The sequence below is a fragment of the Rhodoluna sp. genome (assembly GCF_036721215.1).
Lineage (GTDB): Bacteria > Actinomycetota > Actinomycetes > Actinomycetales > Microbacteriaceae > Rhodoluna.
Genome location: NZ_DAIMLM010000003.1, coordinates 100,559 through 155,860 on the forward strand (window position 1 = coordinate 100,559; position 55,302 = coordinate 155,860).

The following is a 55,302-nucleotide window of genomic DNA, read 5'->3' on the forward strand; positions in this document are numbered from 1 at the left end:
CTTCTTAGCTGCAGTCTTCTTAGCAGCTGGCTTGCGCTTCGCTGCAGTCTTCTTCGCTGCTGGCTTCTTAGCTGCAGTCTTCTTAGCAGCTGGCTTGCGCTTCGCTGCAGTCTTCTTCTTGGCTACTGCCATTTTCTTTACCTCTTTCACTTCAGCTGCAGTCTCACTGGCGATATCTTGAGCTAGGTTGCCCATTGCCTTTGAAACTGGCTTTACGTTATTGCGGAATATTTTGTTTACTCGTTTTGATACTCGTTTTGTTACTCGATCAAATGTGTTCACTCTTTTTGCTCTCCTGTTTAGATTGATTTAAGTCTAGTGATTTAGCACGAAATTACGCTGTAGCGCGTCTTTTTTTCAATATTGTGTTTATTTGCTTTTGCGTGTCGAAATTCTTCCTCGAGTTGCTAATTTCGGTCACGGACGCGACGGTTGGTATTTCAAGCTCACCAATTCGACTTTTATACGCAGGTGAGGGTAGTGGGTTTGGAGTCCACGCTCTAGAGTCACTTTCCGCGTCAATACTGGGCAGAATGGCTTCTCTCCAGGTCTTCGCAAGGCTGGCAGTGAGCTCGGTTTTCGACTGAGCAACCTTTATAAGTGTCTTATTTAGTTCGCCAGAGGCCTTTATCGCCACCAGCAGCGCGAACAATCCCACTAGCATTCCAAGCCCAATTGCTACAAAAAGTAGCGGGTTTTGGAACGCGAAAAACGCCAATGTGACCGATCCCAGGATAGTTAGGGTGGCCAAAACCGACATCGTGTTTTTTGTTCTTCTAAGCCTTCGAGATCGTTCAGTTGCAAGCCGAAGCCTTGATGCAACCGGCGCATTCACCGAAATCTTTGTGTTTTCAACCTGGGGCCGCAAGCCCGTTGAAGGCTGAGCGTATCGCTCAGCATCAACGCGGTTTTGAAACCAGGACGGAATAAAAACAACGACCCATAAGACTGCGATGACGAGCATCATCAATCCCCCGAGTGCTGCGCTTTGATCCATACCTCAAAGTTAGGGAAGGAAGTGCAGCGTGTCGCGGATTTGAGGTGGCGTGTTGGTTTATCAGTTCCACGGGTATTTTTGGGGTGGAACTTGTTTTCTTAAGAATCTATTCAAGATTCCCTCTGGAACTTCTTCCGCAGTCAGGGCAAAGATGTAGTGATCGCGCCAGTCACCATTGATGTGAATGTAGCGCTGCTTGATGCCCTCATACCTAAAGCCCAGCTTCTCTATGACTCGTAGCGATGCAGTGTTTTCTGGCCTAACGTCTATCTCAACACGATGTAACCCCACCTGATTCATCAAATAGTCGGTTACAAGTGCAACCGATGTTGGCGCCACGCCTCTTCCAGCAACCTCCGGTGATACCCAGTAACCAATTACTGCAGAAGAAACTGAGCCATACAAAATATTGGCAACGTTTAGTTGACCTTGAACCACTCCTTGAACCTCAATTACGAATGGCATCCCTGACTCATCGTCTAATTGGCGAATTAGTCCTCGAAGTTGAGATCTGACATCGAATGAGTTTGGGGCTCCAGGGTTGGTGGCCTCCCAAGGTCTAAGCCATGCTCTGTTTCCAAGGATGAGTTTCTCTAGGGATTTGGAGTCTCTCATCTTCGCGATGCGCAGTTTTACGTCGCCGTGAGTTAGTGCAAAAGAAAGAGCCACGATGGCTAGATTAGTGGCATGAGTGAGATTGTCTCGGAAGCCAAGAAAGCCCTAAGGGTTCAGATCTTGGCTAACAGGACGGATGATCTGGCCAGGAAAACCGGTGAACAATTTGCCGAATCATTGTTGGCGCTTTCATTGAAGAAAAATCTCAAGCGAATTGGCTGCTACCTATCCTTTGGTTCTGAGCCTGCAACCGATTCCTTCCTTGAACTAGCCAAGGCCGAAGGCATTGAAATTGCTTGCCCAAGGATTGATTCCAATGGACAGATGGTTATGGCGGTCTTGGAATCTGGAACTACGGCAAGTGAGCTTGGCTTCAGAGAGCCAACGGGCAAAGTTGTTGAGCCAACTGAGTTGGATCTGATTATTGTTCCCGCTTTGGCAATTGACTTTGAGGGTCAGCGCTTGGGTCGAGGCGCTGGATACTTCGACAGATATCTTCAGCACTACACGGGACCAACTGTTGGGCTCGTATACGATGCGGAGTTTTTGCCAGAGGTTCCAAGCTTGTCGCACGATAAACCGGTTAGCCAGGTCGTAACGCAATCTCGAACGATAGACATTCCCTTTGCGCGTTAGAATTAGCTAAATCCCACTAATCCGAGAGAACCCATGCCCACCTACAGCTACGTCTGCAAGAAGTGCGAACACAGCTTTGATTTGTGGCAGGATTTTGATGCTGAGGCAGAAACCCTTTGTCCAAAATGCGGTGGGGAATTGCGAAAGGTCTTTGGCCAACTGGGTGTGAGCTTTAAAGGAACTGGTTTTTATCGAACTGACTCTAGGCCAACTGATTCCAGCAAACCAAAATCTAGTGACTAACCCCAGTGCGGCGGTTTGTCTTCGGCAAGTCTTTGATCATTAGAGTCACCGGGGTCTCCCCAAGCTGAAGCAGTGTCCTCGAAAGCCGGTTCAGTGAGCTCAAAAAGTGGCTGCGCTTTCTTAGTTACCTCTATACCCAGGCTCATAGCAATCGATCTGGCTACCTGCTCGGGGTCTGCAAACAACTCAAAGCTTGGAACCCTCAAATAGATCCAGCCCATTGCTTCCAAAAGTGCTGGTCGAAGTCGGTAGCGCTCTGAAAGGTTGTAGCCAAGGATGCCCCAGTCCGGCTCAACAATTGCGGCCTTGTCCCCAACCGAAGCCACTAGCTTGATCCTTGTCGAGAAGTTGGTTCTGGTGGTAACCCCGAGCTTGGTCAACCGAATCGCAAGGTCAGCAATCATCGGGTTTAGATCTGCCTCAATCTTGATTGGGTGGACTCTTCCAAGCTCATGCACAAGATCGCTAAACATCTCAACGCCAGGATTAGCCTTAGCGAGCAGGTCCTGGTTATCCAAGGCACTCACAATGGTCATTTGTTTTCTGGCAGAGACCAGCAAGTTGGCAAGATACCTCTTGCCGTTTGAATCAGAAAGCTGGCCAAGTAGCTTTGGCGCTTGGCCCGTTAGGTCCTTACCAAACCCAAGGCTAAAGATGATGCGATCGGCAACCCGATGAGCTAGCTCTTGGATAGTAGTAATCTCGAATTTTTCCCGGCCGTGACTTTCAAAAAATGGATTCAGATCAGCCCTGGTTTTCCTAGTAGTCCTAAGCGCGGTCTCCAAGCGTTCAGCGTGCTTAGGGCTAGCTGTTGCTACCAGTAGAGAATCCTGCGGTGTGTAAGTGGCGTGACTCATTACTGCCTGAATCACCATCGACAGCTCTTGATCCAAGCTCTCGGGCTGATCTGAGTTCCCTGCCGCAACGCGCTCAAACTTTACGTTGCTTTGGCCAAAGTAGCTAGCCGCGGTTGGCTCAAAGATAATGCGGTCTTGATAGAACTCTTTGTTGATGTAATCGCCCAACGCTTGACCTGAGGTGCGATAGCTCCTTCTCAAAACCTCGAGAGGCAGCGACCTCCGGGCGGCGGTAAATATGGACTCTGGCAAGCGAGAGGCCTGGTCCTCTTGGGGTAGGCACTCGATGTTGAAACCGGTAGCTGCGGCGATTACGTCATCGCCAAAAACCACCACCTGATTAGATCGAACTAGCCCAGCGTAGTTTTCGGCGATGGAAGACCCGGCACCATCAAGTACCAAGGTGACATCGAATCTTTCGCCCTTAGCCAAGGTTCTTGGGATCTCGTAAGGAGAAGCCAAAACCACTGGAACCAACGCTTGGTAAATGTTGGGAGCCAGTTGACTCACTTCGGAGATAACCGCGCGCTTGAGCTTTAGAAGTTCCTTCAGGGTCTGGGCCTCCGAAGGGTGATTTTCCAAAGCCTGCTTCCACTTTCCCGAAAGGCCGTAGGCCACGGTTTTAGATCCGGCAGCTATCAATTCGGTCTCGGCGGCAGCAAATCGTTTCTCAATTTGCACGATCTCATCGCTGTCGGAAGCTAGAGACCTGCCTGATCTTTCAAGCAGTGTTTCAAGAGCCGATTTCCACCAAGCTAATTCCAGTTCAGCCGGTAGGTCTTCTTTGCTGGTGTGTAGATTAGCTAGCTCGACAGCCAGTGGGCCAAGTCCTGCTTCCTCAAGTCGCTGGGTGGTCATCGAGCGCTCGTCGTAGTTATCCAATATCTTGGTATCTTCCGAAAGCGAACGAAGGGTTTTGGTTAGCTCGGTAAGTGGCAGTGATATTAGCGGCGCACTCAGCGTCACATCACTCAGCAGTGCTTGCAGCTCACCGAGTTGACTAACAAATAAGTTCAGTGCCTGCTGGGCTTCCTTGATACCCAGTGGAACCTGCGGCGGTTTGGCAACTAGGCAGTATTTTCCCCAGGCATCGCGCTGTAATTGAATTGCCTTGAGCGATTGGTGCATGTCCGATACATGAAGTCCTGGGCGAAGGTATTCCTTGGCAAGTTTTTTCAGGCGGCTACGATTCGCGCCAGACATAACCGACTTGTCTTTTCTTGGTGCGGTAGCCAAGATCAACTCAGTGAGCGGGCGATCAAATACCTCTGGCTTGAACTTGTCCAGGGTTTCCCGAATTCCAACAAATAGCTCAAGGTAATTCACCCAGTCATCAACGCTCACGGCCGGTTTGAACTCGACGGTCTTGGTGAACTCGGCAAGCTGGCCAGAAAGTTCCTGGAACGTGTTTTCATAAAGCGATTTGGCCAGTTGCAGCTTGCTTGGAACATCCAGCGGGTTTTCGAATTTGGCCATAAACCAAGCAGAGTCGCTGGGGCCAACCTCAAACATTCCAAGCTCTTGGGCTTGGCTAAGCAGGGTTCCTGCGAAGGTTAGGTCGCGGTGGCGACCGAGCTGGTCGGCATCAATTCTGGCCTCGTTGAATGGTGCCCTAGGAGAGCCAGACAACCGAGCTAGCTCCTCGAGAGCCTGCTCGATGCTGACTCCTAGCTCGCCGTCTACTTTCTCAAAGTCGGCGAAATAGTTAGCCACTTCTTCTCTGGCACTGTCGCGACGCGCGGCAAGTTCTGAGTAGTTCACGGGTTGCGCCTTCTCGTTACGAGAGATTGCACTGATCATATCTAGCCAAGTGGAGCTAGCTCTGATTCCAAGACCGGGCAATCCAACTTGGGCAAATCTGGTAGCTAGCTCATCCAGAGTCTGTCGTCTGGGTGCCAAGACCAAAACTCTTTTGCCCTGGTGGGCAAGTGCACTAGTAAGAAGTACAACAGTTTGCGTATAGCCACACCCCGGCAAGGTCTCAACCGCAAAGCTTGTTCCGGCAAGGGCTCTGGAAACGATCCTGGTTTGAGTGCTGTCCGAATCTGTTACCGCTATTGGATCTGCGATGCCCTGCTCAAAAGACTCAGCGTTGGAATCCAGTTCGGTTAGAAAGAGACTTGTGACCGGGTGCTCAAGATCTTGAAAGTCGGATGCTAAATCACTAGCTGCTGAGGAGAAGTTCCCGATAGCCAGCACTCTGCTGAACTCAAGATTTGCTGACTCATCCGCGAGCGAAGAAATGTGATCCAGCACTCTAACTGGAATCGGGTCTGATCCGACCTGGACCATAGCTAGCAAATCTTCAGCGTTTAGCTTTACCCCGTAGTGCCTTAGAAGCGCTGGAGCCAACGCAGGATTAACGATGGCCTTTCTGGAAAGACTGAGTTCAAAATCATCTTGCTTAGTAAGAAGGTTTACCGGCCAAAGCAAGATGGGCATCCGAAGCTCATGGCCGTCGGACCGCAAGTCCACTAGCCCACTTGCCAGGTAGAGACTCTCGATACCAAATTGCTCCGCTAGCGCGTCCTGCTTGTGCTTGATTCGATTAGCCGCGGAATAGGCCCTGGAGAAAGATAAAGAGTCGCGAATCAGGTTAGAAAGCAGGGTTGGTCTGCCAGTTACAAACTGAGCCAAGCCTCCAGGGTGAGCTTTCTCGAGATTTACTTGACCGTAGCTGTTGTCTTTGAAGTGACTTAGTGGATCAGTGCCACCAATTTGATTGATTTCTAAAAACCACTGTTCGCGCGTAGGCGCAGACTGATGATCTTGAGTGTCTAGAAAATCGGTCATGAGTCAAGACTAACTTTGGGGAGCCTTGATTCTTGGCTACCTCGGCTTGTGTTGAGGTATCTTTGATAGTTCTGGCCCCGTAGCTCAGTGGATAGAGCAGAGGTTTCCTAAACCTTGTGCGGAAGTTCGATTCTTCTCGGGGTCACTTTAGGCAGCGGCGGCAAAAGCTAAGTACTGATCCCACTCCGGTTCGAATCTTTCCGTACCCCGCACCATCCAGATTGTGCCAGCCGGCATCCGAGGTTTGAATTCTAGAGTCCAACCCATTTCAGCCAGGGTGCGATCACCCTTTTTGTTGTTGCACCTTAGGCAGCAGGCAACAAGGTTTTCCCAAGAGTCGTCCCCGCCTTTGGATCTGGGCTGAACGTGATCAACAGTTGAAGCCGAGCGCTGACAGTAGGCGCAGCGATGAGCATCTCTTCGAAGCACGCCTCTTCGAGACACCGGAATTACCCGAGAGCCTGGAATGCGGACGTAGCGAGAAAGCAAGATTACCGAGGGCAGCTTGTATTCCGAGGTTGCACTTCTTACTAGGTGATTTCCCGCCTGGGCCAAGACGGTGGCTTTTTGGTTTAGCACCAAAATAATGGCTCGCTTGAAGCTCACCACAGCAAGGGGCTCATAGCCTGCGTTTAGTACCAAAGTTCTCATTCAAGTTCCTTTCGAATTGACCCACACGGATTGTGGGCGTTCGGTTAGTTAGCTTGATTGCCTAGGCACAAAAAAAGCGCCGTCATAAATGACGACGCGATTTACTTGCCCGGTATCGAACCGATGGGCTCGGGTTGCCGAGATTGGAAGCAGTACTTGGGAAGCATGCTCTTCATCAAAACCCCTAGCCCTTCAATTAGATGACAATTTCTAACTAGCTATAGGTTAGCCCAAACAAAAACTATAAGTATCAAAAAGCCAGGCTGTGTTTTAGGTGGTGGTGCCTAGCCGAATGAAATAGTGCCTAGGGTCAAAAATTGGAGCCAGCTTGACTCGATCGCCTGGCTGAGGAGCGTGGTAGAACTGTCCATTTCCAGCGTAGATTCCATTGTGGCTGTGATCGTTGAAGATAACCACGTCTCCGGGTCTGGCATCTTCTGGCGAGACAATGATGCCGACTCTGGACTGGGCTGTCACACTGTGACGAAGCTCAACACCGAACTGAGCAAAGACAAACATCACATATCCTGAGCAGTCAAAGCCTCGTGGATTAGACCCACCGAAGATGTATGGCGTTCCTACGTACTGGGATGCAACCTGCAAAACCTTCTCAGCGCTGACAGAGCTAAAGGGAGGGTTCTTGACATAGTCAGCGGCGCTTGGTCCGTTGTATGCCCGGTAGTTACTAATGGTCTGCTGGCGAAGCACTTGCGCTGCGCTTTCGGAAGCGTACTCACCTCTGACAAACTCCACGGTATTGGCAGCAGCCACGGTTAGGTCCTGGGTGCCCTCGGTCTGAATAATGTCTTCGGGGTTGGTGGTCGTGAACCTAGCCATGGCCGCAACCTCTGGGTCATAGGCATAGGCCGGCAAAGCCGAGGTCGCCAGCAAACCCGATGCGGTAAGCATGGTTACGGCTGTTCTGAAAGTTTGATTGTTACGTAACCTGCCCTGGGCCGAGACTTTGCTCAGGGGCTTTTGCAGCTGGCGTTCGCGCCTAAGGGCTTTTGCCTCCATGCGAAGCACGGCTTTGCGAGCGCGTCTAGAAGTCTTGGCTAGCTTCGCTTTCTCCGCCTCGCGCACCGAGCGTCTGGAGCGAATCTCGAAAGATTCCAAGACGTTTATTTCAACGTCTGCTCTGTGCTTGCCTGAACCATTACTGGCCAAAGATGCTACCTCCGCGTTGCTCTAGAGACTTCCACCAAGAAATCAATCCTGAATCGAAACTATTAGTTCTAAAGATCTGATTTCAGGCTCAAAGCATCTCAGATCCGACTATCGAAATAGGTTGATTTCGCTAGCTGGGCAAGTCTACCCGATGAGCAACGAGGGCTCAAAAACTACGCCCGTTCTGGGCAAACTCGCAGACTACTAAGCTATTTCCATGCCAGAGATCCTGATTCCTAGCCAACTACTGCCTAAAGACGGGCGTTTTGGTTGTGGTCCGTCCAGGCTTAGACCGGAGCAGATGGCGGCATTGGGCTCAAATGGTTCTCGCCTTATGGGCACCTCGCACCGCCAGGCTCCCATCAAGAACCTGGTCGCCGAGGTCCAAAATGGCCTACTTGAGCTATTTCGGGCACCAGCAGGTTACGAGATAGCCCTTGGAAACGGTGGCTCAACGGCTTTTTGGGATATGGCCGCTTACTCGCTGGCGGAGGGTGATTCCCAGGCCTTGGTCCACGGAGAATTCAGTTCCAAATTTGCCAGGTCCCTGGAGGCTCCTTTTCTAGGCGCACTTACGGTTCAAAAAGGCGAACCTGGCTCCAGGTCAGAATTTGTTGCTACTTCTTTAACCAGTACATATGTATACCCGCAAAACGAGACCTCCACTGGGGTGGTTACCCCAGTCGAAAGGCTGGTTGGCGTGGACAGCGAGGCCTTGTTTCTAACCGATGCCACATCGGCCGCCGGAGGTATGGACTTTGATGCCAACAAAACCGACGTTTACTACTTTTCCCCACAGAAAAACTTTGGCGCTGACGGCGGCATCTGGTTGGCTTTGCTATCCCCGAGGGCGGTAGCCAGAGCCGAGAAGATAGCTAAATCTGGTCGATACATTCCAGAGTTTTTGTCTCTCACCAGTGCAATCACTAATTCAAGACTGAATCAGACCCTCAATACCCCAGCCTTAGCGACGCTTTTCTTGCTCAACGAGCAAGTCAAATGGATTAACGCCTCCGGTGGTTTGAAGTGGGCAGACGCCAAGACCCGATCGAGCTCGAAAGTGCTCTACGACTGGGCCGAGGCATCTGGTGTGGCGAGCCCTTTCGTTGTAAACCCAGATCACCGCTCTCAGGTAGTTGTAACTTTGGAATTTGACTCGGGTGTGGACTCGATTGAGCTGATTCGAGTGCTTCGAGCAAATGGAATTGTCGACGTGGACCCGTACCGCGGAATGGGAAAAAATCAGCTTCGTATTGCTACATTCGTTGGTACCGACCAAGCTGATGTTGAGTCGTTGACAGCGTGTATTGATTTTGTTTTAGAGAGGCTAGCGTGATTAGGTTTCGAGTCAAGGAGCAAGATCGCAAGCCCGATCCAGAACCTATTGAAACTAATGCTCCATTAGCGGTAATCATCTTCACCGCAATTTGGGCAGTTGCTTTACTTCTTATCCTTCTTTTTGGCCAGACGCTTTCGCAGCCGCTTCCCGATTGGTGGGCGCTTACCTGCGTCTTTGGTATCGGGCTCGGAATCTACGGTTACCTCAAGGTCCGGAACCGCTAGCTCTTCGGACTTATTCTTTTCGATCTCAGCTCGTCGCTCTGCCCAGGGCACCCAGCTTGGGGCCACAACCGACTCTTTGCCTGGAAGCAAAACAACTTCAGACACAGTTGCAGCATCTGATTTTTTGGCTTGGAAGACAACTACATTCCACTCCCAGCCGACATATCCTGTGAGCTTGGATTCAAATCGGTAGTTGGTGGTGTCTTTATCTTCGGTAGAGGTGCCAAGAAACTTGCCAACCCCATTCGCGGGAGCAGTTTCGTTGGCTGCCTTTTCTGCTAAAGATTTATGCTGGGGCTTTTTTAGTAGCTTAAGCATCTAGCTCGTCGGCGAGCTTGCGAAGCAAGGTTGCGATTTTTTGGCTCTGGGCAGTTTCTGGCTGCTTGCCGCGCTTTAGTCCGCCACTGATGTTGTCTAGCAAACGGATCAGGTCCTCAACGATGACCGACATCTCGTCGGCAGGCTTTCTAGACATCTTCATCAGTGATGGTGGCGCCTCGAGAACGCGAACGGAAAGCGCCTGGGCTCCTTTTTTGCCGTCGACAATGCCGAATTCAACCCTGGTGCCAGGGGTTACCTGAGTCACTCCGTCTAGGAGTGCGCTGATGTGCAAAAAGACCTCCTGGCCTTCATCGGATGCGATGAAACCGAAGCCTTTTTCTTCATCGAAGAATTTCACTTTGCCGGTTGGCATGACTACCTCTTTCTCAGGGTTTCTCATTTTACCAAGGGCGACCCTATAAAAACTACTGCCCGAACAATGCCCCGCCTTCGGGGGTATCCTAGAAGGATGACTAAATCCAAGCCTTCGGGACCTTCCCGGCTGGAGACTGTCCTTGCTTACATGGGAGCTGGGATTATTGGCCTTTCTCTACTATCTATAGTCATTACCCTGGTCCGAAGCTTCTTTGGAGAGAGCACTAATCTGGCCCTTTTTGCTCAGATACCTCTTATAGCGCTGCCCATTGGGTTCGTGCTTGTTCTAGTCCTGTTGTTTCTTTCAGTTAGACGGAAAGGGCGCGAAAACAAGCAGTGAGTGATCTATACCGGTTAGCTCTGGCCTTGAGAAGCGCAGAGGACTCGGCCCTGAGTATTTTGGTTCACGAGCGATCACTATCCCTTTCGGAGTTCAAAGATTTCTTTGATCTGGCCCAAGCAGTCCTCACTCCAAAATCACAAGCACTACTTGTTTCAAGTCTTTCAAATTCAGAGATCAGTTCACTGCGGTCACTGCTAGCCCAAGAAAAAGTATCCAAAGAGCAGGTTAGTTTTTTAGCGAGTGACCTTCTGGTTTGGAGTTCCCAAGAGCCAGTGGTTTACGACTGGCTCGCCGAGCGCCTAAGAGAAAATCCAAGAACTGCATCACTGCGTGTGGTGACCGAGCCAATCAAAGCCCCCGATCAAGAATCAATCGATAGAGATTGCGGCATCCATGCCTTTGAAGCCATGCAGTCAATTACCGAATTGATTTTCAGCCTCGATCAACATTTTGTTCGAGAAGTATCTAAGGGCTCGATGGGTCTACCTGATGTCAAGCGGCTCTCTAGCCACCTGGGAAAATCCAAAGAGTACGTAAAAGCAATTCTTGAGCTGGCAAAAGTTTCTGGGGTTGTAGCAATTTCGGAAAAACGCTTCCATCCAACAGACCTGGCAGATAACTGGATCAGCTCAGATCCCAAAACCCGCTGGCAAATCTTGGTAAACGCCTGGCTGGCTATCGTGGGAGCGTCCGGATCAAAAGAGCTAGGGCTTCAGCTCTCCCAGAATCCAACTAAGTCGCTGAACGAGCTGGTGGGATCGAGCTTCCCGTTAGTGAACTCTTCAGCCCAATCTCGAATCGGCCGGGTTGCTGAGCTTGCCGATGCCCTTGGCTTGTCAGTCAAAGGCTTCGCCGCGAGCTGGCTTGCAAGCGTTCTAGCTGGCAAGGTGGCGGTTGCTACCAAGGCCCTAGAACAAAGGCTCCCGGCTCAGCAGGAGCGCATTATTGTTCAGGCAGACCTGTCCATTATTGCCCCAGGGCCGCTAGCTAGCTCAATCGAGATTGAGCTTCGCAAGTTCACGGACACCGAAAACATTGGGCTAGCCACCGGGTATCGGATTTCTCCGCTGAGCATTAGTTGTGGGCTGGAAGAGGGGCTAACCGAGAAACAGATTAGAGCTCTTTTGGAAAAGCTCTCGGGGGCGATCCTGCCGCAACCGGTTGACTACCTCATTTCTGAAACTGCATCGAGGTTTGGCCGGCTAAAGATTTCAGCTAACAATACTGGATCAATTTTGGTTTCAACAGATGAGTTGTTAGCCACTCAAATTCTTATGGATTCCAAATTGAAAACCTTCGGCCTTAGAAAATCTGAGGGTGCAATTGTTTCATCGCTTGAACCCGAGAGTTTGTATCACGAGCTTAGAGAAATTGGCTACCTAGCTATTCGAGTGGATGAAAGCGGGAAGGTAATTGCGCCATCGGCTATTCACAAAAATAGTTCACACACTGCATTGTTTCAAGACCAACTAATAAGACTTAGAAAACAAGATCTTGAAATATCAGACCAAGCTCCAGAATCAGATGTTGATCGAAAGATTCAACTAGCCTTGGCCTCAAAAAGTATCTTGCTTGTTGAAATCAACGCCAACGGTAAAGTTATGAACTTTGTCCTAGAGCCTATTGGTTTAGCAAATGGCAGATTGCGAGCCAGAGACCGCAAGGCTGATATCGAAAGAACCCTTCCGGTGTCCGCAATTACTTCGATTGTGATTGGCTAGCCATGAGCGAAGGGCCGCTAATTGTTCAAAGTGATAAAACAGCACTACTAGAGGTAAACCACCCAGCGGCATCAGACGCCCGCCATGATCTAGCAATCTTTGCTGAATTGGAGCGAGCTCCAGAGCACATTCACACCTACCGAATCACCAAGCTTGGTTTATGGAACGCTCGGGCCGCAGGCCACGACAGTGACTATGTCCTTGGGGTGCTAGATAAGTACGCCAAATTCGCTATTCCCTCCTCGGTTCGAGTGGATATTCAAGAAACCATGGATCGCTACGGAAAACTGGTGATTCGAAGGGATGCTGAAGGGCAACTGCTTCTCACCTGCTCCTCCCCGGCTATCTTGCTGGAGGCTTCCAGAGGGTCAAAAATAGCCGCATTACTGGGGTCTAGGCTTTCCGAGGACACCTTTGAGGTTCTTCCCTTTGCCAGAGGGGCTCTCAAGCAAGAGCTTCTAAAGCTGGGGTGGCCGGCCGAAGATTTGGCTGGATACACCCCCGGCACCCCGCACGAGATTGCTCTTGCCGAAAACGGCTGGGCAATCCGTGACTACCAGAGCAACGCAGTTAGCAAGTTCTGGGACGGTGGATCAGGTGTTGTGGTGTTGCCCTGCGGTGCGGGTAAAACCATCGTCGGAGCAGCAGCTATGGCCAGAGCAAAAACCAACACTTTGATTCTGGTCACCAACACCGTTGCCGCCAGGCAGTGGCGAGCAGAACTACTAAAGCGCACAACACTCACCGAAGAAGAAATCGGCGAATACTCGGGTTCTGTCAAACAAGTAAAGCCAGTTACGATTGCGAGTTATCAAATTCTCACCGCAAAACGTAAAGGTGAGTATGCCCACCTCGAGTTACTAAACGCCAAAGATTGGGGTCTGGTGATTTACGATGAGGTTCATTTACTTCCAGCTCCGATTTTCAAGATGACAGCAGACTTGCAAGCAAGACGAAGATTAGGACTTACCGCAACGCTAGTTCGAGAAGATGGAAAAGAAGGCGACGTCTTTTCTTTGATTGGACCAAAGCGCTTTGATGCACCTTGGAAAGAAATTGAATCCGAAGGATACATCGCACCAGCAGAATGTTTTGAAATTCGAGTTGATCTTCCAGAAGATGAAAGATTGAACTACGCAATTGCCGAACAGGATGAGCGCTATCGATTGGCTGCAACATCGAAAGTTAAGATTCCTGTGATCCAGAAACTTCTGCAGCGACATAATGGTGAACCGACGCTAATCATTGGTCAGTACTTAGATCAAATAGACGAGGTGGCAAACTTACTCGGTGTTCCTAAAATCACTGGTGAAACTCCAGTCAATGAAAGAGAGCGTCTGTTCCAAGCATTCCGGGAAGGATCAGAGCCCACCCTGGTAGTTTCCAAGGTGGCTAACTTCTCGGTTGACCTTCCGGAAGCCTCGGTAGCGATTCAAATCTCTGGGTCCTATGGGTCCAGGCAAGAAGAAGCCCAGCGACTGGGAAGGCTGCTTCGCCCCAAGGCCGATGGCCGAACAGCGTCGTTTTACACCCTGATTGCCAGGGACACAGTGGATCAAGACTTTGCTCAAAACCGCCAGCGCTTCCTTGCCGAGCAGGGCTATAGCTACAAAATCCTTGATGTATCAAGCATCTAGGGCACTCAACTAACTCTCAGGTTTCTTTCAGGCAAAACTGAGACACTTGAACCATGACAAAAACTCGAGTTCTAATAGTCGACGACGAACCAAACATCAGGGACTTGCTTACCACCAGCCTGCGATTTGCCGGCTTCGAGATTCAAACCGCTGCCAATGGCACGGCTGCTGTAGCGGCAGTTACCGAGTCAGAACCAGACATCATCTTGCTGGATGTAATGCTTCCAGACATGAACGGCTTTAGTGTTACCAAGAAACTGCGCTCAGCCGGAATTCAAGCACCAATTCTTTTTCTAACCGCACGCGATGAGGTTGAAGACAAGATCACCGGATTAACCGTTGGTGGTGATGACTATCTCACCAAGCCATTTAGCCTCGACGAAGTAGTTGCAAGAATTCAAGCAATTCTTAGGCGAACCAAAGCCTCCGATGCAGAACCTGCCGTTATCGACGCCGGTCCAGTTGTAATAAACCAAGATGCTCATGAGGTCAGTGTTGAAGGAACACTTGTTGATCTTTCTCCAACCGAATACAAGTTGCTTCGTTTCCTTGTTATGAACGCTGATCGCGTCTTAACCAAAGCGCAGATTCTTGATCACGTTTGGGAGTATGACTTCAACGGCGACATGGGAATTGTTGAATCTTACGTTTCCTACCTTCGCAAGAAGATAGATCCAATAAGCTCAAGATCGCTGATCCAAACAAAACGCGGCGTTGGCTACATCTATAAGAAAAATGACTAATGCCATCAAAGCTTGCTACTGCCTGGGAAAAAGTATCTCTAAGAAGTAAGCTCACCGGCCTATCCGTTGCAATCATTGGACTGCTACTTCTCGTTTCAAGTTTTGGAACTGTCTCAGTTTTGAGAGCCTACCTGCAGCAAAATACCGATAACCTACTATCTGCGACAGCATCAATTCTTGCCCAGCAAGACCCCGCCCAGATTCAGTCTCGACTAGAAGCCAAGAGGCTGACGCTACCGAGGCTGCCAAGTGATTATTTGATTTCTGTTCTTGACGCTCGGGGTGAGACGATTTATCGCATCATGGCCTCGGATGCTTCTGACCTAGAGCTTCCCGATCTTGAGGTGCTGGATTTGGATACCGTGTTCCGAACCGCTGGAGTGCCCTTTGACTTAGATGAGAATGGCACCTTGGGGGATGTGACCATTGACGAACGCGACAGCTGGCGAGTGGTAGCCCAGCCCTTTAGGGACTTTGATGGCTCAGTTGCCGTAGCCCTGCCAAACAGCACCAACCTTGAACTTCTGCGCCAATACCGGGCTATCGGTGGGGGTTTTGGTTTCCTGCTACTGGGCCTAAGCGGTCTGAGTATCTGGCTCACTATCGCCCAGGCTCTTAGACCGCTGCGAGAAGTTGAGCGGACAGCCAAGCTCGTTGCCTCTGGGGACCTTTCTCAAAGACTCATTGAGCGTCCAGGCAAAACTGAAATTGCACGACTGAATCGAAGCCTGAACACCATGCTCGATTCACTCGAGGATTCGGTTTCATCAAGAAACAAGACCTTGGGCCAGATGCGCCGGTTCGTTGCTGATGCTTCCCACGAACTTCGAACTCCCTTGGTGTCAGTTCGTGGTTATGCCGAGCTATACCGAAAAGGAGCTCTCAAGAAAAAATCAGAGGTTCAAGAGGCGATGCAACGCATCGAATCTGAGGCAATTCGAATGTCTTCGCTAGTGGAGTCGCTATTGACCTTGGCACGATTAGATGAGAACCAGCAGCTTGATGCAAGCAAGGTAGACATGATTGAGCTAGTGCAGTCGGTTATTAAGAGTAGTTCTGCTACAGACAAGAAACTTAGCATTTCGGTACTGACACTTAGCGGAGCTAAGTTAGCTAAGGATGAAAAGATTTTTGCGGAGATTAACGAGAGTCAGATTCGACAGGTTCTAGTGAACCTCATTGAAAACGCCAAGCGCTTTAGCTCCAATAAGGCTTCTATTGAAGTTGGTATTGGTCAAAAAACTGAGGATGAAGTGATCATCGAGGTGATTGACCACGGCGAGGGTATTCCAAAGCAACTTAGAGACAAGATCTTTGAACGCTTCTACCGAGCAGATAACTCTAGAAACCGCGAGACCGGTGGAACTGGTCTTGGGCTTGCAATCGTGAAAGAAATCGTGCTGTTACACAAAGGCCGCATTGAGGTTCGAGAAACCCCGCAGGGTGGAGCCACCTTCCGGATAAAGCTACCTGCCAGACACAACTGGGTCTAGCAACTTTTACACAACTTGTCTTGCCAGGACATATCTGCTGTGATTTCTGCATAGTCTAGGGCCCTAAGAAAGGGTCAAAATGGCGCAATTCCAAGTAGATAGCGAGCAGGTGCTCGCTGCCACCGGTCAGATCAATGCAACGATTTCTAGGGTTCAGGCGGAGGTTTCTTCTCTACACAACCAACTGCAAAGCCTGCAGGGTTCGTGGCGAGGAGCCGCAGCTGAATCATTTCAAGCTTTGGCTAATCGCTGGCGAACCACTGCAGGCGCAGTTGATACTCAGCTATCCGAGATTGGTGTTGCTCTTTCTTTCGCCGCTAATCAGTACCGGGAAATTGAGTACGCCAACCAAAGGTTGTTTTTGGGTTAGAAGCCCATTCCTTCGCCGCCACCTTGTGGCATTGCAGGAGTAGCAGGCTCTGGCTTCTCAGCAACTACCGCTTCGGTAGTTAGGAACAAGCCAGCAATCGATGCAGCATTTTGCAATGCTGAACGAGTTACCTTAACTGGGTCATTGATCCCAGCGGCAAGCATGTCAACATACTCTCCGGTTGCGGCGTTTAGGCCGTGTCCAGAAGGTAGGTTTTCAACCTTGTCCGCAACAACGCCTGGCTCAAGTCCCGCGTTGATCGCAATCTGCTTCAAAGGAGCAGAGATTGCAACGCGAACGATGTTCGCTCCGGTTGCCTCGTCGCCTGTGAGCTTTAGCTTGCTGAATGCAGTCTTGCCAGCCTGTAGCAGCGCAACGCCACCACCAGCCACAATTCCTTCTTCAACAGCAGCCTTGGCGTTACGAACTGCATCTTCGATCCGGTGCTTGCGCTCTTTTAGCTCAACCTCGGTTGCGGCTCCAGCCTTGATAACTGCAACTCCACCGGAAAGCTTGGCTAGACGCTCCTGTAGCTTCTCGCGGTCGTAGTCAGAGTCAGTGGCTTCGATTTCGCGACGGATCTGCTCGACTCGGCCAGCAATCTGGTCCTTGTCTCCAGAGCCCTCAACGATTGTGGTCTCGTCCTTGGTAACAACGATCTTGCGAGCGCGTCCCAGCATGGATAGGTCGGTGTTTTCTAGCTTTAGGCCTACCTCTTCAGAGATAACCTGACCACCGGTCAAGATAGCGATGTCTTGCAACATAGCCTTACGACGGTCGCCAAAGCCAGGAGCCTTGACGGCAACAGACTTGAAGATTCCACGAATCTTGTTCACGATCAGGGTAGCTAGTGCTTCACCCTCGATGTCTTCTGCGATAACAAGTAGTGGCTTTCCGGCCTGGATTACCTTGTCAACAACAGGAAGGACATCCTTGATGTTTGAGATCTTGGAGTTCACGATTAGCACGTAAGCGTCTTCAAGAACTGCTTCCTGACGCTCTGGGTCGGTAACCATGTATGCCGAGACGTAACCCTTGTCGAATCTCATACCTTCAGTGAGCTGTAATTCGATTCCAAAAGTGTTGGACTCTTCTACTGTTACAACACCCTCACGGCCAACCTTGTCAATTGCTTCAGCGATTAGCTCACCGATTACTGGGTCACCTGCAGAAATAGATGCGGTTGCGGCAATCTGCTCTTTGGTCTCAACTGGCTTGGCGTTTGCCAAGAGTTCCTTGATAACTGCTTCAACAGCTTTCTCAATTCCGCGCTTTAGCGTAATTGGATCTGCTCCTGCTGCAACGTTGCGAAGTCCTTCGCGAACAAGTGCCTGAGCCAAAACAGTTGCAGTGGTAGTTCCGTCTCCGGCTACGTCGTCTGTCTTCTTAGCAACTTCTTTAACTAGTTCCGCACCAATTCTTTCGAATGGGTCTTCTAGTTCGATCTCCTTAGCAATGGAAACACCGTCATTGGTAATGGTGGGGGCTCCCCACTTTTTCTCAAGAACGACGTTACGTCCACGTGGGCCAAGGGTGACCTTCACGGTGTCTGCGAGGATGTTTAGTCCGCGCTCTAAGCCACGGCGGGCTTCTTCATTGAAAGTGATAATTTTTGCCATTTTTGGGTTTCTCCCGAAGTTGGTATAAGGATTAGCACTCTATTTGTTTGAGTGCTAACTCAATTTTGGCACTCTAAGGCTGAGAGTGCAAGTGGGCAGGGTATGAGAAAAGCCGCTACCCCGAAAGGTAGCGGCTTTCCCGTGAAGTCTAGGTGGTCCTAGATTAGGTTCACGGCGTCGGCCTGAGGGCCCTTGTCGCCGTTCTTTACTTCGAACTCAACGCGCTGGTTCTCCTTGAGCTCCTTGTAGCCATCACCCTGGATAGCTGAGAAGTGAACGAATACGTCCGCTCCACCGTCCTGAGTAATAAAGCCGAAGCCCTTCTCAGCGTTGAACCACTTTACGGTTCCTTGTGCCATTTGTATCTCCTGTTGCCTAGTTTGAATGCGGCTTCGACCAATAGATCTAACCGAGTCGCTTCCAAACCGGGGGATCCAGGAATGCATTACTAAACCGAAAGCTTATGAAGCTAGGGCTTTTTCTACGACCGTTTACTACTCTAGCCTTGATTGGCCTAATAAAGTCAAGTAATTTTTTGGACCGAAATCGGCTCAACTAGTCGAGGTAGTCCAGACCTACAACTAGCGTTATGGGGTCAGGAAACTGGTCCGAGACGGCGATTATGGAGCCTGGGAACTTGGCTACCAACCCTTCTGCCTCATCGCGAAAGCCCTCATCGGTGATAAAAACCAAGGTATTTGCCGATGTTGGAGAGCCTGGATCGGTATCGCCCAAGCTGGCGGTGGAAACGATGTTCCAGCCTTCCAGGGACAGTTCTTCCCCAATTACAGAAGCAATTTCGGTATCAGTTCCGTCGATAACCGACACCTGAACCTGAGGAACAAAGGGAAGATCTGGCATCATTACGCTCAAATCTGCAATCCGAAGACCCATAAGTCCCCCGAATGCCAAAAGTCCCGAAATGGCTGTCAGGGTCATAAATGACCGTATGTAATCCATGGCATTTTTTGGGGCAAGGTGCTTTCCCCCGACACCAAGGTTGGTATCGGCTTTTTCCTGCACTTTGTCTTCCATGGTTACCTTTATGAGAATCGGCAATGAGCTTCTATATTGGCACTTGGGGCACAGGAAAGGAAACTGGATATGGACTACCCAGTAAGGAAGTCAGACCAGCAGTGGCGCGAGGAACTAAGCGACTTTGAGTACCAAGTGCTTCGCGAGGCAGGCACCGAACGTGCTTTCACCGGAGAGCTTTTAAACGAGCACCGCACCGGAATCTTCCGCTGTCGCGGCTGCCAGGCAGAGCTATTTAGAAGTACTACCAAGTTTGAGTCACATTGCGGTTGGCCTAGTTTCTATGAACCAAAAGCTGAGGACGCCGTCGAGCTTCTAGAAGATAGAAGTTTTGGAACAGTTAGAACTGAAGTTAGGTGCCGAGCCTGCGGCTCGCACCTTGGTCATGTTTTTGAAGATGCCCCCCAGACTCCAACCGGAGATCGCTACTGCATTAACTCAGTGAGCATCACGTTTGAAGAATCAAACTAAATGATCATTGGTCTTGGAACACTTATAAACGTTGTGGCGATAATTGTTGGCACCGTGATTGGTGTTTTGGTTGGCAATCGTCTGAGTGAGAAGACTTCACGAGTTGTAACTGATGGCTTGGGTCTTGTGGTCTTGGTCCTTGGTGGACTAAATGTAATCTCACTTCTTGATAAGGAGTTGGTCTCGGCGGTGGGTCCTGGTATCCCGCTATTGGTGGTTATCGGTGCGATCCTAATCGGAGGGATCATCGGGTCGGCTCTCAAAATTGAGCAGCGGCTTGAGCAATTGGGCACATCATTGCAAAAAAGATTCGCCAGTAAAGGAACTAAAGACTCGAAAGAGAAATTCATCACCGGTTTTGTGAATGCTTCTTTGGTATTCACAATCGGCCCACTAGCAATTCTTGGGGCTTTGAGTGATGGGTTGGGTCAGGGAATTGAACAGCTAGCCACTAAATCAATCCTTGACGCCTTTGCATCTTTGGCTTTTGCCGCCAGCTTGGGTTGGGGTGTTGCTTTATCGGCAATACCGGTTGGACTCTGGCAAGGCCTGATAACAGTGCTGGCCTTCTCGGTTGGTGCGGTGGTTTCAGCTCCAATAATCTCAGCGCTAACGGCAACTGGTGGCGTCTTACTTCTTGGTGTTGGATTGCGACTACTGCAAATACGGCAGGTCGCAGTGGGTAACATGTTGCCGGCGTTGATAGTCGCCCCTATGATTACCCTTTTTTTGCTGTCTATCTAGCTGAACTACGAGCTAGTCTGAGATCTAGGATGATCAGTAAATCAAGAATGAGTGAGGCGTCGGAATGAGTAAGAATGTTACAGCCAGTATGAGTAAGAATGTTACAGCCAGTACCGGGGGCTTTTATTTCCTAGCATTTTTAGGCGCCGCTGTTTACTTCATCAGTCAGGCAGCTGACTTTTGGGATGGGGTTGTTGGCTTCTTGAAGGCTCTTGTTTGGCCTGCATTTCTCGTTTACGAGATTTTTGTGACTCTATCCGTCTGATTGGGGCCGACCAGGGGACTTGAACCCCTAACCCCCGCATTACAAGTGCGGTGCGCTACCAATTGCGCCAGGTCGGCCTGCACCTAGCTTGGCTAAGTACCGCTCTAGCCTATCCAAAAACCCGTTCTAGCAGAATTTCCTAGTAAAAGAAGACGTCATCGAGTGTCACGGTCTGTAACTTTCGCTGCTTTAGCAGTTTCGATAAATCATCAAAGACCGACTTTGGGGTCCTCGCGTTGAAGTGATCTAGCAAGATGTTGCCGTTTTGTAGGTATTTATTGCCCAGTTGAACTATTGAGTTTCGTCTTTGGCTTGCACTGTCCCCCAAAGTTCCACTCCACATGATTGGGCTTGTGTATCCAATTTCGCTGGCAATTGAGGCAACCCTGGAATCGATGTGACCGTAGGGTGGTCGGAAATATGGCTGGGCTTTTACACTGTAGGTGTCTTCAATGAACTTTCCGCAACGAGTTAGCTGTTCAACAATTTGCGAATCAGAAGATTCTCTAAGGCTTGGATGAGAGTGCGTGTGATTGGCTAACTGAAGATTACCGGCATCAATCAAATCTTGGACTTGAGCTTTATTCGCAATCCATCCGGGATATTGCGAGGTAATAAAAAAAGTCATGCGAAGATCATGCTCCTGCATGAAATCTAGATAGTCCTTAATCCCCTCAGTGCTGGCTCCATCATCTACCGTCCACGCAATGCGCTTTACATTTGAAGCAGGTAGCGTAGCGATTTTTCCCTCAGGTAACTGCTCGCGACTAAATCCGAATCTTCCAAGTTGATTCTCTACTTCCCCGTCAACGGCCCTCTCTGGCACCAAAATAGGTGGCTTGGCTGATTGATTAACATCGGGAAAGAAAAACCCCGCGGCACTAGCCGCGAGGAATTCTCTTCTGAGCAAGTTTTCCCTACTCGGTAGCTTCAGCCGTAACTAGTTGCACAAACTGTGCAAAGCGAGCGGGGCTTGCTAGTTCATCAGCGGTTGCCCAAGTGTATTGCTGCCCATTTACAAAAATTGCCGGGGTACCAGTAACACTTTGTTGAGTTCCTGGTATTGGCTCAGAAAGGGCGCGTTCGGTTGCGTCCTTTATAAACGATCCAAACATTTTGGTGTTGATGCAGTTACTGACCTCTTCGGTGTTAGTAACACCAACTTCTTGCGCAAAGGCAATTAATTCGGAATTTTCTGGTCCACTTGCCCCCTCAGTCGGTTGGGATTGGAACAGCCTGGTGTTGTATGAGAAGAAGTTATCTGGTGAGTAATCAGCTACACACAAAGAAGCGTTAGCTGCTCTAGAAGAAAAAGCGTTTGGTGAGCCACGGCCATCGAGGAAAGATAGCGGGTGTATCTCCATGGTCGCAGCGCCAGTAGAAACCCAGTTTTCTAGCTGTTCGGAGTTAGGAAGTTCAAAAATTGCACAAATTGGACATTGGTAATCGATGTAGATCACAATCTCCACTGGGTTGGTCTGGGTCATTGGTGGAGTGAATTCTGGGGTGTAAACCTTTAAGCCACTTCCAACTTTTACGCCGTCATTAAAGGTTGCGTTGACCGGAACGGCCTGTGACTGGGTGCTGGCTGAGAACACCGTGAATGCAATGGCACCGGAGGCCACTAAAACAGAGGTAACGATTCCGATCTGGATGAGGATGCGGTTTCGCTTATCCCCCTTCTTCTGCTGCTCCCGCATGGCTTTCGCCTTGGCGCGAGCGGCTTCACGTTGTTCTGATCTGGTAGGTCTGGGGGCATTTGAGGTCATTTTGGTAGTTTACAGGACGATTCTTGGCTCGGCCGGTTATGTCTGGCGTGGATTCGGGTGGGATACTTGAGTTATCCTTCGGAGGCTTCTGAAGGTGAATTCACAAAGGATCGTCCGGCACGTACCTGCCGGTGAAGGAGTACCACAATGGCAACAGTTAAATTCGAAAAGGCCACCAGAACCTATCCAGGTGGAACAACCCCTGCAGTTGACTCAATAGACCTAGAAATCGCCGACGGCGAGTTTTTAGTTCTAGTTGGACCTTCTGGTTGCGGAAAGTCAACGACTCTGCGAATGCTTGCAGGTCTGGAAGAAATAAACGGCGGCAAGGTTTACATCGGTGATCGAGATGTAACTAACATCCCACCAAAAGATCGTGACATAGCAATGGTTTTCCAAAACTATGCTCTCTACCCACACATGACTGTGGCAGAGAATATGGGCTTTGCCCTCAAAATTGCCGGGGTTGCGAAAGAAGAAAGAGCCGCCCGAGTCCTTGACGCAGCCAAGTTATTGGATCTTGAACCATACCTAAACAGAAAGCCGAAAGCTCTCTCCGGCGGTCAGCGCCAGCGTGTAGCGATGGGACGAGCAATTGTTCGTCAGCCTCAGGTTTTTCTAATGGATGAGCCACTTTCAAACCTTGACGCCAAGCTTCGCGTTCAAACCAGAACTCAGATTGCATCGCTTCAGCGCCGCTTGGGGGTCACAACTGTTTACGTAACCCACGACCAGGTTGAAGCCATGACCATGGGAGACCGCGTAGCGGTTTTGAAAGATGGAGTTCTACAGCAAGTTGCCACCCCACGTGAGCTGTACGAGGCTCCAAAGAACGTGTTTGTTGCCGGATTCATTGGCTCGCCAGCCATGAACCTGCTTGATGCCGAGATTGTGGACGGTGGCGTGAAGTTTGGAAACACAGTGGTTTCGATTCCAAGCAACATCCTTTCCAAGACCAAGGCCAAGAAGGTAACTCTTGGTATCAGACCAGAAAACATAAATGTTTCGACCTCCAAGGGAATCTCCGTAGAGATTGACGTGGTCGAAGAACTTGGATCTGATGGTTACCTCTACGGTCGAGCCAAGCTTGATGGCGGAGAAATTGAACTGGTTGCTCGCGTTGATGGACGAGACCACCCTCACAAGGGCGAGACCGTATTTCTCAACCCAGAAGGTGGCATCATGCACATCTTTGACGTGGAAACAGGAGAGCGTCTTAACTAGCGCAACATGACCCAAGCACTTGATATAACGGCTGCCACGGTCGATCCAGCTCTGCTGGATCTTCCGTGGCATTTGCCGTTGGAAGACTGGCCCGAAGAAAACATCGCGGCTTTACCAAAAGGTCTTTCACGCCATACCGTTCGCTTTGCTCACCTCAGCGGGCACGTCATTGCAATCAAGGAAACTCTTCCCGATCTTGCTAGGCGAGAATACGAAATGCTAAAAGAGCTTCAAAAACTAGACATTCCTTGCGTAGAGCCATTTGCCAATATCAGAAACCGGCGCGATAAAGATGGTAACGAGTTGCCTGCCGCGCTAATCACAAGACATCTAAAGTTTTCCCTTCCCTATCGCGCGATGTGGTCACAGGGCCTTCGAGCAGAAACAGCAACCAGGTTGGTTGACGCACTAGCGGTACTTCTAGTGAGATTGCACCTCGAAGGATTTTTCTGGGGAGACGTATCGCTTTCAAATACACTTTTTAGACGTGATGCGGGAGCATTCGCTGCATACCTAGTAGACGCAGAAACTGGTCAGCTTCACGAATCAGGATTATCTGCTGGTCAGCGCGAAAACGATTTAGAAATTGCGCGCATAAATATTGCGGGCGAACTAATGGACCTGGTAGCCAGCGGTCGAGCAGGCGAGGGAGTGGATCCAAACGCCACAAGCGAAAGAATCGTCAACAAGTATCACGATCTTTGGAAAGAGTTAACCGCCGCTGAAGTATTTGACAAAGATGAACGTTGGAGAATAAACCAAAGAGTAGAAAAACTAAACGCTTTGGGTTTTGACATCGAAGAGCTAATGATCAAAGCCGACGCAACTGGCAATAGCCTAAAGATTCAACCCAAGGTAGTAGACGCCGGTCATCACACCAGAAGGCTAATTCGACTAACTGGCCTAGATGTTCAAGAAAACCAATCTCGTAAATTACTAAATGACCTAGACGCCTTTAGGGTAAAAATCGACCCCGAAGGTGACGAGGAAGTTCTAGCCCACCGCTGGCTTAGCGAAGTATTTGAACCCGTGGTTAAGGCCATTCCCCGCGAATACTCAAGGCGCTTAGAGCCAGCCGAGGTTTTCCACCAGGTGCTGCTTCACCGCTGGGAGCTGGCCGAGAAGCTGGATCGCAAGGTTCCAATGGAAGAAGCCGTAAATTCCTACGTCGTGAATGTCTTGGCTCACCGCAGAGATGAAGAGGCGCTAATTGCCCCGGTGACTGAGGCGATCACTTTGCCAACCGCAATCCCCTCAGGAACCATTGAAGTAGATGAAGATGAGGAAGGCGACTGGCGAGATAAGGTCTAGAGCTTGGGTCTAGATTTAGAAATCTCGTAAAGCGCGACCGAGGCTGCAATGCCGGCATTCAAAGACTCAGTTTCTTTGGCAATTGGGATAGACAAAACCGCATCGCAGTTTTCCTGAACCAACCTGGATAAACCTTTACCTTCTGAGCCAACTACCAGAACCAGTGGTTCATTAGATAAGTTGAATTTTGGTAGCGACATATCTCCCCCGCCATCTAAGCCAACGACAAATACTTTTCTTTTCTTGAATTCCTTGAGCGTCGCGTTCAGATTAGCTGCTAGAGCAACCGGTACTCTTGCCGCCGCACCCGCGGAAGTCTTCCACGCGGAAGCCGTTACACCAGTTGACCTTCGCTGCGGCAAGATAACACCGTGGCCACCAAACGCTGCCACTGAACGAATAATTGCACCGAGGTTTCTTGGATCTGTAATTCCATCGAGAGCAACAAACAATGGAGTAGCTCCGCGCGATAGAACTTTATCCAGCAGCTCCATTGGGTGGGCGTAGTTGTAAGGAGGAACTTGCAGTGCAACTCCCTGGTGCACAGAATCAAAACCGGTTAGCCGATCAATTTCTGGACGGGTAACTTCGCTGATTGGAATCTTTCGCAAATTGGCTAGGGTAATTGCTTCCTTGACTCGATCATCCATTTCAATTCGAGAGGCAAGATACAAAGTGGTTGCGGGCACTTTGGCACGCAGGGCTTCTAGCACTGAGTTTCTTCCCGATAGAACCTCGAAGCTCTCGGTTGCCTTTGTTATGCGCTTTCCCTTGCGGGCAGCAGCTCCTGCAACGCCTGCAGTTTTTGGCCCAGAAGCAACAAACTCACCCTTACGGCCTACTCGAACCCCCGCAGCTTTTTTCTTGTCGGCAGACTTTTTAGCTCGGAAAGCCTTGTGGCCTTTGCGATCTTCGGCTTTAGGGGTAGGGCCCTTTCCTTCGAGTCTTTTGCGGCCATGACCACCAGTGCCAACGCTTGGTCCCTTTTTGCCTTTAGCCGATCCTGGTCTTGCAGCTTTACTAGGCACCGAGGCTCCAATTGGTTGAGCCAGCCTCATCCTCAAGGATGATTCCAGCGATCTTGAGCTGATCGCGGATGCGATCAGAAGTTTCAAAGTCTTTGTTGTCTCTTGCTAGTTTTCTTTGCTCGATTAGTGACTGAACCAAGTTGTCTAAAGCCGAAAGTGCCCCATCAGCTGACCCCTTAGTTTGCCAAATCGCATCTATTGGGTTGATGTTCAGTACGTTCACTATACCCAGCACTGCGAAGTAGGCATCGGTTGCATCTTTCATTTTGTCGGAATCCAAAGCCGTGTTTCCAGCTCTGACAGTTTCGTGCAGCACTGCTAATGCCGATGGCATATTCAGATCGTCATTCATGGCATCGATAAATTTCTTGGGTAGCGAGCTAGCTAGCGAAGCGGAGCGCTCGAGTGCTTTGCTATCAGCTAGTTTGCGTCCGGCACGTTGCAAGAAAGAAGCGATTCGTTCAATGGCAGCTTCTGCTTCTTGAATCACACCTTCGTTGTAATCCAAAACAGAACGGTAGTGGGCAGAACCTAGGTAGTAACGAAGCGCCAATGCATTTGAATCTGTTAGAACATCACTTACCAAAATCGAATTACCGGCAGACTTACTCATCTTTGCGCCGGCAACATTTACTAGCCCATTGTGTAGCCAGTAGTTTGCAAACTCGTGACCCGCAGCGCGAGATTGGGCAAGTTCATTTTCGTGGTGTGGGAAACGAAGATCCAACCCACCGCCGTGAATATCAAACTGAGTGCCTAGGTACTTCACACTCATTGCCGAGCACTCGATGTGCCAGCCAGGTCTTCCCCTGCCAAACGGTGAATCCCAAGAGGCATCTAATGGCTCTGAGTCTTTGTGGGCTTTCCAGAGAGCAAAGTCCCTAGGGTCTTTCTTGCCTCTGGCATCAGCTTCAACGTCTGCAATTAGGTCATCTTTGGCTTGATTCGTAAGCTCGCCATAGCTTTTCCAGCTGCTGGCGCTAAAGAAAACATCAGCTGAGTTCTCTACCTGGTAAGCGTGACCCTTGGAAATTAGCAACTGAATGAGCTCAATCATTTCGATGATGTTGCCAGTTGCCCTTGGTTCATAACTGGGTGTTCCGATGTTGATCTTGCGATACGCGCCAGCAAAAGCTTGTTCGCATTCAAAAGCTAGACCCCACCAGGATCTTTTATCAGCCTTGGCGTTATCTAAAACCTTGTCATCGATGTCCGTGACGTTTCTAATGAGAGTCACGTCATTACCAAGAGTTTGGAACCAGCGAACTAGCTGGTCATAAACAAGTGCTGATCGAAGGTGACCTAGATGAGGCATCGACTGGACCGTGGGTCCGCATAGGTAAATTCCAACCTTGCCTTTTTCTAAAGGTACGAAGTCCTTTAGCGACTGGGTTTTGGAATCAAAGAGCTTCAGGTTCACGAGCCCAAGCCTACCTTTCGCACCAAACTGGTTGCCACAGCCGCCAGCCCCTCGTCGCTTCCCAAAAATCCCATTCCATCGGTGGTGGTAGCTGAAACACTCACCGGAGCACCAATAATGGCCCCAAGATGAGTTTCAACTTCCAACCTTCTTGGTGCTAGCTTCGGTCGATTTCCAATTAGCTGCACGGAAACATTCACTGGTTCAAAATCTTGATCTTTCAATAACTCGAGTGTCGCCTTCAGGAAAACTTCTCCTGAAGCTCCTGAATACTCAGGCCGGTCCACTCCAAAATTTGACCCTATGTCGCCAAGGTTTGCGGCCGACAACAGTGAGTCAACAATTGCGTGAGAAATTACATCGCCGTCACTGTGTCCTTCGAGGGCTAGTTCGCCTGGCCACTCCAAGCCTCCAAGAAAAAGAGTCTTAGACTTGTCTTCGCTGTAGCGATGGGCATCCGAACCAATGCCGGTTCTGGCGTGAGCTAGGAGATACGTTTGCGCTCGCTCGAAATCCTCGGCGGTAGTGATCTTCAAAGCTTGCTCTTCGCCCTCGATCATCATGACGGTGCCGCCAATTGACTGAACAAGTGCGGCATCGTCAGTGAATTCTTCAGTTGCACCAACGTGTGCTGCAACAAGAACACCGGCAGGGAATCCCTGTGGTGTCTGGGCACGAACCAGATCTGATCGCTCAATTGTTTCTTGAATAACGTCGCCTTTGTACCTTTTAATTGTGTCCGCAACGTGCAGGGCTGGAATCACGCCAATCTGGTTTTCAAATACTGCCTGCGCTACCCGATTAAACAAATCGGTAGAAGCTAGTGACCTAGCCGAGTCGTGAACCAAAACAATATCGATGCCACCTGCCAGAACAGCCAAAGACTCAGAAACTGATTGCTGTCTGGTGGCACCGCCAACTACCACCCGAATGTCTACACCTTGGTTAGAAAGCTGCTTTTCAAACTCGAGAGTTTGCTCTAGGTGAGACTCTGGAACAGCGATGATTAGCTGCTTGAGGTTGTCGGTTGCGAGCGCTCGGAAAACGCTGTGTTCTAGAAGTGATTTTCCGGCTAGTTCAACGAATGCTTTAGGGGCTTTGGCACCTAGGCGCTCACCCTTACCTGCAGCTAGTAGCACCACCGCTACTGAGCGTTGGGTCATCGTTCTGGGCTTTCCTAGGAAGCCAGAACTTGATCTAGCAAGACACCGGCTTTTTCTTCGTCGGTCTTTTTAGCAAGAGCTAGTTCTGAAACTAGAATTTGGCGGGCCTTAGCAAGCATGCGCTTTTCACCAGCAGATAATCCGCGGTCCTGATCTCTTCTCCATAGGTCTCTTACAACCTCAGAAACCTTGACTACGTCACCAGAAGCTAGCTTTTCTAGGTTGGCCTTGTATCTTCTGGACCAGTTTGTTGGCTCTTCAATAAACTCAGCGCGCAACACATCGAAAACCTGCTGAACACCCTTGCGGTCGATGACATCTCGAACACCCACCATCTCGACGTTGGCGGCTGGGACCCAAATGGTTAGATCCCCCTGGGCAACCTTCAGCTGAAGGTACTTTTGGGTAGCGCCACGGATGTTTCGGTTTTTAACCTCTACAATTTTTGCTGCGCCGTGATGTGGATAAACGACGGTTTCGCCAACCTCGAACTTCATGTGTTGGATTCCCTTCAGAAACCACTATTTTACCACAGCTAAGGCCTTTATTCCTGCCGTAAACTAGGAAGTAATGCCCAATTAGGAGGATCATTGCTAGTTCGTCGGATCACAATCGCTTTGGCCGCCACAGCCATGACTCTTGGCTTGAGTGCCTGCAGCCTGACCGGCAACGTAGCTTCTTTGGACCCTTACTCCCCCAGCGACGGCCAGCAAGTTGACCTTGAATCTGTGAAGGCACGTAACTTTATCTACCTGGTTGGCGATAGTGGTCGAGGCTTCTTGATTGGCTCCTTGGTGAGCACAGCAACTTCGGACATCCGAGTGAAGCTTCAGTATGTGGACCCAGCAACCGATGAGCGAACCGATGTCTTCTTTGATGTTCCGGCCGGATCCAAAATTGACTTTGGCTACAACGGAAACCCCGCGGTAGAGCTACCGGTTGTTGAGGTTCCAGGTCAGACTGCAAAGTTCTTCTTGTTAGAAAGCGACAGCATTAGCGGAACAATCCAGGTGCCAGTTTTGGATGGAACCCTTTCTGAATATCAACTGCTTCTAGAGCAGCTAGAAGCCCAGCAGCCTGAAGAGACCGAAGAGAACTAAACTTCGAGCTTGTAACCTAAGCCTCGAACGGTCTGAATGTACTTGGGCCTAGCAGGATCTTCTTCAACTTTTGAGCGCAGTCTCTTAATGTGAACATCCAAGGTCTTGGTGTCACCAAAGTAATTTGATCCCCAGACGCGATCAATAATCTGACCTCGGGTCAAAACGCGATTTACGTTTTCCATCAATAGCTCAAGTAGCTCAAATTCTTTGAGTGGCAAAGTCAGCGCATTTCCATTAAGCGTCACCACATGGCGATCAGAATCCAAGCGAAGCTCACCAGCGATCAGCACCGAGCCGACAGTGAGCGGAGGCTCTACCTGCCTTCTCAGAACTGCTTTGATTCTGGCAAGCAATTCCCTGGTGGAGTAAGGCTTGGTGATGTAATCGTCGGCTCCTATTTCAAGCCCGACAATCTTGTCAATTTCAGAGTCTTTGGCGGTGAGCATGATGATTGGAACATTGGAACTTTGTCTAATCTGTTTACAAACCTGGTTGCCATCAATTTTTGGAAGCATGAGATCCAAAAGGATTATGTCGGCACCTGTTTTCTCAAAGACCTGAATTGCTTCTTCGCCATCGACAGCGACCGATACGTCGTGGCCTTCTTTTTCGAGGAAAAACACCAGAGCCTCCCGAAGGGACTGCTCGTCTTCAACAACCAAGACTTTGGCCATTACTTTCCTTCCCTAACTAGGTCGATGGTGCCAGTTGCCGGATCTGAGGCTGTTGCTAGCGGAACCCGGAGGGTGAAAGTCGAGCCAACCCCCACCTGGGAGAACAGCTTGATTTCCCCACGATGAGTCTTGGCGACGTGTTTGACGATACTTAGGCCAAGTCCCGTACCACCGGTTTCTCTTGATCTCGAAGGGTCCGCTCTATAAAAGCGCTCAAAGATTCGTTCTTGGTTCTCTGGGGATATCCCGGCACCCGAGTCAGTGACAGTAATCTCGGCGATAGATTCCTTGGCGCTGCAGCCGATGCCAACACTGGTTCCCTGATCCGAGTAGCTGATGGCATTTTCAATAAGATTCTTCACTGCGGTAATCAGCATTTCTTTGTTTCCAAAAACTTCTAGCTTTGGCGCCTGCTCAGAAACCAATCGAATTTTTCGGTTTGCGGCAAGTTGTTCGTTGCGATCAATTGCCTCGGCAACCACCTCATTGAGATCAATAAGCTCTGCGTCAGCAATTACTTCTTCAGACTGAAGCCTGGAAAGTTTGATGATGTCCTGAACTAAAAATGTGAGCCTGCTTGATTCCTTGTTTAAGCTTGCCGCAAATTTTGATACAGCAGCTCGGTCATCGCCTGCTTCTTGGATTGCTTCTGACAGTAAAGCGATGGCACCAATTGGTGTCTTTAGCTCATGGGAAATGTTCTCGATAAAGTCTCGTCTGGTTTTGTCTAATCGAATGTCACTGGTTCTATCCTCGAGAACCAAAACGATATAATCTCCAGCAACCAGTTTTGCTTTTGCTGCCACCGAGACTTTTTCTTGGGCCAGACCAACTCGTAAAACTCCCTCAAAGGATTCAATCTCTGATCCGGACCGGGCACGTTTGACTAGGTCAACAGTTTCAGCATGAACCAGCAAGCCGCGCGCCACTAGACCGTATGATTCGGCCCAGCTGTTTGTACCGACGACTTTGTTGAATCCGTCTACAACAATTCCGACGGAGCCCATTAGCTCTAGGACTTCTGCCACAAGATCAGGAAATGAATCTGGTTCTGCCTCGATAACCCGTGACGTTCTTTTTCCAAGAAACCATCCAAAAGTAGCGCCGACCGCTAGAGCCACGACTCCACCCAGGATGATTACCTCAACGCCCAATGTGTTCACATTGTTAACCATATGACCCGTGAAACCGCTCAAAGTGCCAAAAACCTCCAAAAAAGAGGTAATTTTGAACTGGGTTTGGTGTTTATTTGGCTCCCGTTAACCATCGGGTGGGATATTCACTAAGTAAATCCAAGAAGGGAAACAAGCAATGCGCGAGGTATTTCAAAGCGAACTCCAAGAGGTTCAGGAGCGCCTGGTCGAGATTTCCCAGTCGGTAGCCATAATCATCGAGAAGGCAACCAAGGCTTTCCTCACAAACGACGTAGCCCAAGCCGACGAGGCTCTAGCCTTGTCGGAATCAAATGAAGAACAGGCTCTAGCTCTTGATGAGCTAGTCATCAAGATTCTTGCTCGGCAGTCACCTGTTGCCAGGGACCTCAGGATTCTAGTTTCAGCGCTTCGCATTAGCGCGAGCTTAGAGCGAATGGGTGCGCTAGCTAGCCACATTGCTTCGATTGCTCGTTACCGCTACCCCGGATCCGCTGTGCCAGACGCTCTACGAAAGACTTTTGAAGAAATGGGTGCATTAGACATCCAGCTTGCAAAGAAACTTTCTGAGGTTTTGCAAAATGCCGATGTTGAGCTGGCTCGCGCGATTAAGTCCGAAGACGAAAGAGTAGACGAATTACACAAGAGCGTCTTCGATGTCGTTTTGGCAGATAACTGGAAAGAGAACGCTATGTTCACAGTTGATGTAACTTTGGCAAGCCGTTACTTCGAGCGATTCGCGGACCACGTCGTAGACATTTCAGCCAAAGTCACTTACCTAACTACAGGTGAGTGGAACGACACTGAATAGTAGTTTTTACTTTTTTCCTTGATTAGCAACGGCGGTCTGACCAGCTGCTGCAGCTGCGGGATCTAGATACTCTCCACCCTTAACCACGGGCTCGAAGTTAGCGTTTAGTTTGTAGAGCAACGGCATACCGGTTGGAATGTTCAGTTCTGCGATGTCCTCATCGGAAACCCCATCAAGTAGCTTTACAAATGCGCGCAGTGAGTTTCCGTGAGCGGTAACCAACACGGTCTTTCCTGAACTTAGATCCGATTTGATTTCTTCCCAGATTGGAAGAAATCTAACCAAAACGTCTTTGAGGCATTCGGTCCGAGGAAGATCGCTTCCTAAGTCTTTGTAGCGCTTATCACCTGATTGCGAGTACTGATCCCCGTCCTCTATTGGAGGTGGTGGAACATCAAAGCTTCTGCGCCAAAGCTGGAATTGCTCAGGGCCATAAGCCTCCAGAGTTTGAGCCTTGTCTTTGCCCTGCAAAGCTCCGTAGTGGCGCTCATTCAGTCTCCAAGAGCGCTTGACGTCAATCCAACCTCGATCGGCGGTATCCAAAGCAATGTTTGCGGTGTTGATGGCACGCTTCAATAAAGAGGTATAAAGCAGGTCTGGCTCCAGGCCTGACTCGGCGAGCAATTCTCCTGCTCGCTTGGCTTCTTGCCTACCCTGGTCACTGAGGTCAACGTCCACCCAACCTGTGAATAGGTTCTTTTGGTTCCAGGTGCTGTTACCGTGGCGGAGCAAGATCAGTGTGTGCTGGTTAGTCATTATTCTCCAAGTTTAGGCGCTTTACTTGCACCACCAAGTTTGAGGCGAGGCAGTTTAGGAACCTCTACTACCTTGCCGGCTGATTGAGGGACGATGATCTCCTGGGTAGCAGCAATTATTCCTCCGCTGGAGCTGACTTCTAGTGATGCATCCTCAGCTACCGAGCGAGAGATAACCGCCAAAGCAATCGGGCCCATTTCAAAGTGCTGTGCGGCAGAAGTTATCTTTCCAACAACTTTCTCTTGCCCAGAGACTCGAACCTCGTCTCCAACATCTGGAAGTGAATGCTCCGAGCCATCCAAGTGCAAGAAAGTCAGTCTTCGTGGCGGATGACCGAGGTTGTGAACTTTAGCTACCGATTCTTGACCTCGATAGCAGCCTTTGGATAGATGTACAGCAGTTGATAACAAATCCAATTCATGCGGCAGTGACTTTTGGTCAATTTCTGATGCGGCAAGCGGGCGGCCAGCCGCTACCCGTAAAGCATCAGCTGCCATGGTTCCAGAAAGGCTGACCTGACCCAATCCATTGTCAACTTCGCTTGATTCAACTAGCTGCTCGAACCACGAGTAATTTACTTCCCTAGTCGAGTATCGATACCCACCAGGGGTGACACCTGGCCATTCGTCTTTCCAAACCAGAGGTTGAGAATTAGAAACAAAGGCCAGCTCTGGCTTTGGCTTGGTTGTACCGACAAGAGCAAAATCGGCGGAGCGATCAGTTACTTGGACTTTCATTCGAAAGACCATCTTGCTAAGCCAGGAAAGAAGAGCTTCGGTGTTTTCCTGATTCACCATCAACCAACTGGTTTCGCCATCATCAATGATCTTGATCAGTTGTTCGATGTGACCCTGTGGGTCAAGTAGCAATGCTTCGGCGGATTCGCCAGGTTTTAGGTTCTTGAGGTTTTGACTGAGTAGGGAATGTAACCAGGTCAATCGATCAACACCAGAAACGCAGATAATTCCTGCTGGATCCATTAGGCACACCGAATCACCTTCGAACAGACTTCGCTGCTCGATCATTGGATTACCGAAGTGCTGTTTTACTTGCAACTACTGTGCCCTTTCGAGTCTGGCTGAAGCGTGGGAGGCCATTGGGTTTCCAAGGGCTGCGATATCCCAGACCCAAAGCAGAGCACCTTCGACAAGGCCAAACATGCGTGTTGCAGCTCGATAGTCTTTCGATGACTGTGATCTCAAAACCGCATCGGTTGCAAGATCTACTCGAGCGCCTTTGATTTGACCGATGTATAGCTCGCTAATGCCACTCGGGTGCAAAATAGACGCTTCAATGTCAAAGCCACCGTCTTTGTTCCGAAGAGTTTCGAGTTGCTCGTGCGTGGTAATCAATTTCTCTCCAGTTCCTGGAAGAAGTCCTGGTCCGTGATCGGAAGACTCTGGGGTCTTTGCTAGTCGCCAAAAGCCAACTTCGGTTGGTAGTGAAGTTCCATCGCTCAGGGTGGATTTTGAGACATAGCCCAAGACAGATTGATTGTCGTAGGAAAACTCCACAGATTGAGTAAATTCCTGGTCAGCTTTGTCAGCGTTGTGAGTGTAGGAGATGACTCCCGAACCGGACCACTTTCCTACCAGGAAGGCGAAGGGGGTTAGTTCCAGGGGTAAGCCCTCTGGCACAACCAACAACTATTTTTGTCCTTTAAACAATTTGTATAGAACCAAAATAGAAACCGAACCTATGGCCAAAGCTGCCAAAACCAAAAGGCCAGTAAAAAAGATTTCAAGTGCAAGCATGTTTCTAGTCTAACTTGCCAAAAACACGTGGGCAGTAGCTATGGCCAGGATCAGGTAGCTTCCGCCACCAACGTAGACCAGCTTGCGAACAATGCCCTCAGGCTTGGCACGAAACAGGTGATAGAGCGAGACCAAGGCAACCGAGCCAGCAAGGATTGTGCCAAACCACTCTGGGGCCGTTAGCGCCACCTGGGATGCGATTGCCCAAACTGCTAGCACGGCAACAATTACCCAGATGCTTAGGATTTGACCCCACTGTTTGGACATATCTCAATCATGCCTTAGCCACCTGCCGTGCGGGCTAAACTTGGCACAAAGATTTGAGGTATGAGATGGCACAGCTACTGGTTTTGACCTCAGCGTCAGAACATGTTGCCCTGCCTGCCCTCTCGCTTCTAAGTCATCGGGTTAGATACATACCCGCGGAACCGGCGAGTCTGGTCAGTGCCCCAGAGCATGACCTAGTTTTTCTTGATGCTAGAAAAGACCTTGCTTCAGCAAAAGCTATGGCGCGAGTTCTGATCTCAACTGGAATCTCCACACCGCTGATTGTTGTTTTGGCCGAGGGTGGCCTTGCTGCGATGAATCACGAGTGGGGTTCTAATGACATAATTCTTGACTCCGCAGGTCCAGCGGAAGTTGAAGCCCGTATTCGACTTGCAATAGCAAAATACCGTGCAGAAAAAGATGTAGGTACGATCAATGCCTCAGGTGTGGTAATCGATGAGTCAAGCTACTCGGCAAAAGTTCACGGCAAGCCACTTGATTTAACCTATAAAGAATTTGAATTGTTGAAATTTCTTGCTCAGCACCCAGGCAGAGTTTTTTCGAGAGATCAGCTATTGAGTGAAGTTTGGGGTTATGACTACTTCGGTGGAAGTAGAACAGTTGATGTCCATATTCGAAGGCTTCGGGCCAAATTGGGAGACTTGGAAGGGCTAATTTCTACTGTTCGAAATGTGGGATACCGCTTTAACCCAACAGATTCGGACCTTGTAGACGCTTAGTTCAAAAAGATTTAACCAACAGGACAGCTAGCCGTGACAATATTGATTTATGTCCGAAGAAACCATGGCTATTACCCTGCCTGCCTCACCCGATGGTCTGGCGCCCGATCGCTACCTAGATCGCGAGCTCAGCTGGCTGGCATTTAACCGTCGTGTTCTAGAAATGGCCGAGGACAGCGGGATTCCACTTCTTGAGCGAGTAAATTACCTAAGCATTTTTGCTTCCAACATGGATGAGTTCTTCATGGTTCGAGTCGCTGGACTTCAGCGTCGACTAGCAACTGGCCTTGCGGTTAGAAGCCCATCTGGTTTATCTCCAAAAGAAGTTTTGAGCAGCATTTCTAAAGAAGCTCATGAATTGCAACTTCGCCACGCACACCTGTTTCTAGACGTGATTGAGCCTGAGCTAGAGAAAAACGGAATTCATCTGGTGCGCTGGCCAGAACTTCGAGACGATGAAAAAAAGCATCTACAGAGCTTTTTTGAAGATCACATTTTTCCCGTTCTAACTCCACTAGCAGTGGACCCAGCTCATCCGTTTCCATACATCTCAGGTTTATCGCTAAACCTTGCAGTTGTCTTAAGGAAGGCCGGGAGTCCAGGCGAGCACTTTGCGAGAGTAAAGGTGCCTCCCCTGCTTCCAAGATTCGTTTTGATTCCAGCCAAGGATGACACCTCCGAGGTGCGCTACGTTCCGCTCGAGGATGTTATCGGTGAATTCATCTTTTTGTTGTTCCCAGGAATGGAAGTAGTTCAACACCACAATTTCCGAGTAACCAGGAACGAAGACCTAGACGTAGACGAGGACGAGGGAGAAAACCTTCTACTAGCTCTGGAAAAAGAGTTACTCCGCAGAAGATTCGGTCCCCCTGTTCGACTTGAAATTGCGGATGACATGAACCCCCAGGTCCTTGAGCTACTTGTTAGAGAGCTAGATATTTCTAATCAAGATGTCTACACCTTGCCTTCGCCGCTAGATCTGACTGGATTGCAAGACATTGCATCACTGCCGCGACCAGAGCTTCGCAATAGACCACACCAGGTACTTACTAACAGATACCTTCGCCCAAGAGACGACGAAGAACTGGATATCTTTAGCGTTCTAAAAAAGCGTGAGCTTTTGGTGCATCACCCTTATGAGTCTTTTTCTACAAGCGTTCAAGAGTTTCTGGAGCAGGCTGCGCAAGATCCAGATGTGTTGGCTATCAAGCAAACCCTGTATAGAACTTCTGGTGATTCCCCGGTTGTCGATGCTCTGATTCAAGCTGCTCAAGCTGGCAAGCAGGTATTGGCTTTAGTTGAGATCAAGGCACGCTTTGACGAGCAGAACAACATCACCTGGGCTAGAAAGCTTGAACAAGCTGGAGTTCACGTTGTCTACGGAATGGTTGGGCTAAAAACACACTGCAAGCTTGCACTCGTAATCAGGCAAGAAGCTGGCCAGCTTGTTCGTTACTGTCACATCGGAACCGGAAACTACAACCCAAAAACAGCAAGGGTGTATGAGGACTTTGGTCTGCTGACAGCCAGGGAAGAAGTTGGTGAGGATCTAACCAAGCTGTTCAATCACCTCTCCGGTTACGCTCCAGAGGCGAAGTTCAAGACTCTCCTGGTATCTCCGGTTGGAGTGAGAGAAGGTCTAACCGAGCTCATAAACCAGGAAATTACGCATCACGCAGCTGGCAAAACCTCAGGAATTGACATCAAAGTCAACGCTCTGGTTGATGAGGGAATCATCGACTCACTCTATCGAGCATCTCTCGCTGGAGTTCCCGTTCGCATCCTGGTTCGAGGAATGTGCGCTCTGAAGCCAGGAGTAAAGGGATTATCTGAAAACATTCGAGTGCGCTCCATCTTGGGCCGTTATCTGGAGCACAGCCGTGTCTTTAGTTTCGAAGGCGGCGGGGATCCAAAAATCTTCATCGGCTCGGCGGACATGATGCATCGAAACCTTGATCGTCGCGTCGAGGCGCTGGTTCGCTTGATCGAACCTGAGCACATCGACCGCACTCGAACCATGTTCTCTCTAGCCATGGCAGAAGACATGGCGGGTTGGGATCTAGATGCTAACGGCGCGTGGGTCAGGAAGCAGTTTGATCACTCAGGTATCGCCCTCAGAGATTTCCAAGACGCTGTTATGCGATCCATAACCGATCGTCAGGTTAGCTAGTTTCGTGGATGTTTACGCTGCTGGAGCAGTTTGTTGGCGCGAGGAAAAAAGCAGTCTCCTTGTAGCACTCGTTCATCGAGTTAGGTATCAAGACTGGACCTTCCCAAAAGGAAAGGTAGATCCCGGTGAGACGCTAGCCGAAACTGCTGTCCGCGAAATCAAGGAAGAAACTGGGTTAAAGATAAAGCTCGGCGTTCCCCTAGAAACAATGACCTACCCGCTCGATAAAACCAAGAACAAAGTAGTGCACTACTGGGCAGCCAGAGTCAGCGATAAAGCTCTGTCAAGTTCCAAATTCAAGCCCAATGATGAAATCTCCGAGGTAGTTTGGGTTAAAGCAGATGAGGCTTTTTCAAAGCTGAGCTACCAGCATGACCGCGAACTGCTTCAGGAAGTTGTGGATTTTCGAAAAAGAGGAATGTTAAAAACTAAGCCGCTAATTATCCTTCGTCACGCTGCCGCCACCCCAAGAGCCGACTATGTGGGTGAGGACGGTAAAAGACCCCTGCTTGCAGATGGCAAGAAGCAAGCTAAACAGCTGATTCGTTTGCTAAGCGCCTATGGCCCCAAGCGGGTCCTAACTAGCCCCTGGCGTCGCTGTCGAGACACCATTAGCCCATATGCCAAAGCGCATCGATACAAAATTATCGAGCGCGGCGAACTCTCCGAAATGGGTAACGCAAAGGGTCCAGCACGAACTACAAAAGTTGCGAAGCAGCTTTTCTCGGATGCCAGATCTTCAGTTCTCTGCACCCACAGGCCGACTCTTCCAACAATTACAGAAGTTCTTGCAAGTTACGCCGAGCCAGCCCTAGCTAAGTTAATCTTGGAAGCAAAAACCCTAAAGCCTGCAGAGTTTGTGGTTTTGCATCTAACTACCTCTGGGAAAAAACCAAGACTTGTTGCTGTTGAGCACCAAAGTCTTTCAGAGCGGCTTTAGCCGAATTTACCGGTCACGTAATCTAAAGTCCTCTGGTCCGAAGGACTTGAGAACATAACATCAGTAACGTCGTGCTCAACCAAAGTTCCAACCCTGGAACCTTCTCCGCGGGAAGTGTCTACTGTGAAGAAAGCTGTTCTGTCTGCTACTCGAGCTGCTTGTTGCATGTTGTGAGTCACAATTACGATTGTGTAGTCCTTCTTTAGCTCAAACATCAAGTCTTCAATCTTGAAGGTAGAGATCGGGTCAAGTGCCGAGCAAGGCTCGTCCATCAAGATCACATCTGGCTTCACAGCAATCGCTCTTGCAATGCAAAGACGCTGCTGCTGACCTCCGGACATACCAAAGGCATTGTCTTTCAAGCGGTCCTTCACATCTTCCCAAAGTGAAGCAGACCTCAGTGCGCCTTCAACAATCTCGTCCATGTTCCCCTTCATGCCAAGAGTTTGCGGACCGAAGGCGATGTTGTCATAAATCGACTTAGGGAAAGGGTTTGGCTTCTGGAACACCATGCCGACAAGCTTTCTAACCTGCACAGGATCTACATCAGGTCCATACATGTCCTGCCCGTGGTACAGCACCTCTCCAGAAACTTTTGCTCCTGGAATCAGGTCGTTCATGCGGTTCAAGCTTCGAAGCACTGTTGACTTACCGCAACCAGAGGGTCCAATCAGGGCAGTGATCTCGTTCTGATAGATAGGTAGGTTTACACCTGCGACAGCGAGGCTCTTGCCGTACTCAACGCTCATGTTCTTGAGTGAAAATACTTCGTTCAGTGCGGTTGTTGTCATTATATATTCCTACCAGGTTCTCTCATAGCGGGCTCGCAGCCAAACTGCGATTGAATTGATAAAGAAAAGCACAACAAGCATTACCAAAATACCTGCTGCAGCTAGGGTGTGAAACTCCTCTTGTGGTCTTCCGGCGTAGTTGTAGATCATAACCGGTAGGGCGGAGTAGCTGTCGTTCCAGAAGTCTGGATCGAAAGTCACAAATGTTGCTGCTCCAACAAGAAGTAGTGGTGCAGCCTCACCAATTGCTCTAGCTACAGCCAGAATCACTCCCGTTAGCATTCCAGGTGCTGCGGAAGGCAAAACCATCTTCCAAACTGACTGCCACCTAGTTGCCCCCAGGGCAAGCGCTCCGTCCAGAAGGGACGATGGCACTGCACGTATGGCCTCACGCGAAGCAAGGATAACGGTAGGCAACACAAGAATCGCGACCGTTGCGGAACCCGCTGCCACCACGAAACCTAAATCAAAAATTCCGCGAACGATAAAAGCAAGTCCTAGAATTCCGAACACGATAGATGGAACACCAGCAAGGTTTTGGATGTTGAGTTCGATAATCCGGTTGTACCACTTGGTGCGATCTGCGAACAGCTCAAGGAAGGTTGCAGCGGAAACACCTAGAGGAACAATGATTGCAATAACACCAAGAATCAGTTGAATTGTTCCAAGAATTGCTGGTCGGTAACCGGCGGTTTCTGGTCTAAAGGATGACGGGTTATTGGTAAACAGCCCAATATTCACTCTCGACCCACCTTCAACCAATGCCCAGGCGACGATTGCCCCAACCATCACTAGGGAGATTGTGAGAGCGGAAAGCAGGACTAGCCTGAAAGCAATGCCTTGTATTTCAGCCTTGTTGTTAGCTCCCTTATAAATCGTTCGGGTCACAGCAGCAGCAGTCGATGCTGCTCCTTGGGCCCTACGAGGTATCTTGTTCGCCATTAGTCATACACCTCACGGAACTTATTGACGAACCTGATTGCAATCATGTTCATCGTGAGGGTCATTAGGAACAACAGGGTTCCCACGGCAAAAATCGAGTAGTAGTCAATGGTTCCTTGTGCAATTTCACCGGTCGCACGAGATGCAATAAAGGCCGTCATTGCTCCGGCGGGCTCGGTGAATCCAATCTTTAGCTGTGGTGATCCTCCTCCGGCCACCAATAAAACGACCATTGTTTCACCAATGGCTCGAGAGGCTCCAAGTACGAAAGATGCAACAATTCCGGAGATGGCAGCAGGAACAACAACGGTGATTGCAACTCGCATTTTGGTGGCCCCAAGTGCATAGGCACCTTCGCGAAGAGCGGAAGGGACCGCGCGCATAGCGTCATCGCTAACAGAGGCAATCAGCGGAATGATGATGATTCCAACCGTGATTCCAGCGACGCCAATAGAGAATGGGCTCGTCCAACCAAGGTCGGGAGTTAGTTCTTGAATCAGAGGTTTGAACCAAAAAACTGCAAACAAACCAACCGCAACAGTTGGTAGGCCTTCGAGTACCTCAAGAACTGGCTTAATGATTTTTCTAACTGGGTTGGAAGCATACTCAGAAAGGTAAATTGCCCCACCGAGTCCTAGTGGGATTCCAACAAGGGAAGCGTAGAAAACTACCTGCAGGGTTCCTGCGACTAGCGGAAGCACTCCAAAAGATGGATCCGTGAATGAAGGTGCCCAAAGGGTTCCACTTAGAAAACTCCAAAGATCTACGTACTCGAAGAATCCTGGTAGCGGAGAGAAAAGGGCTATAACGATTCCGATGGTGACCGCAACGGATACGGCGGCAGCTCCAAAAAGAAGACCGATGATGATTTTTTCCCCAATATGAGGGTTGGTCGCCCGAAGTGGGTTCCTTGCGGAATCACCTCGGGCGACCTTGACAGCAGAGCTCATGGGTCTGTACTTCTCCCTATCTCAACTGTCGAATTGTTCTTGTTTTTACTCTAGTACTTACTGGATTAGTGCTTCGAGCTTCGCAAGCGCCTCAGTCTGCTGCGCAGCTGTTAGGCCCACGTAACCAGCAGTTGAGTTGATTAGCTCGGTCTCTTCAACCAGGAACTTAGCGAAAGCTAGTACCTCTGGACGAGTCAAAGCGGTGCTTGCAAAGTAAGTGTAAAGACCGCGACCAAGAGGTGTGTAGGTACCTGCCTGAACGTTCTCAACAGTTGGAGCAACACAGCCTGATCCACCGTCAACCTCAAGAGCCTTTAGCTCGTCAAGGTTTTCCTGGTAGTAGGAGAAAGGAATGAATCCCATTCCACCTGCGGAACCAGACACACCCTCAACTGCTAGAAGGTCATCTTCACCAATGTTGATGTAGTCGTTACGGATGTTTCCCTCTTCGCCGTTGATTTCATCTGTGAAGAAGTCAAACGTACCGGAGTCAGTTCCTGGACCGTAAAGCGCAAGCTCTACGTCAGCAATCTCTTCTGGCATGCCATCAACGTCGCCCCAGGTCATGATTGTTCCTGCTGCGTCTGCGTTCCAGATTGTGGCTAGCTGCTCAACGGTGATGCACTGTAGTGGGTTGTCTTTGTTGACAACAACGGATAGTGCATCGTTAGCAACGGTTACGAAGTCGTACTTGATTCCGGCTGCGTCACAAATAGCTGCTTCTTCTTCCTTGATTTCGCGAGAAGCGTTAGATGCATCGGTCTCACCGTTACAGAACTTCTCGAATCCACCACCGGTACCAGAGATGTTTACAGCTACGCGAACTCCGGAGTTAACCTCCATGAATAGCTCAGCTGCAATTTCTGATGCTGGACCTACGGTTGATGACCCATCGATAAGGATTGAGCCGGATAGTGCTTCTGCTGCTGGTTCTTCAGGTTCTGCTGCACAGCCTGCTAGAACTAGGACAGATGCCGACATTAGAGCGGCAACTGAAATTAGTTTCTTTTTCAATGTATTTCTCCTAATTGGAATTGATAAAGGCAGACTGCCTGCCTCTCTAGAAAGAATCCATTAAGGACCTAAATAGAAGAAAGAACTTAGGTAAACAGGAGGTAAATCATTATTGAAGATGGGGAAACTCTCAGCCTTTTGTTGAAGCTCGGGTATCGCCCCAGAAGGCGTGTATTCTCTTGTAAATAATGACCAAAACTACCTGGGCTGTCCTATCGCTTGTTTTCGTGGCCATTGTTTGGGGCGCGGGATTCGTTCTCATGAAAGACGCCATTAACGAACAGCCGGTTTTCGACTTCTTGGCAACCAGGTTTACGCTTGCCACCCTGGTTATGATTGCCATCCGGCCTCAAGTTTTTTCTACCATAAACAAGCAAACCCTCTTTAGGGGTTCAGTTCTTGGTGTCATGCTGGGTCTTGCCTACATCACCCAAACTATCGGCCTAGATCTAACAACCGCCGCCATCACCGGCTTCTTGACTGGCCTGTATGTTGTCTTCACCCCACTGCTTTTCTGGTTCGTGTTCAAGAAGAAGGTAGATAAGAAAGTGATTGTCGGCACCACGCTGGCTCTAACTGCTTTACTGTTCATTTCGTTCAACGGAATTTCTTTTGATCCAGGTCAGGTATGGCTCATTGCCTGCGCTCTCCTATTCGCGGGCCACATCATCGGCCTGAGCTTCTGGAGCAATGCCAAAGACATTTACCCGCTCACGGTTATTCAATTGGGTGCTGGGGCTATTGTTTGCTGGATGGGAGCTGTGCCAGATGGCTACCAGCCACCGCCAAATGCTTTCGTTTGGGGAACCGTTGTATTCACCGCGGTGTTTGCAACCGCAATGGCATTTCTAATTCAGACCTGGGCACAGTCAATCATGGACCCTTCCAGAGTGGCGATTATCTTGACCGGCGAGATTGTCTTTGCAGCTGCTATTGCAGTTGCTGTTGGGCAAGAAGTGCTATCCGCACGTACAGTAATCGGCGGAGTCTTGATTGTGTTAGCGATGCTGATTGTTGAATGGCCCGACAAGAAGACCAAGAGTCCTTTAGACCAGCCCCACTTCACCTAAAGCTTTGCTAGCCTTTGGCCATGGCAATCTTGGCTATCGATGCTGGCACCACAGGTGTGACGGTCCAAGTTGTTTCCGACAAGGGCAAAGTAATTTCAAGAGGGTACCGAGAATTCCTGCAATACTTCCCCGCCCCAGGATTGGTTGAGCACGAGCCCGAGGAGATTTGGCAGGCTACCTTGGCGGCAGCTAGCGATGCTATCTCTCAAACTTCAGAGCCGCTGGTTGCAATTGGAATAACAAACCAACGCGAGACAGTCGTGCTGTGGGATAGCAAAACACTTAAATCTCCTCGCAAGGCCATTGTCTGGCAAGACCGAAGGACTTCTGATCTTGTTGCAGACCTCAAGGCCCAAGGGTTAGAGGGCAAGATCCAAAGCATCTCGGGTTTGATACTGGATCCCTATTTTTCGAGCAGCAAACTGCTGTGGTTATCAGAAAACGAAAAAACAATCTGGGTGGATGTGGTTTCAGGCCAGGTAAAGATCGGCACAGTGGATTCCTATCTGGTTGCAAGATTGACCGCTGGTAAGAGTCACATCACAGATGCCAGCAACGCTTCAAGAACACAACTTATGGATATCCGAACTGGCAATTGGAGCCATGAGTTGCTTGAGATATTCAATGTCCCGGCTGCTGCTTTGCCAACCATCGTTGCAAGCTACGGCAAATTAGCAACCACGGATCCCGCCAGCTTTTTAAATCTTGAACTCCCGATTACAGGAATTGCTGGGGACCAGCAAGCAGCGCTTTTTGGCCAAACCGCATTTGAAATTGGTGAAAGTAAGTGCACCTATGGCACAGGAGCATTCATGCTCACCAACACCGGCTCAACAATTGTCCACAGCAAAAACAATTTGCTGACGACAATTGCCTGGCAGGAGCCAAATGGAAACACAACTTATGCCCTGGAAGGTTCCGTGTTTGTCGCAGGTGCCGCGGTCCAGTGGCTTCGAGATGGTCTTGGTTTGATGGAGACTGCAAGTGAGATCGAAGAACTTGCCTTGCAAGTTCCAGATAGTGCTGGTGTTGTTTTTGTGCCCGCGCTAACTGGCCTTGGCGCACCCCACTGGGATCCAGACGCCAAGGGAACGATTTTAGGTATTACTCGCGGGACAACCAAGCAGCACCTAGCAAGAGCAACTCTTGACGCCATTGCCTTTCAGGTTAGAGATTTAGTTAGTGCGATATCGGCCGATACCAAGATGAAGCCCGGAAGTCTTCGGGTTGATGGTGGGGCGGCAAAAAATGACCTACTCATGCAGCTACAAGCTACTTGCCTAGGAGTTCCAGTTATAAGAGGTAAGGATCTCGAATCCACAGCCCTTGGAGCTGCTTTTCTTGCTGGCCTTGGAGCAGGAGTGTGGAGCTCCAAAGAAGAATTAAGAGAGGTTTTCGAACTCGATCGAAGTTTTGACCCGGAGCCATTCGACGAGAACATCTTTAAAAGCTGGACGAAAGCTGTGGAACTGAGTTCCAAGTGGAAGTAATCGAGAAAATCTCATAGTTGCTAGAATTAGGGGACGCTTTTGGCGTCGCTAGGGCCTCTAGCTCAGTTGGTTAGAGCAACGGACTTTTAATCCGTGGGTCGTCGGTTCGATCCCGACGGGGCCTACCAGCAGCACTTCAAATTACTTTGATTGCCTGTCGCAATCAGCCAAGAACTCCTAGGAGTTCTTTTTGTTGGCAGCCTTGGCCTGCTTGTCTAGGCGCTTTTCTTTCAGGTTCTTCGCTGGTGCCTTTTTGTTGTTCTTTTGTGGTTTCTGTTCTTTCTGAGCCATGATTTCCTCTTCTCGTTGGATAGATTCCTAATTCAAATCTATCGGATGTTGGTTTTTCTCTGTCCGATATATATAACAATAACTACAGCTGAGACGTAAAGAGCTTGACTCACAGCAACGACCCTCTCCCAGACGCCCACATTCGTGGTGTTTGGGTCTGTCCAGCTACTTAGAAACCAGAGCGCTAGGGCAGTTTGTAGGGCTGTGCCGAGGATGGCTGCCGGGGGCTTCAGAATCCAAGGGGCATCCTTGCGAGTTCTCATAGCGAATAGGTGCCAGCCGGCAGATAGAACAAAGGAGGCAATTGCAAAGACCCGATGCCAGAACGAATACCCAATAAGAGGCGTAGGGAAAATAGTAAGTCCAAAGGTGCAAATCGCAGCTAGGAACAGTGCAACTCTTCCTGGAAAGGCAAAGGTTCTGGCATAAATCGAAGCAATAAGAGTAAGCACTCCACCAAGAATGAAGAAACTGGACATCACAAGCTGAACAGGGGATTCGTTGGCAGCAAGATCACTTATTGTCTGTCGGACCGGATCGTAGCCAACCCATAGTGACCCAGCGATGCTCCAGCCAAGTACGGACTGGATCGGACCGATGAGTGCAGCGATGAATGCTGGTTTCTCAATTGGCTTCATGAGGTGAGCTTACTCACTTTCGATTTGGGGGCCTAGAATTCAATCGAGCATGCCCTTCAATGTCAAAGGTGGTGGAGAATGTCAGAAATAGAGCTATCACTGGCTGAAGCCGCCGAAAATGGCAATGTCAAGGTTCTAACTTCAATCTTGGAGCTGATGGCTCCTCATGAGATCGCCGAAGAACTGAACCGACTCGATTCTGTCGAGAGCACTTTGGTCTGGCGACTACTTCCAAAAGACGAAGCACTAGAGGTATTTGAGGAACTCGATACTTCAAATCAGCAGCAGATTCTTTCGGGAATAAGGGGCCCGGCGTTTCGAGAGTTGCTTGAAAGCATGGACCCAGACGATCGGGCAAGGCTTTTAGGTGAAGCTCCCGCAAGTTTCGTCAAGAAAGTTCTTGCGGGCCTGAGCCCTAAAGAGCGCAAGATGACGGCGGAGCTTTTGGGTTACCCGGAAGAAACCGTTGGTCGTTACATGTCACCTGAGGTCATAGCGGTTGCAGAAAATAGCTCAGTTGGCGAAGTTCTTGACATTATTCGTCGCAAGGGCAAATCCGCCGAGACTGTTTCGGTTCTTGCTGTTGTTGACAGGCAACGAAAATTCATTGGATCAGTGGACCTTACTGATGCTGTGATGGCAGACACTGAATCCATAATCAGCGAGATAGCCGATCCTGATGCTTCTACCGCTTTGGTGACTGATGATGCTGAAGCGGCAGCAAGGCTGCTGCAAGACACCAATGACCTTGCCCTTATGGTTTTGGATACTGAACAGCGCGTGGTTGGAATATTCACAGTCGACGACGCCATCGACATTATTGAAGAAGCAAACAGCGAGGACTTCGCGCGCCAGTCTGCGGCGTTACCAAGTTCGGGCCATTACCTTTCAGGAAAAGTTTTCAATCTTGCGAGGCTTCGCATTGTCTGGTTGATGTTCTTGATTATCGCCGCCACCCTCACTGTTTCAGTGCTACAGGTATTTGAAGGCTCTCTCGAAAAGTTCACAGCCTTGGCGCTATTTATGCCGATGCTAATTGGTGCTGGTGGCAACGTAGGTTCCCAAGCAGCAACCAGTGCTGTTAGAGCCATTGCTCTTGGCGAAGTCAGGCCAAGGGATGTTCTTCGAGTTGCTTGGAGAGAGTCACGAGTTGGACTGCTGCTTGGATTAGGTCTCGGGGTCGTTGGCCTAGCCGCCGGATGGCTTGCCGCGAGTTGGCAGGTTGGAGTGACCGTTGCTCTAGCAATTGTTGTTGTTTGTATGTGGGCGGCAACCGTTGGATCTGTGCTTCCGCTTGGAGCACAAGCTCTAAAGATTGACCCCGCGGTTATTTCGGCACCTATGGTTACAACCTTGGTGGATGCTACGGGTCTTGTAATTTACTTCTTGATAGCGGGAGCAATTCTCGGTGTCTAGGCTCCGCTAGGTTTTTAGATCCAGCGCGAAGCTTGATATTCAGCAAAAACTTTTCTAACAGTTCCAGACCTGCCACGAATCACGATTGACTCGGTAAAGATCATGTCGCCTTTTTTCTTCACTCCAGAAAGCAATGCTCCATCTGTTACGCCGGTAGCAACGAAGAAGGTGTTATCGGATGAGACCATCTCATTCATTTCATATACGTAGTCGAACTTTAGCCCTGCTGCTAAACCGCGTTCTCTTTCAAAATCTTCACGGGGAGCTAAAATCCCCTGCATGAATCCCCCTAGGGCCCGAATGCCGCAAGCCGTCACGATTCCTTCAGGTGATCCCCCCACTCCAGCGCAGATATCTATTCTCGAATCTCCGCGAGCTGCCTGTATGCCTCCAGCAACGTCACCGTCTAGAAGTAACCTGGTCGCCGCACCGGTGTCTCGAATTTGCTGGATTAGCTCGCTGTTATATTCACGATCCAGTACTGCAACCACCATCTCATCAACTTCTTTGCCTGCGGCCTTGGCGTAGGCCTTGATGTTTTCACCTATTGGGAGACGTATGTCGCAAACGCCAACACCGGCAGGCCCAGTCACAAGCTTGTTCATTTTGTAGACGGCCGAGGCATCAAGCATTGAGCCTCTATCCGATACCGCGATCACCGATATGGCGTTGTTTCGACCTGCGGCAGTAAGGGAAGTTCCATCAATTGGGTCTACTGCTATATCTACCTTGGGCCCCTGGCCGTTTCCCACCAGTTCGCCATTGAACAGCATCGGGGCGTTATCTTTCTCGCCCTCTCCAATGACCACCAAACCCTCAAAGTTCACGGTTCCCAGAAAGGCCCTCATGGCATCCACGGCCGCGCCGTCGGATTCATTCTTCTTACCCTTGCCTATAAAGGGGAATGCCCTGATCGCAGCCGCCTCAGTGGCCCGAACCAGCTCCATAGCAAGGTTTCGGTCTGGGTGCAGCGCTGGGGAGTCGTTCATAAGGTCAGCTTAGTCAGCAACCAAGCGCCCTCCCCTCCAGACCTAACTCATTTCAGTCCAGGCCAAAAATGCCCCAAAATGGCCAAATATTGGAGATTTTGGCTAAAAAACTTACGGTTTTATGTCGAATATGGGCAGTTTTCAACCCGAGTATTTGCTGAGTGCGGTGATAAGTTGAATGACGTGTAAGTCATGCGAAGAGGCATCGACGATGGAACTCATCAGCGGTGAATCTTTGTAGGCCTTACCTCCATCAGCTGAAAGGAAACAAAACATAAATGAGTGAATCCAATTACCTATTGGTTTACAACATGTTCTCGCTTGGAATTGCGAGCATGCTTTTCACCACCATGTTCCTGATTGTGGCTCGTGAGCGCGTTCTGCCTCGCTACCGCATGGCGGTCTTGGTTTCTGCAACTGTGACCGGTATCGCTGCCTATCACTACTTCAGAATGTTCGACAGCTTCAACGACGTATTCGGCCCAGAAGCAATTGAGGGTGCCGTTTACAACGTTGGCTACCGTTACGTTGACTGGTTCCTAACTGTTCCACTGCTACTAGTTGAGACCGTTGCGGTTTTGGCTATTGCACGTGCAGCTCAGACTGCTCTACTAGTTCGTCTAGTTCCAGCAGCTGCTGCAATGATCGCTCTAGGTTACCCAGGCGATGCAGGTCTAGACATTGGCGGAATCTCGGCTCCAATCTGGGGTCTACTTTCCACAATTCCATTCCTATACATCCTGTACATCTTGTTCGTAGAGCTTGGTAAGTCTCTTTCCAAGCAGAGCAAGCAAGTACAGAGAAGAATCAAGGAACTACGCCTTCTTCTTCTTGCTACCTGGGGTGTCTACCCACTAGCTTTCATCGCAAACATGAACGCTACTGGATTCGACGAGCAGGGCTTTGTTCTTCGTGAAACCGGATACACCATTGCCGACATCTTGGCTAAGTGTCTATTCGGCCTAATGATCTTCTCGATCGCTCGTATGAAGAGCGCCGAGGACGACAAGGCTTACGCAGCTGCAGAGTACAAGGGCAAGTAACCCTTAGTTCAAACTAAACAAAAGGCGTCGGGAAACCGGCGCCTTTTGTTTTGCCTTTTTGACTTCGTGCTCTTTTAGCTCAGTAGCCTTTTCGAAGTAGTGCTGGCAAGCCCAGCACGGTGGCAGCAATCCAAATGCTGCGTGGTCTGTAAGCCAAGCCCCAGAGCCCGCCGTGTATTGCAGAGAAGGTGTGTAGATCTGTCGTAGTTTGCTTGTTTGTAAAGCTTGCTGGATCGTTTAGATCTCTCGCTAGCACCGCTGCCGCAGCAGACTTAGCCACCTTCACCTCAAAAGGCTTCACTCCGAATAGCGGGGCGCCCTGGTAGCTGGCTCTGAGAATTTTGTGCCGAAGAACTGAGTTGGTCCTGGCAGGAGGCGATATTGCGTAAGAGACCTTCACGCCTGAATAGTGAGCTAAGTACGCTCTCCAGCGCTGAGTCCTTTTAGAAAATGAATAGCTAGGTCCTTGCTGCTGAACTGAGGCGTCAATCAATGCCAGCTTCTCTCCGTCAGTTCCGTCATAGAACTTTGGTTTGGCAGCTCTAGCCGCATTGATTAATCCCAGCAGGCTGTCTCGAATGATATGAGATGCAGGCCTAGAGCCAAAACGAGCAATCGCTCTTAAGCCAATTGAGGCGGGTCCGGGGGCAGAATCTGTTGGTGTTGCGAGCCAACTAAGAGCTAGCTTGCTAGCGGAGAATTTCTCCATGGCAACCGCTGCCAAAGATTCTTGAACTCCCTGCACTCGAATGTGATTCACGCTTGGTGTGTAGGCATAGAGACCTAAGACAAATCTTCTACTCGGTCTTGGCGAAAGCTTGCCCATCCAGCTGGAAATCTCTTCGTAGTGCTCCAAGATATCTAGCCCTGCGACTGCAGCAATTTCTTCATCGCTCATTTCGGTTACTGGCTTGGTTACAAGACTTCTTCGAATTGGAACCAGCATGGTTCCACCGCTCGATCTTGCCAATGAAATAAGTTTTTGCCAGCTAGTTGGGTTTGGTCTTGCGACCACTGCAACCGTTCCACCCCAGCGCAACCAGTGCTCGGTTGGAGCAAACTCAGCCGCTCCTGCAACTGCAAACAGCAAGTCTTGACCTAGATCAATTGATTGATTGCTATCCAGATAGCGGAAGCTCTCGACTAGGCCGGGCTCTGCAAGGCCGTCAGCGGCCCATTCAGTGGCGGCTTGCTCCATTGATCCGTTGAAGCCATCAATTGAGATCTTTTGAATTGGCTGCCTGCCGCGAATCTCGATCGTTTCAACTAGATCTTTATCGAAACCTTCGACTACGGCTTGCTTTAGAGGTATCCCGGATTCAGTGAAAAGGCAGCTGTGAAACTCTGCCAAGCCCGCGGTGGCTACCTCGGTAGTGTCTTTGACACTGACGCCTTCCTTGATAGCAAGGTCCGCATAGAGCCTTAGGTACCAGGTTCGCCAGTTAGGTGCACCGAGGATGTTTTGCTGAAGCTCCGGGAAGTTCTTGGCGCCAGCAGCTAGAACACGTCTAGCCAGTTCGGTGGAACGAACTAGCTGATTGGTTGCTGGGTCTCTGAATTCAACTGACACGGTAGTAAGCCTATTGCTGATTACGGAATCGATAAATACGGGTTATTGTTGGATAACTTACGGAGGATAAATCATGACTGAACTAAAGGGCAAAAACATTCTTGTGCTGGGAGCATCCGGCGTATTGGGTTCAACTATTGCAACCCAGCTGGCCAGCCAAGGTGCCACAGTTATGGCCACCTCTTCCTCGATTGAATCTGCAGAGCGAGTTCCCCATGGAGCGAACCCGAGGCTGCTAGTAGATCTCACCAACCAAGAATCAATCCGAGTGTTGATTGATTACTTGATTGATTCTGATGTGAAAATCGATGGAATCGTTAATGCCACTGGTGTGGTCGCATTTGGAAACTTTGCTGAACTCGATGCAGCCACTTTGAACAAACTATTTACCGTGAATGTAACTGGCCCGATGCAACTGATTCAAGGTCTAGTTGGATTACTGAAAGCTTCCGCAGCCAGTGGCAATGATCCCTTCATCGTCAACATTTCAGGCGTTGTTGCTGAATCCCCGATGGCAGGACTTGCTGCTTACTCAGCAAGTAAGTCGGCTCTGTATGCGTTTGACCAAGCTATTTCCAGAGAGCTACGACGCGATGGCATTCGGGTCATTGATGCTCGCCCAGGACACACCGAAACCGGTTTGGCAACCAGAGCTATTGCGGGACAGGCGCCAGCTTTTCCAGCTGGTCTCGCTCCTGAAAGCGTTGCACAAAGGATTGTCACCGCTATCGTTCAGGACGAAAAGGACCTGCCAAGCTCTGCTTTCTAGGCAAACTACGGCTGAATCCAGTTATCGATAAACTTGTGCCGGTGGGCAACATTCCGAAGATAACTACTGACCTGTTTGATGGCAGGCAGATTCACTATTTCGATGACAAAGGCTCCGCTCTTCCAAGCACACGCAAAAAAGACCTCAGGGAAACTGCTTCCAGGCCCACGCTTGCGGATCTGAAGCATGACCCACTAACTGGTGAGTGGATTGCAGTGGCAGCACACCGTCACACTCGCGCATACATGCCCCCAAGTAACGAGTGCCCGCTTTGCCCCGCTACTGACACTTACCTCAGCGAGGTTCCAGACAACTTTGATGTGGCGGTATTTGAAAACAAGAATCCAGCTTTTGGAGCTCTGCCTGAGGGCTCCTCTCTACCTGTCTTGGAATCAACCAGTGCTGTCGCTCTTGGTGAATCCAAGATGGCTATCGGTAGATGCGAGGTTGTGGTTTTCAGTCCCGAGCACAATGGCTCTTTGGCGCAAATGCCTTCCTCCCGAGTTCACACAGTATTGGAAGCTCTAGCTCAGCGAACCGATGAGCTTCAAGGCCTTACTGGCGTAAAGCAAGTGTTTCCATTTGAAAACAGAGGTCAAGAAATTGGAGTAACGCTTCATCACCCACATGGTCAGATCTACTGCTACCCGTATGTAACTCCTAGAACCAAGAAATTACTCGAGTCCATAAAATCCCACGGCAGCAGTTTTTTTCAAGATCTTCTCGAGTTCGAGCAGGCCTCGAACCGGGTGTTGATCAAATCAGAATCCTTTACCGCTTACGTTCCGTTTGCAGCGCGCTGGCCTATGGAGGCTCACTTACTTCCCAACAGGCACGTTAGAAACCATGCAGAGCTAACTGATGACGAGCGTTTGGAACTGGCAGATGTTTACTCGAAGCTACTTCGCTCATTTGAACTGGCCTACGATACTCCTTCTCCATACATTGCGGCCTGGCATCAGGCGCCACTTGTTCCAGGAGGAGAAAACGCCAGATTGCAGCTGCAGATCACTTCACCAAGAAGAGCTGCTGACAAGTTGAAGTATCTGGCTGGATCAGAATCTGCGATGGGGGCATTTATTGCCGACATTCCGGCTGAAGATATTGCCGCTCAGCTCAGAAAAGCTATTTCCTAGCTCAAGCGTTAGGTATTACCTCAACGCCGCCATCAATCAAAGAATCAATTGCGCGCTCGGTGGACTCTGCTGAAACCCCTGCGGTGAGGGAGCTTATAACCCGAACATTCAAACCAAGCTTTTTGGCATCAAGGGCTGAAGCCAGAACGCAGTGATCGGTTGCAATTCCAACAACGTCCAACTGGTCGATTTTGTTTTTAGTCAGTAACTCTGCGAGTGTGCCGCCTGCTTCTGTTATCCCTTCGAAGGCCGAGTAGCCATGGGCTCCCTGACCTTTATAGACATGTTCTTGGATCAGATCAAGATCTAAATTTGGGTGGTAGTTAGCGCCATCACTTTCTGCAACACAGTGGATTGGCCAAGAAGTTTTGTAATCCGGCTCTGAATTCGAATTAGCAAAATGTCCGGAGTTGTTGTTATCCGCATCGTGCCAGTCCCTGGATGCAACTACTAGCTCGTAATCAGCAGATTTGATATAGTCACTTATCTTTTTTGCTACCGCCTGGCCACCGGCTACCGCGAGTGATCCACCCTCACAAAAATCATTTTGCACATCCACAACCAAAAGCGCTTTGCTCATGAAAGCTCCTAGTCGTTCGACAGGGTGTTGCCACAGCGGTAGAAAGATGTAACGAGGGTGTCTATTGCAACCCTGACATCATTTCCAACAGCGCCGTAGGCATAAATTGTGAAGGTTAGACTGGTGCCATCTTTTGCCTCAATGATTCCATTTAGCGTGTGGACTTTAGTCAGGTATCCGGTCTTGGCTCGAACATTGCCAGCTGCATCAGATAGATCGCCCTGGAATCTTGTTGCCAAGCTTCCGGTCTCGCCAGCAACCATGAGGCTGTCCTTGATTACGTCAAAATCTCCATAGCCTGAGTCAACCAAACGCATTAGCTCTGCCATAAATCTTGGTGAGACCAAGTTCAAATCTGACAAACCAGATCCGTCTCTTACCGTGACACCGCTAAAGTCCAGCCCTGATTCCTCAAGGATTCTCTCGTAGGCGGTGTCCAAGTTGTCGTAGGTTGCATCAAACCCAGCTTCGATGGTTGCTATTTTTCCAAGAGCTTCCGAGAGGCTGTTGTCTGAAGAAACAAGAACGTTTGCAATCCAGTCACTCATCGGCTGGGAATCAACCTTGGCGATCTCAACAAAACCTGATGGCGCTGAACCCTGAATTAGGGTGGCAGCTGGGGCAAGCTCCGCAAGCCCAAGCTTGAACTGTTCCCCCGCACTTGTTACTGGTCTGCCGGTCCTTGCAGAAGTAGGTGCTTCAGGCAGGACTCGGTCCCCGTCAAGTTGAAGGGCAGTTACCTCAGAAATCCAGCCATCGACTTGGTTAACTCTTTGCCAAGAGCTCTCCCAACCCGATCCTGGGAAAAAACTCGAGTCGAGGATTATTTCATTTATCTGGGCAACGCCGTTGCTACTTGCCCAAGCTCTGACCTGAGCTACCAATGTTGCTAGTTTTGGGGCACCTTTGTAAACCGACTGAGCGCCGGCCGAGGTTTTAGAAAGAGTAATGTCTCCAGCTCCCACCAGAGCAATTCTTGAAGGGTTAGCTGGGTCAGCCATTACCCTGGTTGAAAGTTGGTAGTCGGGACCAACGCTTGCAAGAACTGCTGCGGCCGTTAGGGATTTCATTACCGAAGCAGTCGCAGCTGGAATGTCTGCGTCACGGTCAAATAGGACCTCGCCGGTCTCAGAGTTTAGAACTACGGCCTGAAGTGTTCCAAGGGAAGGGTTTGATTCCTCTTCGGTTACTGTGCAGGTTCTTGGCGGTGCTTCCGAGGCAGAAGGTGAAGCAGAGACGTCAGTCGCAGCATTTGAATTTGAGCTAGGCGAAGAAATCACCAAGCCTCCAAGCATCAGGGTTAGTACGAGCAAGCCAGAGCCTGCACCAATGAACACTTCTTTGAAGTGTGGGAAATTCTTAATTCTTTTTAGCACTTGGCTAAGCTCCTGAAAACTCGATACCCGTTTGATTTCTTATTTGATCCATGACTTCCATAATCTGAATTGTTTCACCCAGGCTCATGGTCGGTGATTCAATGAGGCCTTCAGATATACAACGCTCGACTTCGAGTGCCTGATACTGCATTCCTCTTCCTTCAATATTACCCTCGTATTTGAACAAGATATTGTCGTCCCGGTCGAAAACTGTGAATGTGCTGTGCTCGTAAAAGGATTTTTCCATTTCAACTCTTCCGGATTCGCCAAGAATAAAAGCTCTTACCGGACCAGCGG

Annotated in this window: 58 protein-coding genes, 3 tRNA genes and 1 pseudogene (1 of these 62 running past the window's edge); 27 read left to right on the forward strand and 35 right to left on the reverse strand. The window is 49.7% G+C overall.

Translation table 11 applies throughout. From position 1 onward, the window contains the following. The 3 genes from AC9UCN_RS05745 to AC9UCN_RS05755 form a co-directional block, all read right to left on the reverse strand. The coding region (locus AC9UCN_RS05745) for a hypothetical protein (RefSeq protein WP_509524781.1) at nt 1–282 on the reverse strand (282 nt) is incomplete at its 3' end. 52 nt (nt 283–334) lie between these two features. Next, nucleotides 335–997: a hypothetical protein gene (locus AC9UCN_RS05750; RefSeq protein ID WP_509524783.1), complete on the reverse strand. Its 663-nt coding sequence runs from the start codon at nt 995–997 to the stop codon at nt 335–337. Nucleotides 998–1,057: 60 nt separating this feature from the next. Next, nucleotides 1,058–1,666 (reverse strand): GNAT family N-acetyltransferase, encoded by a 609-nt coding sequence (locus AC9UCN_RS05755; protein ID WP_509524786.1) that lies wholly within the window; start codon nt 1,664–1,666, stop codon nt 1,058–1,060. Between the two features lie 18 nt (nt 1,667–1,684). On the opposite strand from AC9UCN_RS05755, the gene AC9UCN_RS05760 reads away from it, so the two are divergent. Both AC9UCN_RS05760 and AC9UCN_RS05765 read left to right on the forward strand, forming a co-directional pair. Further along, the gene (locus AC9UCN_RS05760) at nt 1,685–2,248 is read left to right on the forward strand and encodes a 5-formyltetrahydrofolate cyclo-ligase (protein ID WP_509524789.1); all 564 of its coding nucleotides are present in this window, start codon (nt 1,685–1,687) and stop codon (nt 2,246–2,248) included. 33 nt (nt 2,249–2,281) lie between these two features. Continuing rightward, entirely contained in the window at nt 2,282–2,491 is a 210-nt protein-coding gene (locus tag AC9UCN_RS05765; RefSeq protein WP_509524791.1) for an FmdB family zinc ribbon protein, read from the forward strand. Here the strand turns inward: AC9UCN_RS05765 and AC9UCN_RS05770 are convergent. Then, on the reverse strand, nt 2,488–6,141 hold the full coding sequence (locus AC9UCN_RS05770) for a DUF4011 domain-containing protein (RefSeq protein ID WP_509524794.1): 3,654 nt from the start codon (nt 6,139–6,141) through the stop codon (nt 2,488–2,490). The genes AC9UCN_RS05765 and AC9UCN_RS05770 overlap by 4 nt on opposite strands. Nucleotides 6,142–6,214: 73 nt before the next feature. On the opposite strand from AC9UCN_RS05770, the gene AC9UCN_RS05775 reads away from it, so the two are divergent. Beyond that, nucleotides 6,215–6,286, forward strand: a tRNA-Arg gene (locus tag AC9UCN_RS05775). Nucleotides 6,287–6,288: 2 nt separating this feature from the next. Here the strand turns inward: AC9UCN_RS05775 and AC9UCN_RS05780 are convergent. Both AC9UCN_RS05780 and AC9UCN_RS05785 read right to left on the reverse strand, forming a co-directional pair. Beyond that, on the reverse strand, nt 6,289–6,792 hold the full coding sequence (locus AC9UCN_RS05780; RefSeq protein ID WP_509524796.1) for an HNH endonuclease: 504 nt from the start codon (nt 6,790–6,792) through the stop codon (nt 6,289–6,291). A 270-nt stretch (nt 6,793–7,062) separates the two neighbouring features. Further along, complete coding sequence (locus AC9UCN_RS05785; RefSeq protein WP_509524798.1) at nt 7,063–7,959, reverse strand: C40 family peptidase; 897 nt, start codon at nt 7,957–7,959, stop codon at nt 7,063–7,065. A gap of 217 nt (nt 7,960–8,176) precedes the next feature. Here AC9UCN_RS05785 and serC point away from each other — a divergent pair, with 217 nt between their 5' ends. Together serC and AC9UCN_RS05795 are read left to right on the forward strand one after the other, a co-directional pair. Next, nucleotides 8,177–9,295, forward strand: a complete 1,119-nt coding sequence (gene serC, locus AC9UCN_RS05790) for a phosphoserine transaminase (protein WP_509524801.1) — start codon at nt 8,177–8,179, stop codon at nt 9,293–9,295. Then, on the forward strand, nt 9,292–9,522 hold the full coding sequence (locus AC9UCN_RS05795; protein WP_509524803.1) for a DUF2530 domain-containing protein: 231 nt from the start codon (nt 9,292–9,294) through the stop codon (nt 9,520–9,522). The genes serC and AC9UCN_RS05795 overlap by 4 nt, the downstream gene beginning before the upstream one ends. A gap of 42 nt (nt 9,523–9,564) precedes the next feature. On the opposite strand, the pseudogene AC9UCN_RS05800 reads toward AC9UCN_RS05795, so the two are convergent. Beyond that, nucleotides 9,565–9,840: pseudogene (locus AC9UCN_RS05800) on the reverse strand (DUF3027 domain-containing protein); the annotation flags it as partial. Next, complete coding sequence (locus AC9UCN_RS05805) at nt 9,833–10,216, reverse strand: cold-shock protein (RefSeq protein WP_509525007.1); 384 nt, start codon at nt 10,214–10,216, stop codon at nt 9,833–9,835. The gene AC9UCN_RS05805 and the pseudogene AC9UCN_RS05800, both read right to left, overlap by 8 nt. 368 nt (nt 10,217–10,584) lie before the next feature. Here AC9UCN_RS05805 and AC9UCN_RS05810 point away from each other — a divergent pair, with 368 nt between their 5' ends. The 5 genes from AC9UCN_RS05810 (at nt 10,585) to AC9UCN_RS05830 (ending at nt 16,525) form a co-directional block, all read left to right on the forward strand. After that, entirely contained in the window at nt 10,585–12,282 is a 1,698-nt protein-coding gene (locus AC9UCN_RS05810) for a helicase-associated domain-containing protein (RefSeq protein ID WP_509524805.1), read from the forward strand. 2 nt (nt 12,283–12,284) lie between these two features. Continuing rightward, nucleotides 12,285–13,919 carry a DNA repair helicase XPB gene (locus tag AC9UCN_RS05815; RefSeq protein WP_509524808.1) on the forward strand — a complete coding sequence of 545 codons (1,635 nt, stop codon included), beginning with the start codon at nt 12,285–12,287 and terminating at the stop codon, nt 13,917–13,919. A 53-nt stretch (nt 13,920–13,972) separates the two neighbouring features. Further along, complete coding sequence (locus AC9UCN_RS05820; RefSeq protein ID WP_509524810.1) at nt 13,973–14,662, forward strand: response regulator transcription factor; 690 nt, start codon at nt 13,973–13,975, stop codon at nt 14,660–14,662. After that, nucleotides 14,662–16,155, forward strand: coding sequence for a sensor histidine kinase (locus tag AC9UCN_RS05825; protein ID WP_509524812.1), 1,494 nt, complete (start codon nt 14,662–14,664; stop codon nt 16,153–16,155). The genes AC9UCN_RS05820 and AC9UCN_RS05825 overlap by 1 nt, the downstream gene beginning before the upstream one ends. Before the next feature lie 79 nt (nt 16,156–16,234). Further along, nucleotides 16,235–16,525, forward strand: coding sequence for a WXG100 family type VII secretion target (locus tag AC9UCN_RS05830; protein WP_509524815.1), 291 nt, complete (start codon nt 16,235–16,237; stop codon nt 16,523–16,525). Here AC9UCN_RS05830 and groL read toward each other — a convergent pair. From groL to AC9UCN_RS05845, 3 genes are all read right to left on the reverse strand, one after another. Then, nucleotides 16,522–18,144 carry a chaperonin GroEL gene (gene groL, locus AC9UCN_RS05835; protein WP_509524817.1) on the reverse strand — a complete coding sequence of 541 codons (1,623 nt, stop codon included), beginning with the start codon at nt 18,142–18,144 and terminating at the stop codon, nt 16,522–16,524. The two genes, AC9UCN_RS05830 and groL, sit on opposite strands and share 4 nt — an antisense overlap. 158 nt (nt 18,145–18,302) lie before the next feature. Then, nucleotides 18,303–18,503, reverse strand: a complete 201-nt coding sequence (locus tag AC9UCN_RS05840) for a cold-shock protein (protein WP_509524820.1) — start codon at nt 18,501–18,503, stop codon at nt 18,303–18,305. A 196-nt stretch (nt 18,504–18,699) separates the two neighbouring features. Beyond that, nucleotides 18,700–19,203, reverse strand: coding sequence for a LytR C-terminal domain-containing protein (locus AC9UCN_RS05845; RefSeq protein ID WP_509524822.1), 504 nt, complete (start codon nt 19,201–19,203; stop codon nt 18,700–18,702). Nucleotides 19,204–19,248: 45 nt separating this feature from the next. On the opposite strand from AC9UCN_RS05845, the gene msrB reads away from it, so the two are divergent. The 3 genes from msrB to AC9UCN_RS05860 all read left to right on the forward strand — a co-directional run bounded on the left by msrB (nt 19,249) and on the right by AC9UCN_RS05860 (nt 20,659). Next, nucleotides 19,249–19,650: a peptide-methionine (R)-S-oxide reductase MsrB gene (gene msrB, locus AC9UCN_RS05850; RefSeq protein ID WP_509524825.1), complete on the forward strand. Its 402-nt coding sequence runs from the start codon at nt 19,249–19,251 to the stop codon at nt 19,648–19,650. Further along, nucleotides 19,651–20,394 (forward strand): DUF554 family protein, encoded by a 744-nt coding sequence (locus AC9UCN_RS05855; protein ID WP_509524827.1) that lies wholly within the window; start codon nt 19,651–19,653, stop codon nt 20,392–20,394. It abuts the gene before it with no gap. 64 nt (nt 20,395–20,458) lie between these two features. Further along, nucleotides 20,459–20,659 (forward strand): hypothetical protein, encoded by a 201-nt coding sequence (locus tag AC9UCN_RS05860; protein ID WP_509524829.1) that lies wholly within the window; start codon nt 20,459–20,461, stop codon nt 20,657–20,659. Nucleotide 20,660: 1 nt separating this feature from the next. Here the strand turns inward: AC9UCN_RS05860 and AC9UCN_RS05865 are convergent. From AC9UCN_RS05865 to AC9UCN_RS05875, 3 genes are all read right to left on the reverse strand, one after another. Beyond that, nucleotides 20,661–20,736, reverse strand: a tRNA-Thr gene (locus AC9UCN_RS05865). Nucleotides 20,737–20,798: 62 nt separating this feature from the next. Continuing rightward, a complete protein-coding gene (locus tag AC9UCN_RS05870) occupies nt 20,799–21,485 on the reverse strand; it encodes a polysaccharide deacetylase family protein (RefSeq protein ID WP_509524832.1) in 687 nt (228 codons plus the stop codon). A gap of 91 nt (nt 21,486–21,576) precedes the next feature. After that, nucleotides 21,577–22,428, reverse strand: a complete 852-nt coding sequence (locus AC9UCN_RS05875; protein ID WP_509524834.1) for a DsbA family protein — start codon at nt 22,426–22,428, stop codon at nt 21,577–21,579. A 147-nt stretch (nt 22,429–22,575) separates the two neighbouring features. On the opposite strand from AC9UCN_RS05875, the gene AC9UCN_RS05880 reads away from it, so the two are divergent. After that, nucleotides 22,576–23,652 carry an ABC transporter ATP-binding protein gene (locus tag AC9UCN_RS05880; RefSeq protein ID WP_509524837.1) on the forward strand — a complete coding sequence of 359 codons (1,077 nt, stop codon included), beginning with the start codon at nt 22,576–22,578 and terminating at the stop codon, nt 23,650–23,652. A 6-nt stretch (nt 23,653–23,658) separates the two neighbouring features. Beyond that, nucleotides 23,659–24,963 (forward strand): DUF4032 domain-containing protein, encoded by a 1,305-nt coding sequence (locus AC9UCN_RS05885; protein WP_509524840.1) that lies wholly within the window; start codon nt 23,659–23,661, stop codon nt 24,961–24,963. Here AC9UCN_RS05885 and rlmB read toward each other — a convergent pair. The 4 genes from rlmB to AC9UCN_RS05905 are packed head-to-tail and all read right to left on the reverse strand — an operon-like array spanning nt 24,960 to nt 29,071. Continuing rightward, complete coding sequence (gene rlmB, locus AC9UCN_RS05890) at nt 24,960–25,991, reverse strand: 23S rRNA (guanosine(2251)-2'-O)-methyltransferase RlmB (protein WP_509524842.1); 1,032 nt, start codon at nt 25,989–25,991, stop codon at nt 24,960–24,962. The genes AC9UCN_RS05885 and rlmB overlap by 4 nt on opposite strands. After that, a complete protein-coding gene (cysS, locus tag AC9UCN_RS05895) occupies nt 25,984–27,411 on the reverse strand; it encodes a cysteine--tRNA ligase (RefSeq protein WP_509524845.1) in 1,428 nt (475 codons plus the stop codon). The genes rlmB and cysS overlap by 8 nt, the downstream gene beginning before the upstream one ends. Then, on the reverse strand, nt 27,408–28,574 hold the full coding sequence (gene ispD / locus AC9UCN_RS05900) for a 2-C-methyl-D-erythritol 4-phosphate cytidylyltransferase (RefSeq protein ID WP_509524847.1): 1,167 nt from the start codon (nt 28,572–28,574) through the stop codon (nt 27,408–27,410). Before ispD ends, cysS begins: the two co-directional genes overlap by 4 nt. Nucleotides 28,575–28,588: 14 nt before the next feature. Beyond that, nucleotides 28,589–29,071, reverse strand: a complete 483-nt coding sequence (locus tag AC9UCN_RS05905) for a CarD family transcriptional regulator (RefSeq protein ID WP_509524849.1) — start codon at nt 29,069–29,071, stop codon at nt 28,589–28,591. A gap of 93 nt (nt 29,072–29,164) precedes the next feature. On the opposite strand from AC9UCN_RS05905, the gene AC9UCN_RS05910 reads away from it, so the two are divergent. Further along, nucleotides 29,165–29,674 carry a hypothetical protein gene (locus tag AC9UCN_RS05910; RefSeq protein WP_509524851.1) on the forward strand — a complete coding sequence of 170 codons (510 nt, stop codon included), beginning with the start codon at nt 29,165–29,167 and terminating at the stop codon, nt 29,672–29,674. Here AC9UCN_RS05910 and AC9UCN_RS05915 read toward each other — a convergent pair. Beyond that, nucleotides 29,671–30,351: a response regulator transcription factor gene (locus AC9UCN_RS05915; RefSeq protein WP_509524853.1), complete on the reverse strand. Its 681-nt coding sequence runs from the start codon at nt 30,349–30,351 to the stop codon at nt 29,671–29,673. The two genes, AC9UCN_RS05910 and AC9UCN_RS05915, sit on opposite strands and share 4 nt — an antisense overlap. Continuing rightward, the gene (locus AC9UCN_RS05920; protein WP_509524856.1) at nt 30,351–31,514 is read right to left on the reverse strand and encodes a sensor histidine kinase; all 1,164 of its coding nucleotides are present in this window, start codon (nt 31,512–31,514) and stop codon (nt 30,351–30,353) included. The genes AC9UCN_RS05915 and AC9UCN_RS05920 overlap by 1 nt, the downstream gene beginning before the upstream one ends. Before the next feature lie 148 nt (nt 31,515–31,662). On the opposite strand from AC9UCN_RS05920, the gene phoU reads away from it, so the two are divergent. Then, nucleotides 31,663–32,313: a phosphate signaling complex protein PhoU gene (phoU, locus tag AC9UCN_RS05925; RefSeq protein WP_509524859.1), complete on the forward strand. Its 651-nt coding sequence runs from the start codon at nt 31,663–31,665 to the stop codon at nt 32,311–32,313. A gap of 6 nt (nt 32,314–32,319) precedes the next feature. Here the strand turns inward: phoU and AC9UCN_RS05930 are convergent, their stop codons facing one another. The 4 genes from AC9UCN_RS05930 to AC9UCN_RS05945 all read right to left on the reverse strand — a co-directional run bounded on the left by AC9UCN_RS05930 (nt 32,320) and on the right by AC9UCN_RS05945 (nt 35,090). Next, nucleotides 32,320–33,069, reverse strand: a complete 750-nt coding sequence (locus AC9UCN_RS05930) for a phosphoglyceromutase (RefSeq protein WP_509524861.1) — start codon at nt 33,067–33,069, stop codon at nt 32,320–32,322. Beyond that, nucleotides 33,069–34,124, reverse strand: coding sequence for a CAF17-like 4Fe-4S cluster assembly/insertion protein YgfZ (gene ygfZ, locus AC9UCN_RS05935; protein ID WP_509524863.1), 1,056 nt, complete (start codon nt 34,122–34,124; stop codon nt 33,069–33,071). The genes AC9UCN_RS05930 and ygfZ overlap by 1 nt, the downstream gene beginning before the upstream one ends. Further along, complete coding sequence (locus AC9UCN_RS05940) at nt 34,125–34,715, reverse strand: heme-binding beta-barrel domain-containing protein (RefSeq protein ID WP_509524865.1); 591 nt, start codon at nt 34,713–34,715, stop codon at nt 34,125–34,127. It lies immediately after the preceding gene. 117 nt (nt 34,716–34,832) lie between these two features. Then, nucleotides 34,833–35,090, reverse strand: coding sequence for a hypothetical protein (locus AC9UCN_RS05945; RefSeq protein WP_509524868.1), 258 nt, complete (start codon nt 35,088–35,090; stop codon nt 34,833–34,835). Nucleotides 35,091–35,155: 65 nt separating this feature from the next. On the opposite strand from AC9UCN_RS05945, the gene AC9UCN_RS05950 reads away from it, so the two are divergent. The 3 genes from AC9UCN_RS05950 to AC9UCN_RS05960 are packed head-to-tail and all read left to right on the forward strand — an operon-like array spanning nt 35,156 to nt 38,940. Next, on the forward strand, nt 35,156–35,830 hold the full coding sequence (locus tag AC9UCN_RS05950; RefSeq protein WP_509524871.1) for a response regulator transcription factor: 675 nt from the start codon (nt 35,156–35,158) through the stop codon (nt 35,828–35,830). Nucleotides 35,831–35,879: 49 nt separating this feature from the next. Then, nucleotides 35,880–38,000 (forward strand): RNA degradosome polyphosphate kinase, encoded by a 2,121-nt coding sequence (locus tag AC9UCN_RS05955; RefSeq protein ID WP_509524874.1) that lies wholly within the window; start codon nt 35,880–35,882, stop codon nt 37,998–38,000. A 4-nt stretch (nt 38,001–38,004) separates the two neighbouring features. Next, nucleotides 38,005–38,940 carry an NUDIX hydrolase gene (locus tag AC9UCN_RS05960; RefSeq protein WP_509524877.1) on the forward strand — a complete coding sequence of 312 codons (936 nt, stop codon included), beginning with the start codon at nt 38,005–38,007 and terminating at the stop codon, nt 38,938–38,940. Here the strand turns inward: AC9UCN_RS05960 and pstB are convergent. From pstB to AC9UCN_RS05980, 4 genes are read right to left on the reverse strand one after another with little or no spacing between them, the layout of a single operon-like run. Next, complete coding sequence (gene pstB, locus AC9UCN_RS05965; protein WP_509525009.1) at nt 38,937–39,716, reverse strand: phosphate ABC transporter ATP-binding protein PstB; 780 nt, start codon at nt 39,714–39,716, stop codon at nt 38,937–38,939. The genes AC9UCN_RS05960 and pstB overlap by 4 nt on opposite strands. A 24-nt stretch (nt 39,717–39,740) precedes the next feature. Then, nucleotides 39,741–40,673, reverse strand: a complete 933-nt coding sequence (gene pstA, locus AC9UCN_RS05970) for a phosphate ABC transporter permease PstA (protein WP_509524879.1) — start codon at nt 40,671–40,673, stop codon at nt 39,741–39,743. Continuing rightward, nucleotides 40,673–41,623, reverse strand: coding sequence for a phosphate ABC transporter permease subunit PstC (gene pstC / locus AC9UCN_RS05975; protein WP_509524881.1), 951 nt, complete (start codon nt 41,621–41,623; stop codon nt 40,673–40,675). The genes pstA and pstC overlap by 1 nt, the downstream gene beginning before the upstream one ends. Before the next feature lie 57 nt (nt 41,624–41,680). Then, nucleotides 41,681–42,637 carry a PstS family phosphate ABC transporter substrate-binding protein gene (locus tag AC9UCN_RS05980; protein ID WP_509524883.1) on the reverse strand — a complete coding sequence of 319 codons (957 nt, stop codon included), beginning with the start codon at nt 42,635–42,637 and terminating at the stop codon, nt 41,681–41,683. Between the two features lie 188 nt (nt 42,638–42,825). Between AC9UCN_RS05980 and AC9UCN_RS05985 the strand changes: the two genes are divergently transcribed. The 3 genes from AC9UCN_RS05985 (at nt 42,826) to AC9UCN_RS05995 (ending at nt 45,325) form a co-directional block, all read left to right on the forward strand. After that, a complete protein-coding gene (locus tag AC9UCN_RS05985) occupies nt 42,826–43,707 on the forward strand; it encodes a DMT family transporter (RefSeq protein ID WP_509524886.1) in 882 nt (293 codons plus the stop codon). A 20-nt stretch (nt 43,708–43,727) separates the two neighbouring features. Further along, nucleotides 43,728–45,197, forward strand: coding sequence for a glycerol kinase GlpK (gene glpK, locus AC9UCN_RS05990; protein WP_509524888.1), 1,470 nt, complete (start codon nt 43,728–43,730; stop codon nt 45,195–45,197). Between the two features lie 51 nt (nt 45,198–45,248). Continuing rightward, nucleotides 45,249–45,325: transfer RNA gene (locus AC9UCN_RS05995), tRNA-Lys, on the forward strand. A 201-nt stretch (nt 45,326–45,526) separates the two neighbouring features. Here AC9UCN_RS05995 and AC9UCN_RS06000 read toward each other — a convergent pair. Then, nucleotides 45,527–46,126, reverse strand: a complete 600-nt coding sequence (locus AC9UCN_RS06000; protein WP_509524890.1) for a DUF998 domain-containing protein — start codon at nt 46,124–46,126, stop codon at nt 45,527–45,529. Between the two features lie 78 nt (nt 46,127–46,204). Between AC9UCN_RS06000 and mgtE the strand changes: the two genes are divergently transcribed. Continuing rightward, on the forward strand, nt 46,205–47,542 hold the full coding sequence (mgtE, locus tag AC9UCN_RS06005) for a magnesium transporter (RefSeq protein WP_509524892.1): 1,338 nt from the start codon (nt 46,205–46,207) through the stop codon (nt 47,540–47,542). A 14-nt stretch (nt 47,543–47,556) separates the two neighbouring features. Here mgtE and glpX read toward each other — a convergent pair whose 3' ends face one another. Next, nucleotides 47,557–48,531 (reverse strand): class II fructose-bisphosphatase, encoded by a 975-nt coding sequence (glpX, locus tag AC9UCN_RS06010; protein WP_509524894.1) that lies wholly within the window; start codon nt 48,529–48,531, stop codon nt 47,557–47,559. A 141-nt stretch (nt 48,532–48,672) separates the two neighbouring features. Continuing rightward, complete coding sequence (locus AC9UCN_RS06015; protein ID WP_509524897.1) at nt 48,673–48,807, reverse strand: hypothetical protein; 135 nt, start codon at nt 48,805–48,807, stop codon at nt 48,673–48,675. 2 nt (nt 48,808–48,809) lie between these two features. On the opposite strand from AC9UCN_RS06015, the gene AC9UCN_RS06020 reads away from it, so the two are divergent. Next, nucleotides 48,810–49,574, forward strand: coding sequence for a bacteriorhodopsin-like (locus AC9UCN_RS06020; RefSeq protein ID WP_509524899.1), 765 nt, complete (start codon nt 48,810–48,812; stop codon nt 49,572–49,574). 79 nt (nt 49,575–49,653) lie between these two features. Here the strand turns inward: AC9UCN_RS06020 and AC9UCN_RS06025 are convergent, their stop codons facing one another. Further along, nucleotides 49,654–51,144 (reverse strand): hypothetical protein, encoded by a 1,491-nt coding sequence (locus tag AC9UCN_RS06025; protein WP_509524901.1) that lies wholly within the window; start codon nt 51,142–51,144, stop codon nt 49,654–49,656. Between the two features lie 73 nt (nt 51,145–51,217). Between AC9UCN_RS06025 and AC9UCN_RS06030 the strand changes: the two genes are divergently transcribed. Beyond that, entirely contained in the window at nt 51,218–51,913 is a 696-nt protein-coding gene (locus AC9UCN_RS06030) for an SDR family NAD(P)-dependent oxidoreductase (protein ID WP_509524904.1), read from the forward strand. A gap of 41 nt (nt 51,914–51,954) precedes the next feature. Next, a complete protein-coding gene (gene galT, locus AC9UCN_RS06035; protein WP_509524906.1) occupies nt 51,955–53,049 on the forward strand; it encodes a galactose-1-phosphate uridylyltransferase in 1,095 nt (364 codons plus the stop codon). A 1-nt stretch (nt 53,050) separates the two neighbouring features. Here galT and AC9UCN_RS06040 read toward each other — a convergent pair whose 3' ends face one another. The 3 genes in view from AC9UCN_RS06040 to AC9UCN_RS06050 are tightly spaced (at most 8 nt apart) and all read right to left on the reverse strand, a layout consistent with a single transcriptional unit that may run on beyond the window. Then, complete coding sequence (locus AC9UCN_RS06040; RefSeq protein WP_509524908.1) at nt 53,051–53,629, reverse strand: nicotinamidase; 579 nt, start codon at nt 53,627–53,629, stop codon at nt 53,051–53,053. An 8-nt stretch (nt 53,630–53,637) separates the two neighbouring features. After that, complete coding sequence (locus tag AC9UCN_RS06045) at nt 53,638–55,005, reverse strand: D-alanyl-D-alanine carboxypeptidase/D-alanyl-D-alanine-endopeptidase (protein WP_509524910.1); 1,368 nt, start codon at nt 55,003–55,005, stop codon at nt 53,638–53,640. A 4-nt stretch (nt 55,006–55,009) separates the two neighbouring features. Beyond that, nucleotides 55,010–55,302, reverse strand: partial view of a Gfo/Idh/MocA family protein gene (locus AC9UCN_RS06050; protein WP_509524912.1) — the 3' end only. It continues 691 nt past the right edge of the window; the window shows 293 of its 984 coding nt (coding positions 692–984); its start codon lies beyond the right edge, outside the window; it ends in the stop codon at nt 55,010–55,012.

What these genes read in the sequence shown, in the direction of transcription:
- AC9UCN_RS05750 (WP_509524783.1), bottom strand. Translation starts at nt 997, where the DNA reads ATGGATCAAAGCGCAGCACTCGGGGGATTGATGATGCTCGTCATCGCA.
- AC9UCN_RS05760 (WP_509524789.1), top strand. Translation starts at nt 1,685, where the DNA reads ATGAGTGAGATTGTCTCGGAAGCCAAGAAAGCCCTAAGGGTTCAGATC.
- AC9UCN_RS05765 (WP_509524791.1), top strand. Translation starts at nt 2,282, where the DNA reads ATGCCCACCTACAGCTACGTCTGCAAGAAGTGCGAACACAGCTTTGAT.
- AC9UCN_RS05770 (WP_509524794.1), bottom strand. Translation starts at nt 6,141, where the DNA reads ATGACCGATTTTCTAGACACTCAAGATCATCAGTCTGCGCCTACGCGC.
- AC9UCN_RS05780 (WP_509524796.1), bottom strand. Translation starts at nt 6,792, where the DNA reads ATGAGAACTTTGGTACTAAACGCAGGCTATGAGCCCCTTGCTGTGGTG.
- serC (WP_509524801.1), top strand. Translation starts at nt 8,177, where the DNA reads ATGCCAGAGATCCTGATTCCTAGCCAACTACTGCCTAAAGACGGGCGT.
- AC9UCN_RS05805 (WP_509525007.1), bottom strand. Translation starts at nt 10,216, where the DNA reads ATGCCAACCGGCAAAGTGAAATTCTTCGATGAAGAAAAAGGCTTCGGT.
- AC9UCN_RS05815 (WP_509524808.1), top strand. Translation starts at nt 12,285, where the DNA reads ATGAGCGAAGGGCCGCTAATTGTTCAAAGTGATAAAACAGCACTACTA.
- AC9UCN_RS05820 (WP_509524810.1), top strand. Translation starts at nt 13,973, where the DNA reads ATGACAAAAACTCGAGTTCTAATAGTCGACGACGAACCAAACATCAGG.
- AC9UCN_RS05825 (WP_509524812.1), top strand. Translation starts at nt 14,662, where the DNA reads ATGCCATCAAAGCTTGCTACTGCCTGGGAAAAAGTATCTCTAAGAAGT.
- AC9UCN_RS05830 (WP_509524815.1), top strand. Translation starts at nt 16,235, where the DNA reads ATGGCGCAATTCCAAGTAGATAGCGAGCAGGTGCTCGCTGCCACCGGT.
- groL (WP_509524817.1), bottom strand. Translation starts at nt 18,144, where the DNA reads ATGGCAAAAATTATCACTTTCAATGAAGAAGCCCGCCGTGGCTTAGAG.
- AC9UCN_RS05840 (WP_509524820.1), bottom strand. Translation starts at nt 18,503, where the DNA reads ATGGCACAAGGAACCGTAAAGTGGTTCAACGCTGAGAAGGGCTTCGGC.
- msrB (WP_509524825.1), top strand. Translation starts at nt 19,249, where the DNA reads ATGGACTACCCAGTAAGGAAGTCAGACCAGCAGTGGCGCGAGGAACTA.
- AC9UCN_RS05855 (WP_509524827.1), top strand. Translation starts at nt 19,651, where the DNA reads ATGATCATTGGTCTTGGAACACTTATAAACGTTGTGGCGATAATTGTT.
- AC9UCN_RS05860 (WP_509524829.1), top strand. Translation starts at nt 20,459, where the DNA reads ATGAGTAAGAATGTTACAGCCAGTATGAGTAAGAATGTTACAGCCAGT.
- AC9UCN_RS05875 (WP_509524834.1), bottom strand. Translation starts at nt 22,428, where the DNA reads ATGACCTCAAATGCCCCCAGACCTACCAGATCAGAACAACGTGAAGCC.
- AC9UCN_RS05880 (WP_509524837.1), top strand. Translation starts at nt 22,576, where the DNA reads ATGGCAACAGTTAAATTCGAAAAGGCCACCAGAACCTATCCAGGTGGA.
- AC9UCN_RS05885 (WP_509524840.1), top strand. Translation starts at nt 23,659, where the DNA reads ATGACCCAAGCACTTGATATAACGGCTGCCACGGTCGATCCAGCTCTG.
- ispD (WP_509524847.1), bottom strand. Translation starts at nt 28,574, where the DNA reads ATGACCCAACGCTCAGTAGCGGTGGTGCTACTAGCTGCAGGTAAGGGT.
- AC9UCN_RS05905 (WP_509524849.1), bottom strand. Translation starts at nt 29,071, where the DNA reads ATGAAGTTCGAGGTTGGCGAAACCGTCGTTTATCCACATCACGGCGCA.
- AC9UCN_RS05915 (WP_509524853.1), bottom strand. Translation starts at nt 30,351, where the DNA reads ATGGCCAAAGTCTTGGTTGTTGAAGACGAGCAGTCCCTTCGGGAGGCT.
- phoU (WP_509524859.1), top strand. Translation starts at nt 31,663, where the DNA reads ATGCGCGAGGTATTTCAAAGCGAACTCCAAGAGGTTCAGGAGCGCCTG.
- AC9UCN_RS05930 (WP_509524861.1), bottom strand. Translation starts at nt 33,069, where the DNA reads ATGACTAACCAGCACACACTGATCTTGCTCCGCCACGGTAACAGCACC.
- AC9UCN_RS05945 (WP_509524868.1), bottom strand. Translation starts at nt 35,090, where the DNA reads ATGTCCAAACAGTGGGGTCAAATCCTAAGCATCTGGGTAATTGTTGCC.
- AC9UCN_RS05950 (WP_509524871.1), top strand. Translation starts at nt 35,156, where the DNA reads ATGGCACAGCTACTGGTTTTGACCTCAGCGTCAGAACATGTTGCCCTG.
- AC9UCN_RS05955 (WP_509524874.1), top strand. Translation starts at nt 35,880, where the DNA reads ATGTCCGAAGAAACCATGGCTATTACCCTGCCTGCCTCACCCGATGGT.
- pstA (WP_509524879.1), bottom strand. Translation starts at nt 40,673, where the DNA reads ATGGCGAACAAGATACCTCGTAGGGCCCAAGGAGCAGCATCGACTGCT.
- pstC (WP_509524881.1), bottom strand. Translation starts at nt 41,623, where the DNA reads ATGAGCTCTGCTGTCAAGGTCGCCCGAGGTGATTCCGCAAGGAACCCA.
- AC9UCN_RS05985 (WP_509524886.1), top strand. Translation starts at nt 42,826, where the DNA reads ATGACCAAAACTACCTGGGCTGTCCTATCGCTTGTTTTCGTGGCCATT.
- glpK (WP_509524888.1), top strand. Translation starts at nt 43,728, where the DNA reads ATGGCAATCTTGGCTATCGATGCTGGCACCACAGGTGTGACGGTCCAA.
- AC9UCN_RS06000 (WP_509524890.1), bottom strand. Translation starts at nt 46,126, where the DNA reads ATGAAGCCAATTGAGAAACCAGCATTCATCGCTGCACTCATCGGTCCG.
- mgtE (WP_509524892.1), top strand. Translation starts at nt 46,205, where the DNA reads ATGTCAGAAATAGAGCTATCACTGGCTGAAGCCGCCGAAAATGGCAAT.
- glpX (WP_509524894.1), bottom strand. Translation starts at nt 48,531, where the DNA reads ATGAACGACTCCCCAGCGCTGCACCCAGACCGAAACCTTGCTATGGAG.
- AC9UCN_RS06015 (WP_509524897.1), bottom strand. Translation starts at nt 48,807, where the DNA reads ATGTTTTGTTTCCTTTCAGCTGATGGAGGTAAGGCCTACAAAGATTCA.
- AC9UCN_RS06020 (WP_509524899.1), top strand. Translation starts at nt 48,810, where the DNA reads ATGAGTGAATCCAATTACCTATTGGTTTACAACATGTTCTCGCTTGGA.
- AC9UCN_RS06030 (WP_509524904.1), top strand. Translation starts at nt 51,218, where the DNA reads ATGACTGAACTAAAGGGCAAAAACATTCTTGTGCTGGGAGCATCCGGC.
- AC9UCN_RS06040 (WP_509524908.1), bottom strand. Translation starts at nt 53,629, where the DNA reads ATGAGCAAAGCGCTTTTGGTTGTGGATGTGCAAAATGATTTTTGTGAG.